The sequence below is a fragment of the Marinimicrobium hydrolyticum genome (assembly GCF_030848505.1).
Taxonomy (GTDB): Bacteria; Pseudomonadota; Gammaproteobacteria; order Pseudomonadales; family Cellvibrionaceae; genus JAVDDU01.
Map to the genome: position 1 here is coordinate 1 of NZ_JAVDDU010000014.1, position 55,384 is coordinate 55,384.

A 55,384-nucleotide genomic window follows, 5' to 3' on the forward strand; every position below is an offset into this window, starting at 1 on the left:
TTCGAGAAGTGGATCCCCGCTTTCGCGGGGATGACGATAGGGGGCTCTCGCCATTCCCGCAAACGCAGGAACCGATTAAGACGTGAAGGTAAATGGCCTCTTCGCTTTCGCCATGCCCGCAAACACTGGAATCCATTAAGACACGAAGATAAATGGCTCCTCAGCTTTCGTCATTCCCGCGAAAGCGGGAATCCATTCGTTGGTTAACCACTCAGGGCGTCCCGTCTTTACGAAAGCTTCCTCGTCTTTTCGAAACTTGACTCAGTTGTATTTGACCCCTATTAGGCGCCCGGAGTAAGCTGCGTCCTGATTTAGCGCCCCATTTCAAACAAAAGCAAAAAGAAGGCTCACCATGGAAAGGCACCCGTCTACGGCGTCGGTAGCGAACCGACAAACTTTACCCGCGCTCAGCGGTATCCGCTTTTTTGCCATTTTTCACATTTATGTGTTCCACCTCTGGTCTCTATACGATATGGAGCACCCCGAGGGGTTTGAAAATGTCATGGCCGACTTTGGCCGTCTTCCCGATGTATTAGTGACCTTTTTATCTCAAGGGTGGATGTCCACTAGCTTCTTCTTTCTATTGTCCGGCTTTATTTTGTCCTACCTCTACTGGGGCCCGGACGGAAAGTTAAGCACCTCGCCCCGACGCTTTTGGGTGATGCGCTTCACGCGGCTCTATCCCATTCACATGGTGTTAATCATCTTGGCAATTTTAATGATGATGCCGATGCACCTTAGTCGAGGTATGGGTTGGGGCGAGCTTGTTCCCAGCGCCCTGGCGAGCCTCACACTCACGCAATCCTGGTACGCCCCTTGGGTTCCAATGTGGAGTTGGCCCACTTGGGCATTGTCGACGCTGGTATTTCTGTACTTGATTATGCCCTGGCTGATGAGGGTTATGAGCGGGCTCGATCGCCGCCAGATGTTTCGGTTACTGCTGGCCATGCCGCTGATATCCCTAGTGCCGACCATGATCTTTACCCTGTTTTTCCCGCCCGGGACGGAAGCGCCGTTGAACTGGCAAATTTTTATCGGTTCGACCCCACTGTTTTGGGTGCCGCACTTTGCGGCCGGCATGCTGCTAAGCCGGGTATTCTCCATCTCTCGTTTTAATCCAGATTTTAAGGGTTCAACCGGGCGCTGGTGGGCGTGGGGTGATTTAGCTCTTGTCACGGTGATTGTTATTGCGTGCCTACCCGGCATCGGCGACACCCTGAAGTTTTTCTTGCGCCATGGCTTGGTAATGCCTTTGTATCTGGTGCTAATCCTCGACCTTGCCCGTGGCAATGGCCTCGCGGCACGGATCTTCAGCTTGCGCGGTATGAACTTTTTAGGGGAAACCGGGTTTTCGATTTTCATCTGGCAGAACATGGTTATGACTGCGTGTTTTGTCGCCGTGATGATCAATCCCCAATGGGGTAACGGCCAATTGCTCTGGGCAATCATTGGCATGCTTTTGATCGCCATTCCCAGCACATACCTACTGGAAAAACCACTGGCCGAGCGGTTGCGGAAACGCTGGCTAAAAGAAAAATAGGCAATTGCACTGTGCTACAGTATTGGCGATGATGAACTGAAAACCGGAGGTGAATTATGACCAACCGATTTCACGGTGTCTCATTGGAATGTATTCGCGGCGACATTACTGATCAACCGGACATGGACGCCATCGTCAACGCAGCTAACGCGCAACTGCGAACTGGCGGTGGTGTGGCGGGCGCTATTCATCGAGCGGCGGGTCCCGGGCTTGAGAAGGAATGCCAACCGTTAGCGCCAATAAAGCCAGGCGAGGCTGTGATCACAAGAGCCCATGAACTACCGAACCGCCATGTCATTCATTGTTTGGGCCCGGTTTACGGCACGGACAAGCCAGAGAACGAGTTATTGGCTTCCTGCTACCGGCAGGCGTTACAACTGGCTGAGCAGAATGACGTCGCCAGCATAGCCTTTCCCGCACTATCCACCGGCGCTTTCGGTTATCCCAAGGAAGACGCTGCGAAAGTAGCCATGGCGACGGTGCTGGACGCGCTGCCAACCTTGAAGTGCGTTAAACGAATTCGATTCGCGCTATTTAGTGATGAGGATGTGGACATTCACCAGCGCGTGTTAAATCAACTCGCTCCGACTAACTAAGCTCGCCAACAAACCTCCCCAGCGAACTCGGCCCCGGGCTATGGCGAAGAGTCCGGGGGCTTAGGCGACTGGTCTTCGCCATCAATTCTACGTGAAGTTGACGAACTCCTGGCTGGCTTCACAGTCAACTGTGTCATCATTATTGTCCTCTCCCCGAATTTCCGTTAGGACCCCCAAGCATGCCGAAAATTTACGTAAGTCTGTTGGCGCTCGCCCTGGTTTTTCTGGCCGCCTGTGAGGTGATGACCGACCCAGCCACGCGTCTGGCTTACGACCTTCGCGCGGGCGCAAATCGGCTGGGTACAAACCCCGGGGCAACGCTTACTTTGCAACACCATACACCCTCCAGAAGGGGGCAGTGCGAAGGACCTTACCGGGTTCAGTTTGATAAGGCGGGCGCCTTGGTGATTTGGTGCAAGGACGAATCGGGTGAGACGATCTCGAGTCACAGTACGTCCTATCACCGAAGTTACGTAAAGACATCAGGAGCCTTCACGGTCGACAAACGTGCGGGATCAACATTGAAGATTGGACTGGTAAGGCGCGGGGGCAAGGCCGTAATCGTTGAGGTGAAGTAAGATCCGGTCAGTCTTGAGCCCAGGCGGGCAAAGGCGTGGTTTCGCCTTCCAGGGGGTAGCCGTGTTCTTGCGCTAGAGCATTGAGATATTGAATCCGCTCGCGCGTGTTGGGGTGACTGGACAACCAGGCGGGTGGTGAAGTGGTTTGCTGGTCCAGCCAGCGAAACAAAGCGTCGGCATCTTCCACATGGCCGTAAAGATTGTGCACCGCGTGCAGCGCCCAGGCATCGGCCTCCAATTCCTGTTTGCGGGAATAGTCCAGCATAGCCATGTGGCCGCCGGTGCCCACCAAGGTGCCCACGTCGGTGCGACCAAACACCATCGCCATCACCACAGTGAAGCCCAGCTGCCGGGAGGCGGCTCGCACCGGGTGTCGGTAGTGCACATGAGCAATTTCATGGGCCAGGACAAAGGCCAGGGCTTGTTCTGTTTCTACTTCCTCCAACAGCCCACGGAGAATGAACACGTGCCCACCCAAGGTGGCAAACGCGTTAACGGTTTTGCGATCCTCGTAATGGACAACAATGCTTAAGCTCTCATCCAAGCCGCCAGCTTCCGCCAGTTGATCGGCGAAGGTTTGCAGATAAACCTGTTGCTCATTCGGCTCCAGAGTTTCCTCCAGGCTACGGGTCAGCGCCTGTTCCCAACTGAAGGGGACCCATCGAGCGGACCAGCCCAACACCTGCACCAGCAACCAGATGAGCAGGGCCATGACGGCAAAAAAGCCGACCACCAGAATGACAAAATCCCGCTGCCAGCCGGTTTCAACGTTGTTGATGCCTTCGGGCGGTTGGCGGTTGGTATAACCCACGTTAACGTCCGTCGATCAGTGCTGTGCCGTATGCCAAAACTTCCAGAGAGCCCACGGAGTTTTCGCGGCCACGGCCGGAAATGGCGGCAGTCTCGAATTTAATATTGAACACTTGCTGGGCGCCGAGCTTTTTGGCTTCAGCGCGCATGCGAAGCAAGGCTTCGCGACGGGCGCGGTCAATTAGAGATTCGTAGCTGTTCAAACGGCCGCCGATCAGTTGCCGAAGTCCGGCAATGAAGCGCTTGTAGTAATCTACGGAAATCACCACTGAACCCATCACCAGCTGAGTTTGCGGGGCGGGCAGGCGCGGTGGCGGTAGCCGTTCGGCAAACACCATCACCTGGCCGGGTGCCGTTTCGTCCTCAATGATGCGAGCGTAATGTTTACGCTCCAGATAGCGGCCGGAGAAAAACCCGGTGGCCAGCAACAGCAGTACAAAGACAACTGGGCCAATCAGTTGGATGGAAAGGAGGAGTTCCACGGTTTAGTCCTCCAGTACCACGGCGCTACCGTATACAAACAGCTCCGCCGCACCTTGGGTCAGCGAACTGGTGGAAAAACGCACATTCAACACCGCGTTGGCGCCAATGGCTTCCGCTTGCGCCGACATGCGGCTCATGGCTTCTTCGCGGGAGTCGTTCAACAGCTCGGTGTAACCCTTGAGTTCGCCACCGAAGACGTTTTTAAATGACGCGGCGATATCGCGGCCCACATGTTTGGCGCGCACCGTACTGCCCTGGACCAGCCCCAGATGTTCTTTGACTTTACGACCGGGGACGATTTCGAGATTGCTTAACAGCATTGGGATCTTCCTTATTATGAATTGGCACTTGATCCTTCCGAGTATTACCGAGTTCAGGCGGGGCGGCAACTGATTTTAGGGGAAAAGAACTTGGTAGTCTGATACAACCAGGGTCGTGTAGGGTGAGTGTTCAGCAAGCCTCAAAAGAGGGACCTTTCGGCCGGCGCTCCGGTGAGGCAGTCCCCACGGACGACTCGCAGGGAAGCGAGGAGTGTCCCGAAGCGCCGGGAGCGCGTAGGGACGAGGTTCACGACGTTTGCTGAACACTCACCCTGCGCGGCCCAAGGGCTTGCTTACGAAGCAGCTAGTCCGATTATTAGTAGTTCGCGAAAGCGGGTCCATAAGCGATGAAGGCTGGTGGTCGAAGAAGCCGCACATTTTCTAACAAATTCAGGTCACACTCTGTGATACCTTGCCGACTTTGCCACAAAAGGAGTTATCCAGTGTCCTCTCAACACGAGCTGGCCATCCAAGCCCGCCAGCTGACCAAACACTTTGGCACCACCAAAGCCGTTAACGGTGTGGATTTGAACGTTCGCCGGGGAAGCGTCTATGGCGTGCTCGGACCCAACGGCGCCGGCAAGACCACTTTGGTGCGCATGCTCGCGACACTGCTGCCTCCCAACAGTGGCCAAGCCAAAGTGCTGGGGCACGACATTGTGACCGAGGCACACCACGTGCGCTCGCGCATCAGTTTGACGGGGCAATTTGCCTCTGTGGATGAGGACTTGTCCGGGCGGGAAAACTTGATTTTACTGGCGCGCCTCTTGGGCTTTAAAGGCCGGGCCGCCAAAGCCCGGGCGGATGAACTCTTGGCCGCCTTTGATTTGGCCGACGCTGCCAATCGGCAAATCAAAAACTACTCGGGTGGCATGCGACGGCGTTTGGATATCGCCGCGTCTTTGGTAGTGACGCCAGATCTGATTTTCCTCGATGAACCCACCACCGGCCTGGACCCGCGCTCGCGCAATCAGGTGTGGGATATCGTGCGCGCGCTGGTGGCTGAAGGCACCACCGTGTTGCTTACCACTCAGTATTTGGAGGAGGCCGATCAACTGGCGGAACGCATCGCGGTTATTGATCACGGCGTGGTGATTGCCGAGGGCACCAGTCGTGAACTGAAAGCCTCTGTCGGCAGCGGCGTTATGCATGTGCAACTGCAAGAGCCAGAGCAGCGGGAGCAGGCGCGACAGATACTGTCCGATTATTTGCTTACGGCCGTGCACCCGGAGCCCGACCCTACAGCACTAACGGTGCAGTATTCCGACAGCAGTCTGGCGACCGCAGCGTTGGCCGAGTTGCCTAAAGCGGGCATCGTACTGGCGGGATTCTCCATGGGCCAACCAAGCCTGGATGAAGTGTTTTTGGCGCTGACCGGGCGGCCACCTGAACCGACGCGGGCGGCGAAAGATGTTGAGGGAGCGGCTCAATGAACCAAAGCAACGAAACCACAATGAACCCGCCCTTGAATCAAGAGAGTGTTTCCCTTGAGCCCAGCGCGAATCTGGTGCGAACCATCGCCGTGCGTGAACGCCCTGCTAACCCTGGCGCCTGGTCCAATACCGTGGCGTTCGGCTGGCGGGCGCTGCTAAAAATTAAGTACGTGCCGGAACAGATGTTCGACGTCTTAGTAACGCCCATTATGTTCACGGTCATGTTCACCTATCTTTTTGGCGGCGCATTGGCGGGTTCTACGGCTGATTATTTGCAGTTTCTTTTGCCCGGCATCCTCGCCCAAACGGTGGTGTTCACATCCCTGTACACCGGCGTGACTCTGAATACGGATATTTCCAAGGGCGTTTACGATCGCTTTAAATCCATGCCCATCTGGGCGCCGTCGCCTTTGGTGGGCGCCATGCTCGGGGATGTGCTGCGCTACACCGGCGCTTCCATCATTGTGGTGTTGATCGGGCTGGTACTGGGCTACCGACCGGAGCAGGGTTTGGTGGGCGTACTGTTAGCGTTGGTGCTTTTGAATGTGTTCGGTTTTGGCCTGGGCTGGGTGTTTACGGTGTTGGGTTTAATACTGCGCACGCCTGGTGCCGTGATGACGATCAGTTGGCTGGTGCTGATGCCGATGACCTTTGTGTCTAACATCTATGTGGACCCCGCCACCATGCCGGATTTCTTGCAAACGCTGGTGGCATTTAATCCGGTAACGCATTTGGTCAGTGCCTTGCGCGGTTTGATGAGCGGCGGGGTAACCTTGGGGCAGTTGGGCTTGTCGTTGCTTACGCCGGTGATTCTCACCGCCGTTTTTGGTCCTTTGGCGATGCGTCTTTATAGGCGGAAACGGTAACTATCGTCGGGGGCGAGAGCAAGGTTAATGGATTCCCGCCTTCGCGGGAATGACGAGCTAAAGCGAGCCCGTTGACGAGGGCATTACTGCCCAGTCTTCGTCTCAATCTATTTTAGTCATCCATCCGAGTTAATCATTCTCGCCAGAACTCGTCTTCCCAGCTGGGTTTTCGTCATCCCCGCACGTTCTTCGTCATTCCCGCCCGCTCTTCGTCATCCCCGCGAAAGCGGGGATCCAAAAACCACCCAACGTTCAGCTCAATTGCCAAAGCCCCAAACCGTGCGCCACCGCAAAGCTCCCACAAATCAGGGACGACCAAATCATAAATGGAGTGCGAAAAGCGGGTACCCAGGGCGCAAGTAATAGCGTCGGCAACGCCCGCAGAGCATAAACAAGCGCAATGCCGAGTACGACCCAGCTCATGGCGGGCAGGGGAGTGATCACTCCCGCCAAGGCTAAGCAATAAACGCCCCAGGTCGTTAGCACCAAAGCAATGCCCGCCGTCACCAAAGCGGGCCACGGATGTCCCTGTTCAGAAAGCTGGGCAAAACGCTCGCCCGCGCCGAAGAATCGGTACCAGGCGGGACCGCCGAAGATAATTCCTACATGCGCGGCTGCGGCAGCGAAGTTGAGCCCGGCGGCGAGCAACAGAAAATTCATAACCCTTCCTTAACCGGTTGGCCGATGAAAACCGCTTGCAGCAAGTCGTCCATGTTTCGCCACTCCTCGGCGCTCACCAATTCACCCAATTGTTGGACGCCAATCAGATGGGCGTACACCAGTTTGGCTACTGTCGATGCTTGGGCCGGTTGGTTTAGTTGCGGTTTGATCAGCTCCGTCAAATAATCCATGCGCTCCTGATCCACTTGAGCCAAACGCTCGGCCACATTCGGTTGGTACCGCGCCCAGGCGCGAATGGCGTTTTCCGGGCTGGTATCCATGTTTTGAGTGATGGCGGCCAGCGTACGGCTGCGTGAGGGAAGGTCGGAGACAGCGTCAACCGCAGCGATAATGTCCTGCGTGTTACGTTGCTGCCAGTAGCTCAGCAGGGTGTCGGTATAGTCATCGCGGCTGGCAAAGTAATGATAGAAAGAGCCTTTGGTCACCTTCAGATGCGCACACAGCCGGTCGATTTTCAAATGTTCCGGCCCGTATTGCGCCAGAACCGCCAGCCCGCGTTCAAGCCAGTCCGTTTTAGTGAGCTTCACCCGCCAACCCCTTCATTACCGGCCGATGCGGCCACAAAATCAACAGCCCCTGGGGGATAAACAGCCAGGCACCGGAAACCGGAAGTACAATGGCCACGCTCACGCCGGCCGCCAACATACCCCAACCGAGCGAGGCGGGCAGGGGCCGGTTACTGTGGCGCACCCATTGCTGCATTAGGTAACCCAGCAGCATCCAGAAAAAGCCCACCAGTAAAAACCAGGCTATGGCACTGCGGGCAAAATTGATTTGGCCGCCCGCTTCGATGGTGTTCCACCAGCCATCCTGGTGCATGCCGGCCAAAATGTCCCAGCCCATCACCAAACCGAGCGTGTTGTGTATCACTCCTGTAGCGATTAGGTAGTACCCGCTAAAACGCGTTGCATTCATAAGGTTCACTCCGTGAAAGAAAATAATACTATACGGTATGGTATGTTCTCCGACAAGCGTAAATTCCGCGAGATTGTCGGCTGACAGGGCCCAGGACCAGCGGTACACTGAATGCCATACGAACCCCGGCGCACGCCAGCGCCCAACCGAGATCACTGCCATGTTTTCCGATTTTGCCCAACGTTTCGTGAACGAACTGAACGAAAAGCTCCCCGACGCCGCCGATTTACTGCCGAAGAAAGAATTCAAAGCCGCGCTGAATTCCGCCCTGGAGCGCATGGATTTGGTAACGCGGGAAGAGTTCGACGCTCAAGCGGCGGTGCTCCTGCGCACCCGCGAGCGGTTGGAAGCCCTGGAGAAGCAGCTTACTGAATTACAGACAAACCTGGATCGCCAAAAACCCCAGAGCTAAAAAGTCGCTCGCCCCCGAAGGCAGTTTTGCCTGTCACGGGGTTTGTTTTATAGTAAAGGATCTCCACCAGACACAGCAGGGAAGCACATGTCACTCGCCATAGTTCACTCTCGCGCCAAGCAAGGAATTGCCGCGCCACTGGTCACCGTAGAGGTGCACCTGTCCAACGGGCTGCCTGCCCTCAATATCGTCGGCCTGCCGGAAACTGCGGTTAAAGAAAGCAAAGACCGGGTGCGCAGCGCCATTCTCAACAGCCACTTGGAATTTCCCGCCCGCCGAATCACCGTCAATCTGGCTCCCGCCGATCTCCCGAAAGAGGGCGGCCGCTTCGACCTGCCCATTGCTTTGGGCATTCTTGCTGCCTCGGAGCAGATTCCCAAAGAAGCTTTAAGTGGCTGTGAATTTCTGGGCGAGCTGGCGCTTTCTGGAGAGCTAAGACCTATTACCGCCGCACTGCCGGCGGCCCTGGCGGCGGGCGATGACCAGCGCCAATTAATTATCAGTTCTGACAATGCCGGCGAGGCGGCCCTGAGTACCCACACCCAGGTATACGCCGCTGACAACCTTCTGAAAGTATGCGCTCACTTACATGGACGCGAAGCCCTGCCGGAGGCCGAGCCCGTACAGCCCGCCTCCACGCCCACGTTTCTGGACATGCGCGATGTGAAAGGCCAGGCGCAAGCCAAGCGTGCTCTGGAAGTCGCCGCCAGCGGTGGCCACAACTTGTTAATGTACGGCCCGCCGGGCACGGGGAAGACCATGCTGGCCAGTCGGTTGCCGGGAATTCTGCCGCCGTTGAGCGATCGGGACATGCTCAGTGTTGCGGCCGTTTATTCCGTGGCGACCAGCTGCGGCGAGCGACCTTGGCATCAGCGCCCGTTTCGAGCGCCGCACCACACCGCTTCGGCCATTGCTCTGGTGGGCGGCGGCAGTAATCCAAAACCCGGGGAGATTTCCCTGGCACACGGCGGTGTGCTGTTTTTGGATGAGTTGCCGGAGTTTCAGCGGCAAGTCTTGGAGGTATTGCGGGAGCCTTTAGAGAGCGGTGAAGTGCGTATTTCCCGTGCCAAAGCACAAGCGGTATACCCCGCGGCTTTTCAGTTGGTGGCGGCCATGAACCCCTGCCCCTGTGGCTATCAGGGTTCCACTCAGGAAGCGTGCCGCTGCTCGCCGGATCAGATTCGACGTTACCGGGACCGAATTTCCGGGCCCTTGTTGGACCGCATCGACATGCATGTGCCGGTGCGCCAATTGCGTCGGGGTGAACTGCAGGGCCAGCCGGATGGAGAGGACAGCGCCACCGTGCGCGCTCGCGTCATAGATGCCCACGCCCGGCAGGTGGACCGCCAGGGCAAACCCAATCATCAGCTCAGCGTTCCAGAGCTGGAACGGGTGTGCTCCTTGAGCCCGAGTGACCGTCAGTTACTGGAAAATGCCATTGAAAAACTGGGCTTATCCAACCGCGCTTACCATCGGGTATTGAAAGTGGCTCGGACTCTGGCGGATATGGCAGCGGCGGCCGCGCTTAAAACCGAACACATCAGCGAGGCGCTCAGTTACCGGACTCTGGATCGGCAGGGACTGTAGCGTTGGCAGGCGTGGGATGCGTTTCTGGTGTTAGGAGCGAGCCGTTTTTTAGTTTCGTGCACAAGCTGTCGAAGGGCAGGGGTGCACATAAATAATAGCCCTGCATATGGTCGCAGCCGCTTTCCGTAAGCCAGTCTTTCTGTTGCTTGGTTTCCACTCCCTCAGCCACCACAGTTTTGCCCAAGTTGTGGGCCAGGGTGATCATGGCCGACACCAGCCTGCGATCACTGCGCTTGCTGGCCAGTTCGGTCATAAACTGGGAATCGATTTTTACCGAACTGATGGGTAGCCGTTGCAGGTGCAAAAAGGATGAACTGCCGGTCCCGAAGTTATCTAAGGCGAACGTCACGCCCAGGTAGGACAGGGGGCGCATGCACAGGCTAACCAAGTCGACGTTTTCCATAAAGCTGGTTTCACTGAGCTCAAACTCGATGTCGTCGCCGCGCACGCCTGTGTTGGCAAAAATGCGAGCGGTATTTTGCACCAGTTGGTCATCATTGAACTGCCGTACCGACATGTTCACCGACATTAACAAGTCCATACGGCAGGCCTGGCGTATTTTCACCAGATCCTCGCAGGCTTGGGCGATGGCCCAGTAACCCATGGCAGTAATCAGGCCGGTGTCTTCCGCCACACCAATAAACTCGCTGGCATCCAGCAGTCCGCGTTCCGGGTGTCGCCAGCGCAGAAGGGCTTCTACGGCAATAACGGTGCCGCTGTGGATGTCGATACGCGGCTGATAGACGAGAGTCAGCTGATCGTGATTGAGCGCCGTGCGCAGATCCGATTCTAGCCGCAATTGTCTGTGTACCTGTTGGTTCATGGCTTCGGTGAAAAACCGGAAACTGCTTTCCTCCCGCTGCTTGGCCTGGTACATGGCCATGTCCGCATTTTTGAGCAGCACTTCCGCGTCCCGGCCGGCTTGGGGATAAACGGCAATGCCCACGCTGCAGCCGATGGTCAGCTCGTAACCGCCCACCTGGTAAACGTCGCCCACACGGGCGATGATTTTTTCCGCCACATGGGCCACATCGGTGCTGCTGTCGGTGTTTTCCAGCAGCAGGGTGAACTCGTCACCGCCCATGCGGGCCACGGAATCGCTGCGGCGCATGCATTCTTTTAGCCGGTCGGCGCACATACGGATAACTTCATCGCCGATATCGTGGCCAAAGCTGTCGTTCACCTGCTTAAACCCGTTCAAGTCGATAAACATGAGAGTAAAAGAGGTGTTGTCCCGGTCCGCCAGGCGAATGGCGTGCTCCAGGCGGTCCCGAAACAAGATGCGGTTGGGGATATCGGTGAGGGTGTCGTAATGGGCCAAGCGGCTCAGGTGCTGTTCAGTGCGCTTACGTTCAATGGAGTAGCGCAGGGTGCGTTCCAGCAACAGGTTGTCGATCTGACCTTTGATCAGGTAATCAGAGGCGCCGCCGCGAATGGCATCCCGGTCCACCTCGGTTTCCATCTCATCGGTCATAACCACAATGGGCGCTTGGCAGGCCTGGGTTTTGGCGGCCTTGAGCAGTTCGCGGGCGTTCTCATCACCCCAATAGTAGTCCAGCAGAACCAGATCGTAGTCATCGGCCAATATGGCCTGAAGGGCGCCCTCCAGGCGTGGGTGCCAGACGAGTTGATAATCGGTATGGTGTATTTGTGATAGGAGGTCGGCAATGAGTAAGTACTCACCTTCCTCGCTATCAATAAATAATACTTTGACGATTCTGTCCATGTGCGCTTCCACTGGTCTCAGTGACGGACAGCAAACTCCTTCTATCCGTATCCTGGCGAGTCAAATTCTCTTGGGGGGAGCTGAAAGAGCGACTCTACACCACCCGTGGCGCATAATAAACATTTTTGCCGGTTGTGCACGTTGCAGCCCCACCGGGGCTTGCTACAATGCCCGCCGCCCCTTATCGCTCTCCGAAGTACACCGAGGTTCCGTGACCCAACTCAATCCCCGCCAGAGAGAAGCCGTGCGCTATATCGATGGTCCCTGCCTAGTACTGGCGGGGGCGGGTAGCGGTAAAACCAGCGTAATTACCCGGAAAATCGCCTATCTGATCGAAAAGTGCGATATTCCGGCCCGCCACATCGCCGCGCTGACCTTCACCAACAAGGCCGCCCGGGAGATGAAAGAGCGCATTGCCGGATTGGTGAAGGGCCAAGCCGCCCGCGGGCTGACTGTGTCCACCTTTCACAACCTGGGCCTGAACATGATTCGCCGCGAGGCCAAGGCCCTGGGTTTTAAGCCTGGGTTCTCCATTTTCGACGCCGAGGATGCCCGCGCTCTGATCAAGGAGCTGATGCTTAAAGAGGGTGAGCTGGACAGTGACCACCTCAACCTCGTCCAGCATCAGATTTCCAACTGGAAGAACGACCTGGTGGACCCGGACCAAGCCTTGGCCACGGCCCAAAGCGCCGGGGAGCAAACCATCGCCCTGGTGTACCAGCGCTACAACCAAGCGCTGCGGGCTTACAACGCGGTGGATTTCGACGACTTAATCCTGATCCCCGTGCAACTGCTGGAGCGCGACCCGGAAACGCTCACCCGCTGGCGCCGCCGTATCCGTTACTTGTTGGTGGATGAATACCAGGACACCAACTCAAGCCAGTACTTATTGGTAAAGCTGTTGGTGGGCGACCGGGGCGCGTTGACCGTTGTGGGGGATGACGATCAGTCCATCTATGCCTGGCGCGGCGCCCGGCCGGAGAATTTGTCCCTACTCAAATCGGATTTTCCCGCCTTAAAGCTGATCAAGCTGGAGCAGAACTACCGCTCCACCAGCCGTATTCTGCGCGTGGCCAACACCCTAATCGCCAACAACCCACACGAATTTGAGAAAGCGCTGTGGAGTGAAATGGGCCTGGGCGATTCCATTCGCGTGCTTCGCTGCAACAACGAAGACGCGGAAGCCGAGCGGGTGGCTACGGAAATTCTTACCCAGCGGTTGCGCAAGCAGTACAAATTTCGGGACTACGCCATTCTGTACCGGGGCAACCACCAAGCCCGGTTGTTGGAAATGAAGCTCCAGCAACATCAGATTCCCTACAAAATCAGCGGCGGTTCCTCCTTCTTTGCCAAGGCGGAAATCAAAGACGTAATGGCTTATCTGCGGCTGATCGTTAACCCCGACGACGACAACGCCTTTCTGCGCACCATCAATACGCCCCGCCGCCAGATCGGCACCAGCACCCTGGAAGCCCTGGGGCGCTACGCCACCGAGCGGGAAATCAGCCTATTCGCCGCCGTGGACGAAATGGGCCTGCAGAGCCAATTGCCCAAGAACAGCCTGGAGCGCCTGCGCCGGTTTACCCACTGGCTCAACCAAGTCACGCGCCGCTGCGAAGGCGAGCAGGCGGTCAGCGCCATTCGCGAAATGCTGGAGGACATGGACTACCAGGGTTGGTTACATCAGAACTCCAGCACGCCCAAAGCCGCCGAACGGCGCTGGGAAAACGTCAACTACTTGGCCGAATCCTTAGCGAAAATCATGGAAAAGGACGAAAACGGCGAGGAAACTACCATTCAGGACGCCATCGCCAGGCTGGTCCTGCGGGATCTTCTGGAGCGCCAGGAAGAAGAAGACCTGACCGACCGGGTGCAGCTAATGACTCTGCACGCCTCCAAGGGCTTGGAATTCCCTCATGTGTTTATGGTGGGCATGGAGGAGGACCTTCTGCCCCACCGAAACAGCATCGAAGATGGCAACATCGAAGAAGAGCGGCGCCTGACGTATGTGGGCATCACCCGCGCCCAGCGAACCTTGACCCTGACCCTGGCCGGCAAGCGCAAACAGTTTGGGGACATCAGCGACACCACGCCCAGTCGCTTTCTGGAAGAGTTGCCTGCAGAGGACTTGGAGTACGAAGGTTTTGGTGAGCTCAGCCCGGAAAAGAATCATGCCCGAGGCGAGGAAACCCTGAACAGTCTGCTGGATATGTTTGAATAAGGCGGTTTTGATTGGCTTGAAAAGCAAATAAAATTCGCGAAATGTCACGAACTTCCTCGAATTTCGGCGAACCTCTTAGAGGTGTAGAGAGGCTGGGGTGATGCAGGAAAGAAACCCGGAACGGCAAGCGCCATTCCGGGTGATCAAGCTTACTGGCTTTCTTCGATCATATAGTCGACCGTAGCCCTCATTTCCTCTTCTGAACAGGTCGTGCACAGGCCCATGGCGGGCATACCGCCAATGCCGTTAATGGCATTGTTGTAAATCGCTTCCATGCCCCGCTCTTGAATCAAGGTGTTCCACTGATCCGCATCACCCAACACTGGGGCGCCAGCGACGCCAGCATTGTGGCAAGTGGCGCAGGAGGTATTGTAGATGTCTTCTGGATCGCGGGCTCCGACGGTTTGGTCTGCGACCTCGCCACTGGCGCAAGGTTCGCCAGCCATACACACACTGCCCACGGGGGCAAGACGGGACTTGATAGCTTCATTGACTCGGTCCGACTGAGCCACGGCCGCAGCGGAAATCAGGCCCAGGCACAAAGCCACAACCAGGCCGACTTTCTTGTTAAATAGACGCACAGTGTAATTCCTCTTAATAAAAACTGACCGACCTCTTTTACCGATCTCTCTTGCCGAACCCACTTAACGAGTCCTGCTTAACCGAGGTCTGCGGCGACGCGCATTATAGCCGCAAAAGGCGCGCCGGGTGAACCAAACGCGCCTTTCTCTGAGCTGGTTTTTCTACAGGGTAAGCTGGCTGAGGGCCGGCGATCAGCCTGCACTCGGCACCGTGCCGCCAATCAGAAGGTAATCCGTCAGGTTATCGGTCCAGCGGTCCATCAGGCGGCGGAAGTGGCGCCGATTGGTAGCCCGGTTAGCCTTTTCAATACGCTGCAGCCCCTGAGTTTCCCGGTGGTCGATAAATTGCCCCAGGACCTGGCCGGTGCGGGCGTCCACCAGCGTCAGGTCAAAGGTGGCGTTCCCGGCTTCCCGGGCGTATTGGCGGGTGGGCCGGATCGCGGTATCCGGTGCGTAAAGATTCAACGAGCGCAGCACGGGCCGGAAAATAACGTCGGCTTGTTCTGGATCGTCAGTAACCACCACTCCGGTGTCTGCGGTCAGACCACGCGCAAGCGCTTCCGTCAACAGACGGCCATAGTCCCGCTCGATGCGGTCCAGATCCCGCTGAGTGTAGTCCCGGCGACGGTCTTTTAGCCAGTAGTCGCTCATGCGCACTTCAGCCGGCTCTATATACACGTTACTGAAGCGAGGCAGGGCGGTATCTGGTGCCAGGAACACATGGTCGAAATTGCCTTTCGCCACGGGCACCAGGTTGGGGTCCGCCAGATGCTCATGAGGGTGCTGGGCGCAACCCACCATCAGCGTGGCGCCCAGTACAACAGCGGCCATTTTGGGGGTGGCGCGCGTTAAAAAATCAGTAATTATCGTCATAGCGCTTCTCCAAATAAGGGATGCGAAGAACCTTGTCTTCGATACGAGCTGTAGACCCTAAATCGGTACCATTGTTGCCTAAAAATCCGCCAGGATCTGTAGGAAAAATGTAGCTCCAATTTGGCTTAACGCTGTAACTGCTCGGCTTTGAGTCGATCAAAATAGTCCCGGGCAGCGCGATTGACCTTGGGCGCCAATAAGATGCCGGAAACCATAGTGGGAATCGCCATCACCGCGTACATGCCGTCGATCAAGCCAACCACTGTTTGTAGGCTGACCACCGCACCAACCACCACCAACGCCGTATAAATCCACACATAATAGTGTTGATGCTCGGCGCCCACCAAAAACCCCAGGCACTTGCTGCCGTAGTACCAAAAGCTGAGCACCGTGCTCAGGGCCAGCAGCAGCACCACAAACGTCAGCAGGTAAGCTCCGAAGCCGGGAAAGGCGGATTCGAAGGCCAGGGCGGTGAGGGTGACCCCGCCGAGTCCTCCCTCGGCATGCCAGGTACCGGTAACCAGTATCACCAGAGCGGTACAGGTGCACACTATCAGCGTATCCACCACCGGCCCCAACATACCCACCAATCCCTCGCGAATGGGCTCACGGGTTCGTGCCGCGCCATGGGCCAAAGACTCGGTGCCGATGCCCGCCTCGTTGGAAAACGCACCCCGGCGTACGCCCATTAAAATCACCGTACCAATGGCCCCGCCCGCAGCCGCCTGGCCCGTGAAGGCATCGCCAATGATCAGGGCGAAGGCGGCGGGAATTTCCGTCACATGGCGCACCAGTACGACAAGCGTCATGGCTAAATAAAAGAGCACCATACTGGGTACCAGCCGGGACGTTACCCAGCCTACCCGCTGAACCCGCCCTAAAATCACGGCCATTACCAAACCGGCAATGATCAAACCGACGATCAAGTCGAAGGCAAAGTGAGAGTCTTCGGTAGCAACCCCAGCCGGGATGGCGATGACATCGCGCAGAATCTGTACCAGCTGGTTGACCTGGAACACCGGCAGAGTGCCGAATAGCCCCGCCACCGCGAACAAAAACGCCAGGGGCAGCCAACGTCTGCCCAAGCCTTCGCGCACGACATACATGGGGCCGCCTTGCAGCTGGCCCAGTGAGTCGTTGCCGCGGTACATCACGGCCAGTGAGGCGGTATAAAACTTGGTGGCTACGCCCACCAGGGCTGTAACCCACATCCAGAAGATGGCGCCCGGGCCGCCCATGGTCAGTGCCAGCGCAACACCAGCGATATTGCCCAGCCCCAACGTGCCAGATAGGGCTGTGCTTAATGTTTGCCGATGGGGAATCTCGCCTGGGTCATCCACCCGGTCATAGCGGCCGGAGAGTATCTGCAGTGCGTGACGAAAATAGCGGTAGGGCAATCCGCGTGAATAGACAGCGAAAAACGCGCCCCCGCCCACCAGTAGAATAACCAGCGGCATGCCCCACATAAAATTGGCGAAGGCGACAAAAAACGCTTCCATGACTGGATCCTGTAGCTCGAAAGTACCCGAACCATAGCTGTTTCAGCGCCAGGATTCAAAAGTCACTCGGCAGATAGTTCGCCCCGCTCGTACCGGGCGATCAAGGCTCGGGCCGCTTCAGCATCTTCTTCGCGTACCCGCAAGGTGACATTGTTATTCACGGGTAGTAGGCCAGCGCCACCTTGCAAATGCTCGCCGTGAATTTCGCAGGCTATCCCCTCGGCTTGCAGGGCGCCGTGTAAAAGGTAGGCTTCGATGGTATTTTCAGGAGTGTAAATTTCCAGCACGGAATGGGCCCTCAGTGTGGCAAAAAATCAGTGGGGTGGCGCAATAACAATATTATTGTGCCCTTCCACCTTGGCCTTGTACATGGCCATATCGGCTTGGTGCAGTAACTCGCTACTGTTGCCGTGTTGGCCATCGCACAGGGCTACACCCACGCTGGTATGAATTTGATAGGGTTTGCCGCCCACCTGAAAAGGCTCATGGAATAGCTCGACGATCTTCTGCCCGATGCGTTCAGCACTGGCTTGTGCGTGACCAAATTCCTCGCCCAAAAACTGAGAAATAATGACAAATTCATCACCGCCAAAGCGAGCTATGGTATCGCTCTCGCGCAAATGGTGCCGTAACCGGTGCGCCACTTCCTTCAATAGCACATCGCCTTCCTCGTGGCCATGGTTGTCGTTAATAGTTTTGAAATTATCCAGGTCGAGAAAAAATATGGCGCACGTCTCTTTATGGCGCGCGCAATTAATCAGCGCCTGGTTGAGACGGTCGCCTAACAACCGGCGGTTGGGTAGATGGGTTAAAGGATCATTGAAGGCCAAATGCCGAATCGCATCTTCGGCTTGTTTCCGATCGCCAATGTCACGTGTCGTGCCTTGGGCGCCATCGAACTCCCCTTCGGAGTTAAAAAAGACCCTTACCACCGCCTCTGCCCACAGAGTTTCGCCGCTCTTGTGGCGCTGTTGAAGTTCTACCGTTGTGTCCGCCCATCCTTGGTACTCGCCCCGTTTTGCCTCCGTCTCCATTTGCTGAAGGAGACTGTGCGCGAATTCAGCGGAATCTGGATGCAATAAACAGGAAAGGTGTTTGCCTTGAAGTTCCTCGGGATCATAGCCGAGCATCCGTTTCACAGAAGCGCATATGTAAGTGATGCGGTGATCCTTATCCACACGCCAAACCACATCTGTCATGTTTTCCGTGAGCAGCTCCAGCATGTGTTTTTGTTCGCGAGATTCTTGCAGTTGCTTTTGAAGCCGATCAAACAACAGTTGGTTGCGCACCAGAAGCATCAGAATAAGTGCTGAGACACTCAGCGCCAAAAGCAACGGTAGGCCACCGGCTTCGCTGGTAAGCGGAGCAGCGTGACTTAACGTGGAAATAGTAGACAATAGGGTATAAAGGCCAATACTTCCAAGGCGCCGTACATGTGCAGTACGTCGCTTGCTGGATTGGCGAAAAATTTTTGAAGGTAACTTCGGTCTTGTTCCTTGGCCGCAGCGCATCGGCGGGTTCCCACCTCGTCGTATCGTTAAACTCCTTGCATACGTTACTTTGTCTGCCGTTTTCGCATGACGCTTTGTCATTCACCCAAAAATTCAGGGGAACCTCTAAGCCTACCGTATCTCTTCGAGATATGCATTCTTCAGCTTTACGTAATTGTTGGCTGAGTAGGTAAAAAATTTCCATTCGCTTTCTTTTAATGGTCGAACTTGTTTGCAGGGCGACCCCATATAAAGAAACCCGCTTTCCAAGCGCTTGCCGGGCGGCACTAACGAACCAGCGCCAATCACGACATCATCCTCGACCACCACGCCATCAAGCAGGGTTGAGCCAATGCCAACTAGAATGCGGTTGCCCAAAGTACAGCCGTGTAAATTTACCGAATGCCCGACCGTAACGTCGTCGCCAACGGCGAGCGGGTGACCGTGTGGGTTAAAGTCACTGGCGTGCGTTATGTGCAGCACTGAGCCATCTTGTATACTAGTGCGAGCGCCTATGCGAATGGAGTGCATATCTCCGCGCACCACGGCCAGAGGCCAAATGGAAGAGTCATCACCGATCTCCACATCGCCGATGACTACAGCGGTCGCGTCCACGTAAACGCGTTCTCCCAGCTTGGGTATCTGGCCTTGATAAGCGCGGATACCGGCGGGAAGGGAAGTTTCTTTCTGCATAAAATGCCCCTCGTCAGTCAGGCGTGTATCATACAGTATCGACCGCGCACCTCACCAAGTGGGTTGCGCGAATGAATGGTTTATTGGAGTGCCTAATGCCCAACCCTTTGCTGGAAAGTCACGAACTACCACCGTTTTCGGCCATTAAACCCGAACATGTTGAAGCGGCCGTCCGACAGCTGATCGCCGATAACCGGGCGTTTCGGAAAACCCTGCTGGACAACCTAAAGCGACCCGCATGGGAAACGTTGGTAGCCCCTCTAGAGGCTATGGACGATCGGCTTGAGCAGGTGTGGTCACCCGTAAGCCACTTGAACGCGGTCTGCAACAATGAGGCCTTACGAGAAGCTTACAACACCAGTGTTGCACTGATCACCGAGTACAGCACCGAAGTCGGGCAGGACAAACGCTTATACCAGGCGTATCAGGACTTGGCTAATAGCGACGAATACTCAACACTCAATCAGGCCCAGCGCCAGGCGGTGGACAACGCGTTACGGGATTTTCGTTTGAGCGGCGTGACCCTGGAAGGAAAAGACAAAGAGCGTTACGGTGCCATCAAAAAACGACTCTCCGAATTATCCACCCAATTCTCCAACAATGTACTCGATGCCACGCAAGCCTGGCACAAGCATTTTACCGATACGGATGCATTGGACGGCTTGCCCGGTTCCGCCCTGGAGCAAGCAGCCGAAGCGGCCAAACTCAAAAATCTGAAGGGTTACGCCGTGACCTTGGATATTCCCTCCTTCTTAGCGGTAATGACGTACGCTAATGACCGGGAATTGCGGCAGGAAACCTACACGGCGTTCGTAACCCGAGCCTCTGCCGAAGCCAAAAAAGCCGACGGTAGCAGCGCCGCCGAGTGGGACAACACCGGCTTAATCAATGAAACCCTGGCATTGCGGCACGAATTGGCACAGCTCTTGGGATTCAAAAACTACGCGGAGCGTTCGCTGGCAACCAAGATGGCGGACACGTCGGAGCAGGTGTTGGACTTTCTGAATGAGTTGGCGGACAAATCGAAGCCGCTCGCCGAGCGAGACATAGAACAACTGCGCCGCTTCGCCACCGAACAGGGGTGCGAGGACTTGCAAGCATGGGATGTGCCTTACTACAGCGAGAAGCTCCGCCAGCAAGACTACGCCCTATCACAGGAAGAGCTTCGGCCTTTTTTTCCCGCCGAGCGAGTCATTAGCGGTTTGTTTGAAGTGGTCAAACGACTGTACGACATCGAGATACTGCCGGTCGCCTCCTTCGATACTTGGCATCCGGACGTGCGGTTTTATCACATCTTTAAAGATGGCGAACATATTGCGAGTTTCTATTTTGATATCTTTGCCCGTGAAAACAAACGTGGTGGTGCTTGGATGGCGGACTGCCGGGTACGCCGCAAAACTGACGAAGGCGTGCAGCGGCCGGTGGCGTTTTTGACCTGCAACTTTACACCTCCGCTGGAAGATACACCGTCATTGTTAACCCACGATGAAGTGACCACACTATTTCATGAGTTCGGTCACGGCCTGCACCACATGCTCACACAAATTGACGTGGCCAGCGTGAGCGGCATTAATGGTGTTGCCTGGGATGCCGTGGAGCTGCCGAGCCAGTTTTTGGAAAATTGGTGTTGGGAGCCAGAAGTGGTGCCGTTGATCTCTGGCCACTTCCAAAGCGGCGAACCTTTACCTCAGTCATTGTTGAGTAAACTGCTCGCGGCGAGGAATTTTCAATCCGGCATGCAAATGGTTCGTCAGTTGGAATTCTCTCTGTTCGACTTCCGCCTGCACGCGGAATACAACCCGGATCAGCCCCGTGACCCACAGGATTTGCTCGATGAAATTCGCCGTCAGGTTTCGGTCGTCACGCCACCGGCATTCAATCGTTTTCAGAATAGCTTTACCCACATCTTTGCTGGCGGTTACGCGGCTGGTTACTACAGCTACAAGTGGGCCGAAGTACTTTCTGCGGATGCATTTTCACGGTTTGAAGAAGAGGGCATTTTCAATCGAGAAACCGGCGAAAGTTTCCAGCGAGAGATCCTTCAGCAAGGCGGTAGCCGGCCGCCCATGGAGCTGTTCATAAAATTCCGCGGCCGCGAGCCCAGTATAAAACCCCTGCTGCGCCACGCCGGCATCGAAACTTCTGAGGTAGCCTAATGGCTTACAGCACAATCCCCCGGTTCGTCGCCGGGGCCGTATGCCCTCGCTGTGCCGCGATGGACCGGATTCAGGTCTATCACCGCGACGGCAAAGACTACCGTGAATGCATCGAGTGTGGCTTTAAGCAGGAACTGCACATTCAGCCTCAGCTACGCGAACCGGATACGCGGGTAAACCGCACTCAAGAAGAGCGAGCTGAAGAGGAACAAGTGGTTAAAATTCTTAAGCCCGAGTAGCTCTGAGCGCTACCACCTTAAATGCTTCAGGCAGAGAAAGACCTTAGCGATTACTGTCGCTAACGCAAGGAACTCAACAATGAAAGTGAAAGTGGCAATGCTACTGACTATGACCCTTTTGCTGTCTGGCTGCGGCACCTTTACCGCGCTAAGTAGCTCCGATAGGGAAATAGCGTCTGACTTAAATAGCAAGAGAACGCTTTGTAACTCGCTACCGAGAATGTATGGCGGTGTCTCGTACAATTTCTGCATTCTTCACTCTAGCGGCAGTGATGGTTACATTGATTTTGTGATGAATCTGTATCTATTGGATACATTCGCCAGTGCAGCATTGGACACTGTTGTTCTGCCGTACACGGCGGTTCAACAGATAAATCGCGGTAATGTCCCGCTACGAAGGCTGCCGTGAATGGTTTTGAGTAACAGTCACGGCGACAGGTTTAATGCAGAGGCCGCCGAAGTCGACTAGGCTTAAGAGACCACTAACATCTACCTGTAGGCCGCGATGACTGCCATTAAACTTTCCGAACTCATTAGCTCTCTCAGCTATGCGCTGGATATCACCGAAGGTCAGCCGGAGGGGCATTGCATCCGTTGTTGCTGGATTGGGATGAATATCGGCCAGCAGTTGGCTCTGCCCGATGAGGCGTTGTGGGAGCTGTACTACGTATTGCTGCTGAAAGACCTGGGCTGCAGCAGCAACGCCTCCCGTATTTGCGAGCTTTATCTCACTGACGACCTGAGCTTTAAGCGGGATTTCAAATGGGTGGACGGCAGTTTGCCGCAAGTCCTGCGTTTTTTGCTGCGCCACACAGGTACAGAGTCGGGCTTGGCGACGCGGTTCAAAGCGATTACAGACATCGTCAAGAACGGCGATGCTATTGCGCAGGAAATGATTGAGACCCGCTGTACGCGGGGGGCGGAGATAGCCCGGCAACTCCGTTTCGGGGAGAGCGTTGCCGCTGGAATTCACTCGCTTGACGAGCATTGGAGTGGAGAGGGTCGTCCAGAGGGCCTGAGGGGCGACACGATTCCCCTATACGCCCGCATCGCATTGCTGTCCCAGGTCATTGATGTCATCCAGCATGCGGCGGGCTCTAAAGAGGCATTGTCAGAGGTGGCGAAGCGCTCGGGCTCTTGGTTTGATCCGGAGCTGGTGCGCGCGTTCCAAGTGGTCGCTAGCGACTCGGCCTTCTGGGAAACCCTTGCAGATCCGCACATTAGTGAGCGCGTGCTCGAGTTGGAGCCGGGTTGCGTCGAAACTGTGCTGGATGACGACTTCTTTGACGATATTGCCGAGGCGTTCGGCATGGTCATTGACGCTAAGAGCCCCTATACAGCCGGGCATAGCGCCCGAGTTGGTCTTTACACTGTCTTGCTCGCCGAGGATCTGGGCATCGGCGACGCCCGCCGCCGCTGGCTAAAACGGGGCGCCCTGCTGCATGATGTCGGCAAGCTGGGTGTCAGTAATCGCATTCTCGATAAGCCTGGCAAGCTTACCGAAGCCGAATACGAAGCCGTGAAAATGCATTCGGTGTACACCGGTAAAATTCTCAGCCGCGTGCGCGCCTTCGGCGAACTGGCGGATGTTTCCAGTGCCCACCACGAACGCCTGGATGGCAAAGGCTATCCGCTGCAACTAAGCGCAGAGGAGATTACGCTGGAAACCCGAATCATCACCACCGCCGATATCTTTGATGCGATCACCGCATCGCGGCCCTATCGCGCCGCTGTCCCGGTTCAGGAAACCTTGAGTATCATGCAAAAGGCGGTCGGCACGGCTATAGACCCAAATTGCTTCGCGAGTTTGAAGAGCCTGATAGAGCAGCACCCTGAATTCTTCACAGATTTGGAGGCGCAGGGTGTCGACAATAACAACGGCGAAAAAGCCGCCTCCGCTCCTGCCAGTGTTGGATAGAAGGACGCGCTAACGGTAGGTCGGCCATTGCCGTTTTCTTGCCTTCATTCGGCAGCATGTACAGATTAAGTTATTCGGTCAGCCGTTGCCCCCTCTTCGGCTTGTCGGGTAAGCTCGGTGCTCATTTGAGACGAGACCGAGGTGGTGTGTGTCCCAATCTTCCGAACCGTTTGTCGCCCAATCGCGTAAGCAATGGAGTTCCGAGCCAGCGTTTGTATTCTCAATGGCCGCGGCAGCCGTGGGGCTCGGCAATCTCTGGCGCTTCCCTTACATGGTGGGGGAAAACGGCGGCGGCGCTTTTGTGGTGGCTTATCTGCTGGCGCTGCTGGTGGTGGTGTTTCCCATCATGGTGCTGGAAGTCTCAGCCGGGCGCCTCTCCCAAGGCAACACAGTACAAACCTACCGGCAGGTCAACAAATTTGGCACCGTATATGGCTGGTTTGTTGTTGCCATAACCACAGCCATTACCAGTTACTATTTGGTGATCACCGGTTGGACGCTGGGCTATGCGGTGGATGCCGTGCGGGGGGATCTGCGTCACTTTGACGACTACTCCGCCGGCTACAACTCCCTTTGGTATTTTCTTGTCGTCACGGTGCTCGCCTGCTTGGTGTTGATTAAGGGCATCAGTGCCATAGAGACAGTTTCCAAAATTCTGATGCCCGTGTTGGTGTTGGTCATCATCGGTCTGGTAATCACCGCCAGCCAGACCCCAGGCTGGAGTGACACCAAGGCGTTTTTCTTCGACGTGGATTGGTCACGCCTGAGCGACACCCGCCTCTGGGCCTTCGCCTTTGGGCAAGCGTTTTACACCCTGGCCATCGGGCAGGGGTATCTGGTCACCTACGGCAGTTTTATTCCGCGGAAGACTCACGTGCCCCGAGCCTGCATGATCGTAGCTGGTACAGAAACCTGTATCGCCCTGCTCGCTGGCTGGATGATTTTCCCGTTTGTGTTCAGTTATGGCATGGAGCCGGCTGAGGGCAGCCAACTGGCTTTTGTTACCTTGCCGCGCGTGTTCCAGGAGCTTACTGGCGGCGCCTATCTGGCGGTGATATTCTTTGGCCTCTTTTTCGCCGCGGCCTTCAGTTCCTGCTTGGCCGGATTAAAGGTCTTGATCGCCGCTGTGGCTGAAGAGCTAAAGGTCAGCAATACTGCCGCCGTGCTGTCAGTGACCGGGCTAATGCTGGTGTTGGGCACCGCCTCGGCACTGAGCTTTACCCCGCTGAACTGGAGCATCGGCGGTGATCCAGTGCTGGACGTTATCGATCGCGTGGCCGGCGGCAATGTGATTATTTTCTCTGGGGTAGTCGGCGCGGCACTGTTTTGCTGGTTTATCCCGGCGCAGCGGATTCGCTCGGTGCTGGGTACCGGCAACCCCTGGTGGGAATGGCGCATCTATCTGGTGGGTCGCTTCCTGCCACTGCTGATCCTCGCCTGGCTAATGGTGACTTGGGGTGTCTCGCTGATTCGCGGCGGGTAACGGCGATGACTCGCTTTTAGGGGCGTGTTTTATACAACGGGCTATGTATGGAAAAGAACTACAGTGTTCGGCACCTTGGACTGTTCTCTCGACCACTATTGAAGGTGGAGGAGGGTGGCTTTCATTATAAAGGCCGCTTCTATACATACAGAGACGTAGAGGCCGTGAATGTCACCGGGGGATTGGGCCAGCCGCAGAGGCTGAGCGTTCGACTCAAGGGACGAAAACTAATACTCGTCCACGCAGGAGCGCTTGAGCTAAACGGCAAGAAAGCAAAGACCGGCTTTTTCTCCGGAAATAACCAAGTATTTGAAGACCTAAAAAATTACTTCTTGGAGCTAAAGCAACAAAATATCGCCATCTGAAGTCACCAGTGAACCGTGCCTCACCCCAATAAAAAGTAAAACGCAATGTTGACTGAAAAAATCAAGAACTCGATCAGCGAGAGCATTCTGTGTTGGCTCGCGACGTCAAGCCCCGATGGGGAGCCGAATTGCTCGCCAAAAGAAGTCTTTACCTATCGAGGTGACAATGAGCTGATCATCGCGGATATCGCTTCTCCAGGAAGCGTAGAGAACATTCAATTGAATCCGCGTGTGTGCGTAAGTTTTGTCCATGTATTTAAGCAAACGGGCTTCAAGCTCAAGGGTAACGCTGAGTACATTTCCAAGGACGAGAAACAGTACGACGAATTGTTTGCCTTAATAGAACCTATAGTCGGTACGATTTTCCCGGTCAAGGGCATCATTGTCGTGGATGTTAAGTCATGCCAGCCCATAATTGCGCCTGCCTATTTCTTGGTCGACGGCACTACCGAAGAAAGCCAAATACAAAGCGCAAAAAGAACCTATGGAGTATAAGGTGGCTAAGGCCACGATGGGTGGAGGATGTAGCCATCAAGCTATCAAGTCAAACTATTTGAATAGAGGTTATTCCATTGATTACGGAAATAGGATTTCCCGGCGGAACAGAGATCAATGGTAGGGAGCGTGGCTCGTTCTATCGTGATTCTTATAGCGTTACCGTTGGCAAGAAGGGACTGGGAGCGCGACAGGTTTATCACGGAATATTTGGCTATCTTTCTATGCCGGTTCAGGTGGCACTCAGAGTCCGAAATTCGGTGGCGAAGTTAGTAGGATTCGCTGCCACCAATACAACAATGAGTGCACTGTCCATGGAAGAAGTTCAGCCAGGTAAGCGTGCGGGCTTTCTAACTATCGAGGCGGCCTCTGATTCAGAGGTGGTCTGTGGAGCGTATGAGAAAAACATGGATATGTGGATTTCCGTTCTCAAACTTTCTGAGCAGGACTTCGCCATCTCGACGCTTGTCAACTTAAAGACTAGATCGGGAAAAATATACATGGCGATCATAAAGCCCTTTCATAAGGTGGTGGCAAAGTATTCAATACGCCAATCGTTAAAAGCAGGGCGCATATAATTCGTCAACTGGTTTCCGGAGAACGGCATGAATGTCGGAATTTATATCTACGACCAAGCTGAGGTGCTCGATTTCGCCGGTCCGTTCGAGGTGTTCAGCACCGCATCGCGAGTAGCTGATGGTGAAGCGCCCTTTAATGCCTTTCTTGTTGCAGAGAATGAAGGGCCGGTGGTAGCAAGAGCAGGCTTTAAGGTTGCGCCCCACTGTACGTTCAAAAATCATCCGTCGTTCGACGTGTTGATCATCGTCGGAGGCGTGCACACAGGCGAGTTGGCCAAGCCCAACGTTATGGAATGGATCGCCAGTCAAGCGGCGAAGGCTACCGTTGTTGCGACCGTGTGTACCGGTATCTTTTTGTTGGCGAAGGCGTGCCCGCAACTTACGGGTAAGGTAACTACCCATTGGGAAGATATTGATGATCTGCGTTCGATGTTCAGTCACCTGGATGTGGTTGAAGGCGTTCGCTGGGTGGACGAAGGGAAAGTGGTTAGCTCGGGCGGAATCTCTTCCGGTATCGATATGTGCTTACACTTAGTGGCCAAACTGCACAGCACTGATTTGGCGGACAAAACGGCCAGGCAAATGGAATACGTTTGGACTAAGAGCAAGTAAACGGTCGTCGCGACGGAAATCAGCGTTACATCCTGTTGTCATCCGCCTTCTTGGGTATTGCTATTCCAACGCCCTGTCTTACACTGTCATCAAATTTCTCAACGGTTTTGTGGCGTATGATTTCTGCACCGGTTCTGGTTATTAATTCAGGCAGTTCCTCTCTCAAATTTTCGGTCTTCGATATGAACACTGGCGGCGAGGCCATGGCGGGCCTGGCGGAGCGTCTTGAATCCGGCGATGCGCAGCTGAGCTGGCGGGAGCGAGGCGGCGACAAGCAGACGCTGCCCATCCCTCACCAAGGTCATGAGGGCGCGCTTTTGGAAGTGCACCAGGTGCTGAAACACTTGGGTAGCCCCCTGGCTGTGGGCCACCGTGTGGTTCACGGGGGTGAGGCGTTCTCCGATTCGGTGCTTATTGACGACGCGGTTATCGCCGGCATTGATGACTGTGCCAGCCTGGCGCCTCTGCATAACCCGGCCAACGTTCTTGGCATCCGTGTCATGCAGAAACTCTATCCGCAGATTCCGCAGGTGGCCGTGTTCGATACGGCGTTCCATCAAACCTTGGCTGAGCGGGCTTATCTGTACGCCATTCCCATGCATCTATACCGTGACCACGGCGTGCGTCGCTACGGTTTTCACGGCACCAGCCACAAGTACGTTGCCGCGCAAGCCGTCGAGCGTCTGTCTCTGGACCCGGCCAACCATGGAATCATCACCGCCCACCTTGGTAATGGCTGCAGTGCCACAGCGGTGCGCAATGGCCATTCGGTGGACACCACCATGGGCATGACACCCCTGGAGGGGTTGGTCATGGGCACTCGCAGCGGAGATGTCGACCCAGGGTTGCACGAATACTTGGCGGAAAGCCTGAACATGTCCCTGGCGGAGATCACCGCCATGCTGAATCGCGAAAGCGGGTTGCTCGGTTTGTCCGGGCTTTCTAATGACATGCGCACACTGACGGAAGCCGCCGAGCAGGGTAACGCTGATGCGCAGCGTGCCATCGATGTGTTCTGTTTTCGGCTGGCCCGTCAAATCGGCGCCCTGGCGGCTTCGCTGGAGCGATTGGATGCCCTGGTGTTTACCGGTGGCATTGGCGAAAACGCCAGCCCGATCCGCGGGCAGGTACTCGCCAAGCTGCCACTGTTTGGGTTCTCTTGTGATGCGGAGTTGAATCAACGCCATGGTGATGAACGAGGCATTATTACCACAGCCGATTCCGTTCCGGCATTGGTCATCGGCACGCGCGAGGAGTGGGTTATTGCCCACGATGCCTATCAACTGAGCCAGACCTGACGGAAAGAAGGAGGGCAACACGTGCAACACAGTTTCTTCATAACCGCGACAGGTACATCCACCGGCCTGACATCGGTATGCCTGGGTCTGGTGCGAGCCTTGGAACAACTTGGCGTAAAAACGGCGTTTTGCAAACCCATTAGTCAGCGCCGGGGCGGAGATCAGGGGCCGGAGCGATCAACACATTTTATTAACGCCACTCTCGGTCTGCAGCCCGCCAAGCCGATTGATCTGGGCTACGCACAGAGGCAACTTTCTCTGGGCAAGACCGATGCACTGATGGAAGAGGTGATTCAGCTTTACCATCAATCCGCCAAAGATGCCGAAGTGGTGATCGTGGAAGGGTTGTTGCCCCTCGCGGATGAAAATTACATAGGCAAACTCAATGTCAACATGGCGAAGGCGCTGGATGCGGACGTGATCTTAGTCGCCGCTCAGAACGCCGAGAGCAGCGCGCAACTGAACGAGCGCATCAGAATGACAGCCAGCCTATTCGGTGGTCCCGCGAATGAACGTTTGTTAGGATGCATTCTGAACAAGGTCGGCGCTCCGGATCCGGAAAGCCAACAAGTGATGGCGGGCGAGGAGCCAACGTCCATCGATATCGACTTGGAGCGATTGCAGCAGGCGGCGTGTGCCCTGCCAATATTTTCTGACAGTTTCCGTTGCCTGGGCGCCATTCGCTGGGACCCTTCGTTGGTCGCACCGCGAACCATCGACGTCTGCCGCTATTTACGTGCGGACATACTCCAGGAAGGCCAAATTCAAGAGCGTCGTGTGCAGAGCATTACTGTCTGTGCGCGCACGGTTAAGAATATGCTGCACACCCTGACCGCCGGGACTCTGTTGGTCACACCCGGAGACCGGGAAGACATTCTGCTGGTGACTTGCATGGCGGCATTAAACGGCGTGCCCTTAGCCGGCTTGGTGTTGACCGGCGGTATTAAGCCGTCACCAGAAATGATGACCTTGTGCCAGGCGGCGTTTAAAACCGGGCTGCCGTTGATGTTGGTACAACGCAACACCTTTAGCGCGGCGCAAAAGCTCAACAACATGGATACCGAGGTTCCGGTTGATGACGTGGAGAGAATTGAACATGTCATGAACGCCGTGGCGACGGACCTTGATGCCGGTTGGCTGGTGGAGCGGGCGCGGGTGGATATTGAAAAACGTTTGTCGCCGCCGGCGTTTCGCCACCTTCTTGTGCAGCGGGCGAGGGCAGCCAACAAACGTATCATTCTGCCGGAAGGCGAAGAGCCGCGCACCGTCCAGGCGGCCGCCTTGTGTCACCAAAAAGGCATTGCCCGTTGTGTGCTTCTGGGCAAACCGGACGAAGTGCGGCAAGTGGCGGCGAGTCAGAACGTAACCCTGCCGGAAGATTTAGAAATTATCGATCCGGACGGCGTGCGCAATGATTATATCGGGCCCATGGTCGCGCTTCGGGAACACAAAGGCTTAACCAGCCAGATGGCCGAAGCATTGCTGGAAGATACCGTTGTGCTGGCCACCATGATGCTCGCTCAGGACCACGTGGACGGGCTGGTATCCGGTGCTGTGCACACCACCGCAAATACCATAAGGCCGGCCTTGCAGCTGATCAAAACCAAACCGGACGCGGCGCTGGCCTCTTCGGTGTTTTTCATGTTGTTGCCGGACCAAGCGGTGGTGTACGGCGATTGTGCGGTGAATCCGGTCCCGGATGCTCGGCAGCTGGCCGACATCGCTGTTCAGTCAGCTGATTCAGCCTTAGCTTTCGGAATTGAACCGCGTGTAGCCATGATCAGCTATTCAACCGGGCAATCCGGTTCCGGCACTGACGTGGAAAAAGTGCGCGAAGCCACCGAGTTAGCGCGTAAAATGCGGCCGGATTATTTGATTGATGGCCCGCTTCAATACGACGCCGCCAGCGTCCCCTCCGTGGCCGCGAGCAAAGCCCCGAACAGTCCGGTAGCGGGTAAGGCGACGGTATTTATATTCCCCGATCTAAACACTGGCAATACAACGTACAAGGCGGTCCAGCGCAGCGCCAGCGTAGTGAGCATTGGCCCCATGCTGCAAGGCTTGCGCAAACCGGTTAACGACTTGTCACGCGGTGCTACCGTGGATGATATCGTCTACACCATCGCACTGACGGCGATTCAAGCGGGTTAGTGGCTAGTACCAAGTCGTAACCCCAGCTACCGTTTTCTCGCAAGGTGCGTTAATTCGAATTCCTCCCGGGCAGCCAAGTGAGTTTAGTTAGAAGCATTAAAGGACATAATAAATGAGTCAAGTTTCATTCAGGGAGGCTGTAGCGGTTTGGCTAAAGATTGGCCTGCTCAGTTTTGGTGGTCCGGCAGGACAAATCTCTCTGATGCACCGTATTATTGTCGAGGAGAAGAAGTGGCTGGATGAATCCCGTTACCTTCATGCATTGAATTACTGCATGCTTCTCCCTGGTCCCGAGGCTCAGCAGCTTGCCACCTATATTGGTTGGTTGATGCACGGAGTTCGAGGCGGCATTGTTGCGGGGTTGTTATTTATTCTCCCCGGAGCCCTGGCGATTCTATTGCTGTCTTGGGTGTATGTACTGGTCGGCAACTTGACTGTGGTCGAAGGGATTTTCTTTGGTCTTAAGGCCGCCGTACTGGCCGTTGTTGCACAAGCGTTGATGCGCATTGCTCGTCGTGCTTTGAAAGGCAAGTTGAAGCCCGCCTTAGCCGTAGCCGGTTTTCTGGCATTGTTTGTTTTTAGTGTGCCGTTCCCCATTGTTGTTTTGACGGCTGGCCTCGTTGGCTACGCCGTGGCAAGAAGTACCGGAACAGTCGGCAACGCAAAAGAAAATGAAGGCAGTGTAGAAACCGTAGTTCGCCCAGGCACCAGAAGTGCAGCGCTGGTTTGCCTGGTACTTTGGTTACTTACTGTAGGTGGGCTCCTAGTATTTCTGGGCTACGACAATGTGTTCTCACAAATCGCCGTGTTTTTCTCCAAGATGGCGACAGTAACCTTTGGAGGAGCCTATGCCGTTCTTTCCTATGTCGCCCAGCAAGGGGTTGAAAACTTTCAGTGGCTTCAACCCGGCGAAATGCTTGAAGGGTTAGGATTGGCAGAAACAACACCGGGGCCTTTGATTCTAGTCACGCAATTTGTGGGTTTTTTAGCGGCTTATCGCGAAGCGACGGCCGAGCCTTCACTTTTGGCGGCGACCATCGGCGCCTTGCTGACCACCTGGGTTACCTTTCTACCATGCTTTTTATGGATCTTTGCAGGAGCTCCATACGTCGAGAAACTGCGTAATAATCGCGCCATATCTTCTGCCCTGGCCGCGATTACGGCGGTGGTGGTGGGTGTGATCGCCAACCTGGCGATCTGGTTCGGTATTAGTGCGCTGTTTACAGAGCAGATCACCATTGCGTTATACGGCACAAACATGCAACTACCTCGAATAGCCAGCGCCGACCTACCCATGCTTGTACTATCAGCAGTGGCGTTTGTCTGCGTCTTCAGGTTAAAAATGAGTATACTGCCGTTAATCGGCACAATGGCTTGTCTAGGGGCTTTGTGGTTATTGGTGGCAGGCTGACATCCACACACCCGCCGTTTTAGTTTGCTAGATAACCGATATTTCAAAAAAACCAGCAGAGAAACACATTGGTGAATATACAACCGGAGTTCTCGCCTCTGAGCGAAGAACATATAAGGGGCTGCGCTGATTTATTTGCGCAGACATTCTCCCAGCCGCCTTGGAGTGAGGACTGGACAGTCGAGCTGGCGCATAAACGTCTGTCTGGATTATTCCATTCCGCCGGAGCCTACGGTGTCGTGGCGCTGGTGGGTGGCCTTGCTGTGGGCTTCGCTCTGGGCCAGGAGGAAGCCTGGCCGGGCGGAAGCCAATTTTTTGTGCAGGAATTTTGCGTTCACCCCAATCGTCACCGTAGTGGTATTGGTACTACGCTGATCAGGGAGATGGAAAAAGCATTGCGGAATCTCGGGGTGCGTCATTTGGTATTGGTTACTGCGCAAGGTTCTCCCGCGCAACAGTTTTATGCTCGAAGCGGATTCTCTGTGGCTGAAGACATGCTCGTCATGAGCAAGGAGTTAGAGTGCAACAAGAACTAAGAAATAGAATAGTCGACGTGTGCACGAAAAAGATACTGGCCAAGGGCGAAACCGTTGGGGTTTCATTCTACGCGTTCTTCGCCAACAAAAATGACAATCCAGTGTTGCTTATGGAAGCCGCCACCTGGTGGATTAAAACCCACAAGTTGGATCATTTTGAGAAGGCCAAGAAAATTAAGCAGATGGTTCAGGCTGGACTCTAGTATATTCGAAGTGGTGTTGGGGTTGACCATGGTCGGTGCGAGGAATAGGAATTTATGAATATTCGTCTAGCTACACAAGCGGATGCCGCAAGCGTGGCTGACTATTTTGAAGCGAACAAGCGCCACTTTCAGCCGTGGGAACCCATTCGCGAACGCGGATACTACAGCGAGGCAACGCTTCAGCAGAGGTTGGCCGAGTATGAGCGTCAACATCGCGAGGGCACTGCCGCACACTTTATCGGGCTCAAGGACCACGAAGTGGTTGCGCACTGCGCCCTTACCAACATTATTTATGGGCCTTTGATGGCTTGCTTCATGGGCTATGGTGTATCGAAAAATCACGAAGGTACGGGAATGATGACCCAGGTGTGCCAGGTCGCAATAAATCATGCCTTCATGGAGCTCGGGCTGAATCGAATCATCGCGAACTATATGCCGCGCAACGAGAGATCCGGAAACCTGCTGAAGAAACTTGGCTTTGCAGAGGAAGGGCTTGCTCGGAAGTATCTAAAAATTAATGGCAAGTGGGAAGATCACGTGCTCACGTCTCTTCTAAATCCAAACAACCTATAAAGGTAGACCCTGCAAACAGGGGCTCGCGAGTGGGCCTTAGTCGAGGAAATTAGATGATGCTACAAGGACGAGACACAGTCCTCCTGGATATGAACGCTACATTCATGTTCGGTCACGATCGCTTTGGAGAGAACGAAAACTACGGAGCCTACTTCAAGGAGATCGGCGGCACCCTGCCAGAGGACGACGTTCAACGGATTATTCAGAAGGTGTTTAGCTATCTGGAGCCACGTTTCCCTGACCCTAAGTACCGGGAGTGCTTTCCGTCCTTGGATGCGGCTCTCGATGTTGTGCTGCAGGGGCATCGTGTATCGACATCGGATCGGCAGCGGCTCATTGCCACGTTTTCTCATCATGAATGCGGTATCATTCCACCAGAATACTGGGAAGCACTTCGGGAGCTTGCCTCGACGTACCAGCTAGGCTTGGTCGCCGACATCTGGGCCCCAAGGCAACGCTGGATAGAAGAATTCGAGCGTGCGGGTGTGCTTAAGCACTTTCGGGCCATGTCGTTCTCGTCAGATCATGGTATTGTCAAGCCGTCACCAAAGCCATTCTTGCAAGTCCTTCGAGATCTCGGCGCTACGCCTGCGAAAACGATGATGATCGGCGATTCCGTTCGCCGGGACCTAGGTGGTGCAACGGCCGCGGGTCTGCCTTGTATTTTGGTCGGGGGCTGTAAAGATTCTGGTGCAATGGCAGCCGTCAATACGCTATTGGACGTTCTGGGGTAACACTGATTTAGCCTCAATTCGCGAGGCAATGTGAAGGAGATAGCGGTGTCAGAAAAATTCGAAGAACTGCTCCCGAAGCATACGGAGTTTATCAATGCACAGCATTTGTACTTTGTTGGGACGGCTGGTGCGGAAGGGCGCGTGAACGTTTCTCCCAAGGGCATGGATAGCTTGCGAGTATTAAGTCCCAACCGGCTCATTTGGCTCAACATGACCGGCAGTGGCAACGAAACAGCGGCGCATGTGCTGGAAAATTCGCGAATGACCGTGATGTTTTGTTCCTTTGATAAGCAACCGCTGATACTTAGAGCCTACGGCCAGGCGAAAGTTGTCTACCCACGGCATGCGGCCTGGAATGAACTCGTCGAAAAATTTCCCAGTTACACCGGTGCTAGGCAAATATTTGAGCTAAGCATTGATCTCGTACAAACGTCCTGCGGGTTCGCCGTACCGTTTTATGAATACAAAGGCGAGCGTGAAACCCTCAATAACTGGGCCGATAATCGTGGTCGAGAAGGCGTAAAAGAGTATTGGGAAAAGAAGAACCTGGTAAGTTTGGACGGTAAAAGTACCGGCATCAGTGAAGATGCATCATGATCAAGGCTCTTTGTCGCTGGTGCTGGACCACGAGAACACTGAGGAATAACAATTCATGTACATTCCAAAACACTTTAAAGAAGATGACACGCAAACGCTCCATCAGTACATCCGCGACTACAGCTTCGGCCTGTTAGTTGTCGCCGATGCAAATGGAATTGAGGCAAACCATGTGCCTTTCCATCTTAATACTGAAGAGAGCGGTACACTAGGCCGTTTGCAGTGCCATGTGGCTCGAAGCAATCCTGTATGGCAACGTTTGGGGGAGGGAACTAAGGTTCTCGTCGTCTTTCAGGGGCCTGATGCCTATGTGTCGCCTTCATGGTATCCAACTAAGAAGGAAACCGACCGGGTAGTGCCAACCTGGAATTATTTGGCAATTCATGCGGAGGGAATTGCTAAAACAATTGAAGACTCCGCATGGTTGTTACGTCAACTTCACGCATTAACTGACCAGCATGAGTCTGCCATGAGCGAGCCCTGGTCGGTCGATGACGCTCCAGCGGAGTTCACTGATCGATTGTTAAACGCGATAGTTGGCGTGGAGATCGAAATCACAGCCCTAAAAGGCAAGTTAAAGGCGAGTCAGAACCAACCGGCACGAAACAAAGCGGGGGTTAAAGCTGGCCTTGCAGAGGTTGAAGGAAAGGCTGGTCATGCTATGTCCGAATTTATCAAACTCGAACCGGGGGTTTAATCTCGGCTCCTTTTTTTGCGGCTTAGCCTTCTCCGCACGTAGATTCGGAAATGTCTATTCGAAGCAGGATTTTCTGAATTGCTTTGGGGTTAGGCCCGTCCATCCTTTAAAGGCATGATTAAAGGCACTTTGCTCAGAATACCCCAAAAGCAGCGCAATTTCGGACAAGGGCATGGATCCGTTGGCCAAATAATCCTTGGCCATTTCGAGCTTTACTTCCCGCATGATGTCCTGAAAGCTGACGCCCTCTGATTTAAGCCGTTGCTGAAGTGTCCTCGGGCTGACACCAAGGTTGCGAGCCACTGTGCTGATGTCCAAATCCATCGACATGCCAGGATGACACGCAACCGATCTCACTTTCTTTGACCAGGAGTCGGTTGCGTTAAGCGCGTCTAACTGACTATCCGCGTATTGAAGCAGCGTCGATAGGAGAATTTCATCGGCATAGGGAATGGCTGTATTCAGGGTGGCATTGGAAAATTCCAGCTCCGTGGCTTTCGACTCAAAATGGACCGGAGCTTTTAAAACTGATTCGTGCAATGCGGTAATGCCAGGCGAGGGCCAGGTAAAGCGCACGGCAGCGGGGCGTATCGGCTGTTTACACAACACACTGAGAATGGTCACCAGCGCGGAAAACATGCATTCACACATGTGCCGCATCACAGTGTCATCCGCAACGCTGGCAAAGCCGGTCACGGAAATGGCCACAGTGCTGGTTCGTCGTTCCAGTTTCGGGTGAAGCGCGTCGGAGCACAGTTCATGGTACTGGCAGAAATTTTCTAACGCTTCACCAACGGTTTTGCTGTTTGCCGCCAAAGTCGTCAAAAAATGCCCATTGATATGTTGGACTAGAGCTGCCCCCGCATGCAGTCCAAGGTGCTCATCATCGCTTACCTCGAGCGCCAGCGCCCATATTTCATGGGCCTCTTTCTCCAACAGAGCGGATTCTCTAGGCGCCCTTGTGGTGCCAAGCTCGTTGGCGTCCCGATCCTGCCATTTGTGATACGCGCTAATAATCTGTAACGCAAACTTGGAGTAGGTTTCTTTGAGGGGGTGCACGCCTTGGTCCGAGACTTTATCCATAATTACTCTACGGTTCGCCTGATGTTTTTGTTCCCTGGTTTCGTGAATTATCAAATTTCCTAGACCAAATATCAATACGGCGACAGCTCCAGCACGTAGCCTAAGCGCAGCTCTCAAAGAAAAGACGGCGCTTATGAAACTGAAGAACTGGATGCCAAAAATCGCAGGTTGGACCTTCGACCACCCGATAGTGAGTCTGCTCCTCGTACTGGGGTTGAGCTTGGCGTTGGGTGCGGGTTTGCTAAGGCTGGAGATGGACTCCAGTAACGAATCCCTATTCCAGCGTGGCGATCCGACGCTTCAAGCGTACCAATCCTTTCAGCGTGAGTTTGGCCGCAATGACGTGGTTGTGGTTGCCGTATCCACCGACGAGCCTCGCAGCGCGGCCTTTATGAGTCAGCTGCGACAGTTGCATCGCGATCTGGAGGATCGTGTCCCGTGGCTCGATGATGTGACCAGCCTGGTGAATGCGGATTGGATGGCATCTCAGGAAGGCGACGGGCTACTCGTTGGAGACCTGGGCGACGTGTGGCCGGAACAAGGTGATCTGGAGCTTGCGCGTTGGAATGAAATCGTCACCAGTTCTCTGTACCGGGACACCCTGATCTCCAGCGACGGGTCAATGGTGTTGCTGGTCGTGCGCGCCATGGCGCAAGCACCTGATGAGCCTGCTCAGGCCGAGCAACAGGACTTCTTCAGTGCCGAAGCCCAAACCGCTGACGATACGCAAAATGCTGATTCTGACCAGCCACGACTGACCAGCGAACAATTAAACGCGTTTGCCAGCGCTATTCAGGAAATCGTCGCAGACCACGAGGCTCAGGGTATGGAAGTTCGTGCGGCGGGCGGCCCACTGCTGGATAAGCTACACCATGATGCCATTCACCATGATGTAGCCGCTCTCATGTCCGCCGCTCTGCTCACCATCATACTTGCACTTTACGTGCTGTTCAGGCGCATCACGGCAGTGGTTATTCCCGTCGCTGTGATTACCTTGGCGCTCGCCAGCACACTGGGGCTTATGGGTTGGGCGGGAATTCCATTCACCCCTGTCACCCAGGCATTGCCAGCCTTGTTGCTAATGGCCGGCGTTCTGGATGCAGTGCATCTATTCGGTTTGTATTACGTCGAAAGACGCAAAAGCACCCAGACGCGCAGCGCCATCATCAATGCTGTGACGCACAGCGGCATGGCGGTGCTGTTCACCAGTTTGACGACGGCGGCGGGATTTCTAGCTTTTACGGTGGCGCGCATGAAACCCATCGCCGATTTCGGTTGGCTTGCTGCCTTCGGGATCATGCTGATCTTTGTATACACCCTGGTGTTATTGCCCGCGTTTATCCGAATCATACCCGGCAGGGTGTCCGCATCCGACAAGGCCACCCACACGCTTTGGCCTAGGTTGACGGCCAGGATGATGGGGTTATCGGCCATAGGGGTACGACATCCATTAAAAGTCATGGCGGTTGTGGTGGCGCTGGTTATCGCCGCCATTCCTGGCGTGATGAAAGTGGACTTTTCCTATGACGTACTTAACTGGTTCCCAGAAGACACGCCCATACGGGTCGATACTTTGGCGATTGACGAGAAAATCCAGGCCACAGTTCCGCTCGAAGTCATTGTGGACACGGGCCAGGTAGATGGCATCCTAACGCCTGAATTTATGACCGCGTTGCGCGAATTTCAGGACTACGCTGAGTCGCTTGATCCTGGAACGGTGAAGGTGGGGCGGGCGACCTCCATTGTCGATGTATTGGAGCGCATTCATTCTCAGCTCGCCAAGGTCCCTCCGGATCAGGCGATTCCCGACAGTCAAAACCTGATACATCAGGAGATGCTTCTATACGAAAGCGGCGGCCCCCGGGAAATAACACGCCTTGTTGATCGCGACTTCTCCAAGGCCAGAATTACACTTCGCCTGGCTTACGCCGACGGGCGAGAGATGGTGCCTCTGCGGCAAACGCTGGAAGACAAAGCGATGGACGTGTTCTCAGGGTTGGGTGAGGTCACTGTCACGGGTACCGTGGATCTGGTGGCTACCGGCACCATCGACCTGATTGCGAGCATGACAGACAGCTATCTGTTTGCCGCCATCAGTATCAGTTTGATGCTGATTATTCTCTGGAAATCGATCAAGCTCGGTGTGCTGGCGATCATTCCAAACTTTATCGTGATCTACCTGGCATTGGCCGCCATGGGTTACACGGGCATGGACATTAACCTGATCACGGTTTTGCTCGGTGGTATCGCGCTGGGCCTGGTGGTTGACGACACGGTTCACTTAATCAACGGCATTCAATACAAAATTCGCCGTGCCGGGGAGACGCTTGAAACTGCGGTGCGAGAAACGATTAGAGTCATCGCGCCTTTGCTTCTGATTACCAGTGTAGTCCTGGCTGGCGGCTTTTCCTTATTTTCCCTTTCCATGATGTCGGCGTTGCAAAGCTTCGGCATTCTTTTGGCCTTTACGATTCTGCTGGCTTTTGTGTTTGATCTGGTTGTGATCCCCGCGATCATGTCGATATTTGCTACCCGACTGAACGCGCCGGCCACCCAACCTGACAACGTGCGACCCGACAACATGCTACCCGAAAAAACAGACCGCCAAGTCAGTAACCTTGGACAGTGAGGACGATTATGTTGACTCTAAAGAATACAACCCGCACTGCGTTCATCACCTTTCTACTTTTGGTGCTTTCCCCCAACCTCTCTGCTGAAGAGGATGAGGGCCGACGTATCATGACTGATGTGGATAACCGGTACCGGGGTGATAGTTGGTTGATGGACGCCTATCTACTATTGACCGATGAAAATGGCCGAGAACGAGAGCGAAGCCTGCGAATGCTAGGCAAAATGTTTGGGGAGGATGAACGAACGCTCACCTATGTTCGGGCACCTTCGCGCCTACGAGGCACCGGCATTCTGACCTACGATTGGGACGATCCGAGTAGAAGCAATGAGTCCTGGCTCTACCTGCCGGACCTCGGCAGGGTGACTCGTCTGACAACCGGCAACCGGGCAGATTACTTTCTGGGTAGCGACTTTACCTATGGTGACCTGGAGGGACTCGAAGTGGAGGACTTTGACTATGAAGTGGACCAAGAGCACAGCGAAGGTAAGGAAATTGTCGTCATCGCGACACCTAAAAACCGAGGTATTGTCGATAAGTACGGTTACACCAAAATTCACTACTGGGTCGACACTGACAAGGATGTAGTCACCAAAGCGCAGTACTGGTTGAAAAATGAGGGCTGGATTAAATACTACAGTCAATTCGAGTTCGAGCAGATCGATGGTGTTTGGCTTTCAAGTCGGGAGCAGATGATCATGACCCGAAACAACAGAAGAGTGCATTCCACGGTCATTACACGAGGTGATGTGCAAATAAACCTGAACATTCCCGATAACACATTCACAACTAACGGCTTGGAGCGAGCGGCGGAATGACTCTACATAAGTGGGCCCCCGTTCTAATGCTGTTGACTTGGAGCTGTACGGCAGTCTCTGAAGACTTCTTCGAAATGACTGATGCCGAGCCCAGTCGAACAGGGCAGGAAGCAGAAAGAAACATTGAGTTTTCTGGCGCGCTCACGCATCGACTCCACTATGCTCTCACCGAGCAGAGCGATCAGCTTCCTTTTCGTCGCGAAGACACTGGCCCTGCGTCCATTCGATATGACTTGTTGCTGGAAAGCCGGTACAGGCTCGGTGATGATATTACTTTCCAGTTGGCTGGTCTTGGCAGCTATGATGCAGAACTGGTGGACCCATCCTACATCGAATTGCATCAATCCTATATTGAATGGGGGGCGACCCCTTCGCTAAATCTAAAGGTCGGTCGGCAGCTCGTTTCGCTTGGCGAGTCCAACTACTTTCAGATCGCTGATCGAATCAACCCAATTGACGAAAGAGCCTTCGGGTTAGCGGAGCTGCGTGAAACACTTCTCCCTGTTGCTTCGACACGGCTAAGTTACTACCAATCAAGATGGGGCCTTGACCTGACCGCCGTGCATGAGTTTCGGCCCAATCAATACGATGAACCCTACGGTGACTTTGATCCCTACATTGAACTTCGTGCTCTGCCCCTGCATATCCAAGAGCACCGGCCCGATGTCAGTTTCACCGATCCGGATCTCGTGGGCCGATTGTTCTGGTCGCGGCCCTGGGGGGACTTGGCCGTATTCGCGTCACAAATTCACAGTCGGGAGGCTAGACCGTTGGAGGCAGGTTCCAACGATCTGGTTTTAGGTTACTCGGAGATCACTCTCCTTGGTGCCAGTGCCAATCGCGTTCTTGGTGATTGGCTGCTAAAAAGTGAATACGCCTACAGCGATGGTGATCTCTATCTCGTTGATCATAGTCACGCCGTGGAAACACAGGGCGCCAGCGCCCTTTCAGTAGAAGGCAGTGAACACCAGCATATGGTGGGCGGGCGCTATTCCGGTATGAGCAACCTGACTCTTGATCTTGAGCTTCTCGGCTCACGCATCGGCTCAACGGAAGCTCCCCTGGGAGAGGAAAAGACGCAGCTCAAAGGTGTTGCAAGTTTGGAATACCAGATGCTAAACGAAGATCTGGTGGCCAACTTAACCTATATGGGGTGGACCAAAAATCCTGCATCAATGGTACGCTTTCGGCTGGATTACGCGTTCCGGGACGAAATTGTTCTGTTTATCGGTGCCGTGAATTACCGAGCCAGCTCCGAGGATTCGATGCTGGCGCCCTATCAAAATAACGACCGAATTTTCACGGGTTTTACGCTCACTTTCTAGCAGTGAGGCACTCCGGCGTGTGTAATAGTATTACGCCAAATTTCCGACTTGTTTTTACGTATGAGAAAACACGCTATGCAGGTAATTTTAAAAGCAGTTGCATTGTTTATATTACTAATGCCCATGCAAAATGGTGCAAGTGCGGACGTGACGGTTGGCATGGGGATAAGTCCTTGGCATTCAGGCATTGGGCTTAACGTTGGCCTACGCGGCGAGAGAGATCTGAAAACTGTCTCATTCGGCTGCGCGACGATATACTATTCCAGCGTACACGGGTGGGATGCGAAATGCGGCGGTGGGATAGGCTGGATTCGGGGAGGCATCCTACCAAGACTTGGTGACAATCATGCGCTTGGCGTGCATGCCAATGCTTTTAGTTTGATACACGATAGTGGCAGCCCGGAGCGAAATGTAAAAACCGAGTACAGGCTAGACGTGTCCTATATCTACTTCTTTCGGGGCGTTGGGAAACCAGGTTTCCATATTGGAAGCAGCCCACTGTCATACGAATACAATGAAGGATTACGCGTCGGCCCAAGCATTGTATTGGGGTACCAATTCTAGCGAGTTTCCCCTTTGACTTCCCTATGTTATGGCGGTCCCAGATATGAAATTCGAGCAACAACAACAGGCCAGTGAGAAGGATGTTCTCTTCTGGGACAAGAGTGCGCGGAAGTATGCCGCCTCGGCCATTGCCGATGAGGCGGGTTTCGAGCGCACTCTGGCGCGCACACGCGATCTCATACCCGCCGGCTCGCGGGTACTAGAGCTAGGCTGCGGTACAGGCACGGCAGCACTGCGCCTTGCCGATGCGGCAGATAGCTACCTGGCTACGGATATTTCCGGCGGCATGATTGCTATTGCGGAAGAAAAGCTCGCCAGTGCACGTCAGGACGGAGAAGCTGGCCAACTGAGTTTTCGTCAGGCAACGGCCAATACCTTGGTTAACGACACTGTCCGGTACGATGTCATCATCGGATTAAACTACCTCCACCTTGCGGGAGATCTGTCTACCGTCCTAGGTCACATTCGTACTCTGCTCGCGCCGGGCGGCCTCTTTATCTCGAAGACACCTTGCGTGGGTGACATGAATCCGCTCATTCGCCTCGCTATTCCAGTTATGCGGTTTGTTGGCAAGGCGCCCAGCGTAACCGTCTTTTCTGCCGCTTTGCTTGAAGACTCAATCCGTACCGCCGGTTTCGATATCATTTCGTGCGAACGCCATGGTTCCACGAAAAAGGACATCCGTCCGTTTTTTGTTGCCAAAGCATTGGAATAAACCCACTCATAATCTATTTCACATGCTCGCCCATGGAGAACATCAAATAACCAGCTGTTCGAACAGTACCCAAGACATAGAGGTAGCGCGGAGCTTGTATTGCAAGTAGAATACCCAGAAATACTGTTTGGATGAACAGTTTTAAGGTGCTTCCAAGCGAAAAGCAAGCCCCAAGGAGCGATGTTTTGAAATACACCATACTGTCCGCCCTATTTTTATTCAGTACAGCTTATGCAGAGGAGTCCGTTCAAGTGAATAGTAGTAGCGCCATGCAAGAATACAAATCTATACCCTTGGCTCAACGCCTGCACATCATCTTGCTGGGAGTCGCCGATGTTCAAAAATCAGCGGACTTCTATGATTCTCTAGGTTGGAGTAGAGCTTCAGATAGCCATGCCGGTTTTGTTAAGTACGACCTAGGCGGCTTTGCAATAGCGCTGATATCAAAAGACGATTTTGCCAAGGACGCTAACTACGCTTCCTCGGAGCGGTCCGGATTCCCCGGTATCGCTTTGATTTACTTGGCCAAGACTGAAGATGATGTAAAGCGAATTCTAAAGAAAGCCGTGGAGGCGGGCGGCGAGTTGGTCAAGCCCGCTACAGTCACTCCATACGGAGTCGCCGGTTACTTTCGTGATCCGGATGGTCATTTGTTTGAAGTGGACTATGAAGAGAAATTCAACTTCACAGAGGATTATCACTTAATAACAGAGTGATGTGATCGCAAGTGGAAAGGACTATGAAACTATACGACGATCCAAGATCAGGCAACGGCTACAAGGTGCGGCTGCTTCTGTCACACCTGTCTCAGCCGTACCAGTATGTTCCGATTGATATTCTGCGAGGTGAGTCCAGGACGACTGAGTTTCTGCAGAAAAACTTAAATGGCCGTATTCCCGTGTTAGAACTGGATAACGGCTCATCCCTCCCAGAGTCGAATGCCATTCTCTATTTTCTGGCACAAGGCACCGACTATTGGCCGACGCAGCCGTTTGAGCAAGCGCAAGTCATGCAGTGGTTGTTCTTCGAGCAATACAGTCATGAGCCAAATATTGCAACGCCGCGATTTTGGCTAACTATTAAAGGGCTTGACGACACACCCTTTAACCGACAGCTGTTGGCCCAAAAGCAAGAGGCAGGGAATCAAGCTTTGGCTGTAATGAATGAACACTTACAAACCCGTCGGTTCTTCGTGGCGGACCGCTACTCAATCGCGGACATCGCCCTCTATGCCTACACCCATGAAGCCCACGAAGGGGGCTTCGATCTGAGCCGATATCCCGCCGTCGTTGCCTGGCTGGAGCGAGTAAGCGCGCAGCCAGGGCACGTTACAATGGACCAGTGGAACGATGTATAGCGTGAAACCATCAATATAAGGGAGGAATTATGGAAGGCAAAAAGCGTCAGGAGCTGGTGGAAACATACATTGAGCGCTACAACAACTTTGACATTGAGGGAATGTTGTCTTGCCTGTCAGAGTCTGTTCTGTTCGAGAATGAAACCGCCGGAGAAGTGGATGCTCGAACAGAGGGAAGAAGCCAGTTCAAGGAGTTGGCAGAACAATCAGCACAGCTGTTCAGTGCCAGAAAACAGACGATTACGAGCTTCGAGAACGTTGAGGAAAAGCTTGTAGCGCATATCGCTTACCGGGCCGTACTCGCAAGTGATCTTCCAAATGGCCTCAAGGCGGGGGAGACGATTGAGCTAACTGGAAAGTCGGAGTTCGAATTCACAGGCGACAAAATTTCGCGCATTAAAGATATCATCTAATTTGCGATGGGTACTGAATCCGTACCCATCAACAACCACTAACTGCTTACAGATAGGAAACGCCTATGCGGTATTTGATACTCGCCATGCGCACTCCGCAGTTTCAAGCTTCGGTCATCGAACCGCACAAACAGTACTTGGCCGAACTTAAACGAGACGGCGTATTGGAGTTGTCGGGGCCATTCACTGATAAAAGCGGCGGTGCATATGTGATTCAAGCGGGCGATCTTGAAGCAGCAAAGGCCATCGCGTTCAAGGACCCTATTCATACCACTGGATCATCAAGAGTCTCGGTGTTTGAATGGAACGCTGAATAGAAACGTCAAGGAGTGGCAATCAGACTCAGACCGGGGGACCTATGCGAATAGTGGTGAACATAGACGTGCCGGATCTTGCCGCAGCAATTGAGTTCTATACCACTGCTGTGGATTTGAGGCTCAGCCGTATTTTAGATGACGACGTAGCAGAGCTTACGGGCGCCGACTCCGTGATCTATCTTCTGACAAGTCCGACCGGTTCAGCCGCCTCGAAATCAACAGATGAGAGGCGTCGATACACACGGCACTGGACGCCGGTACACATTGACTTTGTCGTTGAAGACGTTCACGAAGCTTCAGAGCGAGCGATAAGCGCGGGCGCAACACGGGAAAGTGAATGCGTTGAGTGGCGAGATTCCAAGTGCATTACATTCTCAGATCCCTTCGGTCATGGTTTCTGTTTGATTGAGTTTTCTGGTAAAACGTATGGTTAAAGTGAGTGTGCTACGGTATTGCAGCGGGATCATGAAAAGGTGGAATAAGTTCAGACGCTGGATTAATCGCGATGATGGAAGTTTCTATCGGGCGCACAATCGGGTTCTGCATCCGCTTGAGGTCGTCGGCTACAGCTTCATGTTGATGTCTCTCGCATCCTACTTAGTCACGACCAGGACAAGCCTTAGCTGAGTTCTTGTCGGGTGGACAAGCTTTATCTTGGGATGCCTCCTGGTTATACTCGGAGCCTTGAAGGCGGGGCATGGAGCCGACGGTCTCTAACCTGGTCCAGATTGAGCGAAAGTCATGCTGGCCACATTGGTATCCTTGGCTTTCACGGGGTATCCACAACGCCTTTTGCGCTTCCATAAATAATAACGGGCTACTCAGTTTGCGAATTTGAAAAGGAGATCATAATGGATAAGGCAATCCGCATGGCGGCCATCATTTCGGTTCAAACTAAGATTCTAGCAAGAACACACAAAAATCTTAGTGGAAGTGCAAGCACCGAGTGCAATGAGTTGGAGCCTAGAGAGTTAGAGCACTCGGAAGATGAAATCGCCGAAGGTCTTCCTGCGGAACCATAAGTTTTTTGCGTACCACCCGGAAACCCCACCCTAACTTGGAGGATTACGTGGTATTAGAAGTTGCGATACTTGATGTGAAGCCGCACCAAAGTGAAGACTTTGAGCAGGCATTTGGGGTCGCTCAGTCCATCATATCGTCTATGCCCGGATACCTATCTCATGAACTTCAGCGTTGCATTGAGAAATCCAGCCGTTACATACTTCTCGTTCGCTGGCAGACATTGGAGGACCATACCCAGGGGTTCCGCCAGTCCGAGCAATACCAGCAGTGGCGTTCCCTGCTGCACCACTTTTATGATCCATTTCCTGTGGTGGAGCACTATGAGTCGGTCTACGGTGGTAACGAAACCTAGTTTTGCTTGAAGAAATCGAACCGGTGCGAACGGTTCAAAAATATCTGTTGATGAAAGGATCTGCCGACAATGAAAAATACAGTTACCCTCTGCCTGCTTTTGATCGCTCTGTCCGGGTGCTCCAGCATAGTCAGCAAATCTGAGTATTCCGTTGCCATTGCAAGCACCCCAGACGAAGCACGGTTCGTCATTACCAATAGACAGGGGCAGAAAGTTCATAGTGGCGTGACGCCGTCGTCAATCACCCTGAATGCCTCGGCTGGCTATTTCAAACCAGAGTCCTATACCGTTGTGTTTACCAAGGAAGGGTACGCCGATAAGACGTTCACCTTATCCAGCACCATTGATGGTTGGTACTTCGGGAATATTATGTTGGGCGGTGTTATCGGCATGCTGATTGTGGATCCCGCAACCGGAGCCATGTATAAGCTGCCCCCGCGCGTTGATGTAAGTTTGGAGGGAACGGTTTCAGAGGCTCGCCAAGATGAGCTAACTATCGCTACGTTGGAAGAAGTTCCCGAACAACTGCGCCATGAGTTGATCAAAATTAACTAACCGATGACCTATTACCATGAGCGCTGATCAGGAACTGTATGACGCCGCCGTAGCGTTGATTGAGCGCCGCTACCCGACTGGCTTTGGCGGGGCGGCCGCTATTCGTACCGAAACCGGAAAGATTCTGACCAGCGTGGCGCCGGAGACAAAAAATGATGCTTTGTCGTTGTGCATGGAAGTTGGTGCTTACCTTGAGGCGCACAAGTTAAACGAAGCGGTCACTCATTCGCTGTGCCTGTGCCGAGAGCACGAAGCAGGCGAGTACTTGATTTTGAGCCCTTGCGGCATTTGTCAGGAGCGCTTGGTGCACTGGGGCGGTGGTGTGCAAGTAGCGATAAGTACTCCGGAGAATCAATTAACGTTTAAATCGCTTCGTGAACTGATGCCGTATCATTGGTCCGTGGTTAACGGAGAAGTGCTTTAACGAAAGTGCTCGTGAATGCCGGTGGGAAAGTGAAACTTACGCCGATACTCGCCCGGACTTAGCTGCGTGTACCGCTTGAAGAGGCGTCGAAAGGCGGCGGACTCTTCGTAGCCAACCTTCCAACTGATTTCATCCACCGGGTCATCGGTGCTTTCCAACATTCGCTTGGCTTCCTCCACTCGCAGGTTGAGTAAATACTGCAGGGGCGAGTAACCGGTGGCACGCTTAAAGCGTCGGTTAAAACACGCCCGCGATAGATCGCAGCGCTGGGCCATTTTTTTCACGCTTACATGCCGGCGCGGATCTTCATACAACCTTTTCTGAATCTCTCGGATGGCGCCGTCTCCATGATCCGTCGGTGGTGAAAAAACGATAAACGGCGACTGACTTTGGTCGTCCCATCGGTACAGGAGAAACTTCCCAACGGTTTGCGCGGCTCTCGGGCTGGCGTGGCGGGCGATCAAATAGAGCACCAAATCCTGCCACGAGCTAGCCGCACCGGACATGACGAATTCCTCCCGCGCTCCCGCGACGACCAACAGCTCGTCAATGCGCAGTCGAACATTGGGAAAATTTCGGCGAAACGTCGGTGCAAACGCCCAGTGGGTGGTGGAGTCCTTGCCGTCCAGCAATCCCGTTTCGGCAAGAAGCAAAGCGCCAGTACAGGCTGAGCACAGGTCAGCGCCTTGGGCATGCATACGTCGGAGCCAGTTAACCGTCTCCGGGTAACGTCCGGGAACCCATTCGTGTTCGTCAATCAACATGGACGCAGCAATTACGACGTCGGTGTCCTGTACTTCCTCTACGGCTCGATGGACCTTAAGTGGCAAGCCGAAGATGTTAGGGAAAACGCCGCGTTTTGGGCCGACGATTTCAACCTCGAACAAGGGGGCCGACCGGGCGTCCGCTCGTTGCGCCGCCGCATTCACCAGCACCAGGGTTTCAAAAAGCCCGCTAATGGGCGTCCCCGCAGATTCCTCCGGCAGGGCGAGCAAGCTGACGCGCTTGACCGGTGAAGCGGAAGACATGGATCGCCCTCCTTTGATCGAAATGAACCGATTTCGAGCAGTTTGGCTCTAGTGACTAGGACTTGCAACTCCCATTCTGGCGCTATGAGTGGACCAGTTATCGATGGCACCGCTCTGACGTCATTCATCAGATGGGAGGAACGCATGATGAAAACGATATTGAACACCAGCATTGCTGCACTGGTTATGATTCTGACACTAGGATTAAGCCCCGCTTACGCTCAAGCGCCTGAGTTTATTCAGGAAACCTATCCGGAGCGCGGCGTGAACTCTGCCTGGGAATCCTATCAAGCCGTATTTCTTGACCCCAACGCGGCATTGGATGCGAAGTCGAAAGAACTAATGGCGCTGGCTGTCTCTGCCCAAGTGCCTTGCGATTATTGTGTTTACTACCACACACAGGCGGCTAGATCTCATGGTGCGACAGACGAAGAAATCAAAGAAGCTGTCGCGGTCGCTGGGCTGGTACGCAAGTGGAGTACTATCCTCAATGGCGTCCAGTACGACAAGGACGAGTGGCGTCAGAACGTGGATGAGCAATTCTCAGACAATTGAGAGCGATCGTAACCAAGCTCCGGCGGGCTGTTAAGGGCCTGCCGGAGCTTCCTATTGACCACCAGGCTCACATTGGTGCCGGGTGAGCGTTTTGTGGCACAATGCGTAGGAGGTGAAGGCACAGAAACTATAAGGGATTTCTGAGATGACACGATTCAAAAGCGCCCTGCAAAACAACAAGGGCCTTATTCTTTTCCTGGTGTTTTATCTCTGCGCCAGAACCGGCTACGCGGACTGGTCCCCCGTCCCCAGTGATTCCATGGAGCCGACCATCTATTCGGGTGATGTGCTGCTCGTCAATAAAACGGCTTATGGCCCAACCCTGCCTTTTTTGAACATCAAGCTCATGAATTGGGGTGCCCCCGAGCGCGGTGACGTTATTACGTTTGTCCCTCCGCACACCTCCACACTGTTCGTGAAACGAGTGATTGGTGTTCCCGGTGATTCGCTTGTGATCGAGGATGGGCGCGTCTTTGTTAATGGCCAAAGCTTTGCTTACGCGGAAAACGACAGAGCTTCGGATCGGCTCGTTTTTAGTGAAACCCATGGAGACGTCTCCTATGCCATTCAGTACAGCAAAGCTCGCCCGGTGTCCGGCGCATCGGTAAACATCGCCATTCCAGAGGGAAAATATTTTGTCATGGGTGATCACAGGAACAACAGTGCGGACTCTCGGTACTGGGGCCTGGTCGATGAAAGCAATGTCATGGGAAAAGTGAACCGGCTGGCCGTTTCCTTCTCAGGCGAACGAAGCTTTGTGTCTTCCATCGGCAAGTCACTTTAAAGCCGACATGAAGATAAACCTTAAAGAGGTTGATGGCGTCCCGGTCAAGGCAAAACACAAAGCAAGTTGTCACTGTGGCGCCGTTGAATTGGAGCTGGATCTACCCGATGGTCTGATTGACGTTAGGCGGTGTGATTGTTCCCTGTGTCGTCGCCGCGGCGCCATCGCCGCTTCGGTGCCCCTATCGGGAATTCGTATTCTCAAGGGCGAGGACGCGCTGACGCTGTATCAATTCAACACCAAAACGGCTAAGCATTACTTTTGTAAACACTGCGGCGTGTATACGCACCATCAACGCCGATCCGATCCAACGCTGTATGGTTTCAACGTCGCCTGCCTGGAAGGCATTAACCCGCTAACGATAAAAAACGTTCCGACTTACGACGGAGTTAATCACCCGGCAGACCGAAAATAAAAGCGTCGACACGTCGCTTTTTTGTCCTGGTCACGAGCGTGAATGTAACAATGAGCGGGCGGTTCTAGGCTTGTGTCGCCGCTCGAAACAAAAGAACGATAGGGGTATGATCTAAGCTCCAGCACCGCTTTGGCGAACGCAGGAGGGTTTCAGGGATGGTGGATTCGTTCGACATCGGCCACCGTGTATTGGAAAGTTACGATTTGTTGCTGATTGCGGTAGGGCTTGCGCTACTGATCACCGCCATCGGCAAACCGCTCCTGGATCGCTTTAACCTCAACACCACCTTTATTTATTTGGGCGTCGGTTTATTCGGTGGCCCTCTGGTGCTGGATCTCGCGCCCAAAGACCCCTTGGCGGCGGCGCCGGTTCTGGAGCGGCTGACAGAGCTCGGCGTCATTATCAGTCTGATTGTGATTGGTATTCGAATCGGCCGCCCGTTCCGCTGGTCGGCCTGGCGCTCCACAGTTCGCCTGATCATGATCGTGATGCCAGTGACCATTGCCCTGGTGGCGCTCAGTGGCTACTGGCTGCTGGGCTTAGCGCTCGGACCAGCCATCTTGCTGGGCGCCGTTCTGGCGCCCACCGATCCAATTCTGGCAGGTCCTCTCGAGGAACATGCATTGGAGGACGAGGCGGAACACCGCTTCGGCCTGTCCAGTGAATCGGGCCTCAACGATGGATTTGCCTTCCCGTTTATCTACTTGGGGCTGTACTTCACTTTCCATCAACCGCAGTGGCAGCAGTGGCTGGGGTACTGGTTTTTGCGGGACCTGGTTTACGCCATTTTGATCGCCTTACCCCTCGGCTGGGTGTTGGGTCGCTTGAGTGGCAAGCTGTATTTGCGGTTGATGCTAAAAAGCGGGCGACGTTGGCGGCACTTTACGCCGCTGGGGTTGTTGCTGGCGACCTATGGCCTGGTAGAAGCGCTGGGCGGGTACGGTTTTCTGGCCGCCTTCACGGCCGGTATCGGCTTTCGTCAGGAGATGGAGCGCGACTGGAACCATCTGGAACTGTTCGCGAACTTCACCGAATCGGTGGATGAGTTGCTGAAGGTGGTTATTTTGGTGGCCTTAGGGGCGCTGCTTCGCTGGGACTATTTTGTGGCGCAAGGCTGGGTATTGGTGGGGTTTGTCTTGTTGTTGCTGCTGGTGATTCGCCCGGCGCTTACGCTAGTGGCTACGGCAGGGGGGCGGTTTCGAATCCATGATCGATTGTATTGGGCGTGGTTTGGGGTGCGGGGTATCGGTTCGATTTACTACCTCAGTTATGCCATCAATACCGGGCTGGACCCAGAATTGGCGCGGACGCTATTCACGGTAGTGGCAGCGGTGATTGTGGGCAGTAGCCTGCTGCACGGGTTCACGCTGCGGCCCTATTTGCGCCGATACGGCCAGTACTGATAAGCACTGGCCGTATCGCCGCGTCAGGCGATCACTGCACTTGTGGTTTAACCCACCGGACGATATCCCGGCTCAGATCATTCAAGCACTTGTGAGTAGCCGAGCAGACGGTATGGCCGCCAGCATCAAGATCCAGCACACTGGACCTGGGGCTTAGTTGATTGAGCGTCGCGATGGCGCAGCTGTGGCGGGCGGTGACCATCCCATCGGGCAGGTTGTCGTCAAATAGAGCGGCTGTGACCCTAACGCTGGGCAAATTGCTGGAAGAGCGGGTCCCAAAGGTGAACTCATCACTACCCAGCACCATGGCTTCGATGTCGATGGCCAGCACGGGGATCTTACTGTTCAGGATTTTGTCGGCGGTGCCCACCGCTTCAATGCGAAGACCGTTCGAGCGGCCTCTTTCGACAATCTTCTCCACCAGTACCTTATCGACATTGCACGGATACTCGGCTTGGGTGTAGTTGTAGCCTTCAACGTTAAAGCCGAGGTTTTGGTTTAAGCGGACTTGCGGCTCGGCGTCGGCCCATACAGCGGCAGACAACAGGGTGCCCAGCGCTGCGCAACAAACAGTTCTTAGTTTCATGTGATTTCCTCGCGGTTCGGATGTATATAAGTATAAGCAATCGGACCCGAAGAGCGGGTCTGTCTACTGACAGGGTTAATATAGGTGAAGCCTTGGGCAAAACACTGACCCTGCACCGAACCTCCACTGACCTTTCGCTTACCTAGAAATAGCACTTTAAAATCAAATAGTTACCAAAGAGCCCGGAAAGTCGAAAATTTGCTAGGCTTACAAGACATCCGGCAGAATATCCTTCGTAACCTCTTGGTCAGAGAGCCGTCAACGCGTTGTCGCTAGTTGGCAACTGAGAACCTTAATAACAGCACTGCCAAGGATTTAGCCTTGTCCGACGAAATCGACACATTCCGCCGATCTTCCTTCACATTGGGTGAGATGCGGGTATTCCCATCCCGCAATGAGCTGGAAGCCCATGGGCGAACGGTGCGTCTGCAGCCAAAGGTCATGGATGTGCTCTGTTACCTGGCCTGCCACCACGAGCGCGTGATCCCCAAAGAGGAGCTGATAGCCCAGGTCTGGCCCGGTCGTATTGTTACCCATGGCTCGGTGCAGAAAAGCATCAACCTGCTGCGCAAGGCGCTCGCCGAGCTGCTGGGGGATCAGGAGCTGGTGGCCCATTATTCTAAGAAGGGCTACCAGCTGCAGCTTGTCCCGGCGGATCTGGAACTGGAGCAAGGCACTGCCGAACATCGCACTCGCCCCGCGCGCCATCTGCGCTATGTGGGCCTGGCCGGGGTTGTGGTCGTGCTCGTCGTGCTTGCGGCCTATTTGATTCCGGCCAGGCATACCCTGTTTATCTCAGAGCACCATCGGACCGACTTCGCCGCCGTAAGTGCCTACACCAGCGAAGTGGGCCACGAAAGGGCGGGCGAGCCTCACCCCAACAATCAGCATCTGGTCTATATCCGCGATACATTCGCCGAGGGCAACCAAACAGAAAGCGAACTGGTCATCCGCGACAGCGACGGTCAAGACTGGGTGCTGGCCACCAGTTCAGGCGCCTGGGTAGACTTGGCCTGGTCCCCGAACGGCGAGTTTCTGGCGGCGGTTGAGCTGATGTATGAAGGAGGGCCCATGTTGCGCCCGAACTTATACACCCGTGCCGCCCAGCTCTATGACCTGCACGTGTTTTCTCTTGATCTGAACGAATGGCGGGTGCTTGAAACGCACCGCCTAAGCCAATGGCAAGGGCGCATCAACAGCATCACCTGGTGGGACGACGATGTACTGGAGCTGGTGGCCACCCAAGGCGATGGCGCGCTCAACCGGCGTTACCGCTACGCGGTGCAAGCGCAGCGGCTGGCAGCACTGGAATCTTTGAACTTTGTGTCCAACCCCTTGATCAGCAAAGTCCACAACGGCCGAACCGCCATTGCCAGCCTGCACGATGGCCGCACGCGCATCGATTTTTTGAGTGAAGATCAATCGCGTTTTGCCAGTCGGCAGCTGGATTACGCGGCCACAGACATAAGCTGGGTTCCCGATGGCAGCGGAGTCTTAGTGCACTCATCCAGCAAACAAATGCTGACCCTGGTACGTCGCGACGGCAAAGTGCGGGAAATACCCCTGCCTTACCGCGCGGATACGTTCGTGTCCCGGCCTCGCTACAGTGCTGATGGACAGCGTCTGTACTTTGCAGAAGAACGGCCCCAGGCGGACATTTGGGCTCAAAATCTAGAAGGCGAAAAAACCCCAATCACGCAGAACACCTACTTAAACTATGCCCCGCGTTATTCCCCCGACGGCACTCGCCTTGTGTACATTTCCGTGCGCAATAACCAAACGCAAATCTGGTTGGTAGAAGACGGCCGGGAGCGGCAGCTGTTCCGCCACCACAATGGCCAGCGCATCAATGACATACTGTGGGCCCATGACGGGCAACTAATCTACACAGCGGGAGATCAAGCATTTGTGCGCTCACTCAACGAAGCGGGGCGGACGAGCGTGCGCCTGAGCGACGCGGCTGAACTGAATCCCATTGCCTACCACGCACAAAGCCAGGATCTGTACACCTTAAAGCTCACCGGAGAATCTCAAAACCTGTGGCGGATAAACATCGATACCGGAGAAGAACGGCAACTGACTTTTGGCTCAGTCGCAAGCGCCGTCGGTAACCAGAGCGGCATCTATTTTCAGTATGTGGGGCAGAGCGGCCTCTGGGTGTGGCGCGCCCAAACGGCAGAGCTTGAAAACATCGCCCAACAATTTCCCCGCGACAGTCAGTTGCTGCGTGTGGATGAAGCGGGTTTGTTTTATACCTACGGAGGGAGCTGCCGCGAATCAGACATCTACTTTTTTCGGTTCTCTGATCAGCAGTCACATCGTCGCTTGCCCCGGGACAATGCCCGCGTTTCCACCACCGCCTTCCACCCAGACCAAGGCGCACTTTTCACGCCCTGCACCATCATGGAATCAGACATTATGATGTTGGAGTAAGGTAAACACACCGCTGCCTCCCAATTCTCCGCCCCGTGTGTGCGGAATTCCTCCTCATTCAAGGCATCACAGACTGTGTGTATGGAACAGGAGTAAGCCTATGAGCACGCGTAAAGAATTCGGCATTGAGGCGCCGCCCAGCCCAGGCCGGCGCGATTTTTTCGCCCAGAGTGCGGCTGGTGTAGCTGGTGCGGCATTAGGGGCCGCCGGTTTAGGCAGCTCTGCGGCCATGGCTGACGATGGCGAGCCGCGCCAACGGTACAGGGACAAAGTGGTGCTGATTACTGGCGCCACCTCGGGCATCGGCGAAGCCACCGCCCACGCCTTCGCGCGCGAGGGCGCTCGCGTCTTCTTCTGTGGGCGACGTGAATCACTGGGTTCACAGGTCCAGCAGGCGATTCGAGAACAGGGCGGCGAAGCCACCTACCGGCAAGCCGATGTTCGTGACGAGGATCAGGTGCAGGCATTTGTGGAAGCCTGCGTAGAAACCTATGGCAGCATTGACGTGGCGTTTAACAATGCCGGCATTGAAGGCCCAAGGGGTGGCTTGGACGAAATCGACGTAGACGGCGAAGGCAGCTACCGGGACGTGATGCGCACCAATGCTGATGGCGTATTCTACGGCTTGCGCTATGAAATACCCGCCATGCGCGGTAATGGCGGCGTCATCGTCAACACGGGCTCCATGTTATCCCACCGCGGTTCCACCTTTGCCGGTGCTTATGCCGCGTCAAAACACGCGGTCATTGGCCTTACGCGTTCAGCGGCGGCCAGTGTAGCGGGCAGAGGTATTAGAGTGTTTAGCATCTCGCCCGGTGCAGTGGAAACTGAATTGCTCAGGCGCTTTTTGGGCGGCAGTTTAGAAGGCGCCGCCGAAGACAGCCCCATGGGCCGGATGGCTCAACCGAGCGAAATCGCGGACGCCGTATTGGCTCTGAGTGCGCCGGAAGCATTGTTCTTAAATGGTGATGATGTAAAACTGGACGGCGCCTCTTCGGCCGCGTAATAAAGCCAACTCAGACCCGCCGAGGGAAGCCACTCTAAATCTCTGGGGCGGCTCTGCGCACCTCAGTGCAGTACCTGTTTAGCTTCGCGCATAAAAATCTCCACGGTTTTCGGCCCAACGCCGTTAAAATCCGCCAGCCGTTTTTCAAACTCTTCCTGACTTTCGCTGGATTCGTAAATCTCCGTGACTTTGCCGTGGTACTGAGTGTTGAGTTTTTCGCACAGTTGCAGAAGCCGCTCGGCGGTGGAT

62 protein-coding genes (1 of these 62 cut by a window edge) are annotated in these 55,384 nt (G+C 54.6%); 45 read left to right on the forward strand and 17 right to left on the reverse strand.

Translation table 11 applies throughout. The annotated features are described in order from the left end of the window. Window positions 1-352 precede the first annotated feature (352 nt). From RBH33_RS16800 to RBH33_RS16810, 3 genes are all read left to right on the forward strand, one after another. Complete coding sequence (locus RBH33_RS16800) at window positions 353-1,540, forward strand: acyltransferase family protein (protein WP_306733378.1); 1,188 nt, start codon at window positions 353-355, stop codon at window positions 1,538-1,540. Between the two features lie 56 nt (window positions 1,541-1,596). Next, window positions 1,597-2,136 carry a macro domain-containing protein gene (locus RBH33_RS16805; RefSeq protein ID WP_306733379.1) on the forward strand — a complete coding sequence of 180 codons (540 nt, stop codon included), beginning with the start codon at window positions 1,597-1,599 and terminating at the stop codon, window positions 2,134-2,136. A 179-nt stretch (window positions 2,137-2,315) separates the two neighbouring features. Continuing rightward, window positions 2,316-2,714, forward strand: coding sequence for a hypothetical protein (locus tag RBH33_RS16810; RefSeq protein ID WP_306733380.1), 399 nt, complete (start codon window positions 2,316-2,318; stop codon window positions 2,712-2,714). 7 nt (window positions 2,715-2,721) lie between these two features. Here RBH33_RS16810 and RBH33_RS16815 read toward each other — a convergent pair whose 3' ends face one another. The 3 genes from RBH33_RS16815 to RBH33_RS16825 are packed head-to-tail and all read right to left on the reverse strand — an operon-like array spanning window position 2,722 to window position 4,327. Further along, window positions 2,722-3,525, reverse strand: a complete 804-nt coding sequence (locus tag RBH33_RS16815; RefSeq protein ID WP_306733381.1) for a M48 family metallopeptidase — start codon at window positions 3,523-3,525, stop codon at window positions 2,722-2,724. A 1-nt stretch (window position 3,526) separates the two neighbouring features. Next, complete coding sequence (locus RBH33_RS16820) at window positions 3,527-4,006, reverse strand: YbjQ family protein (protein WP_306733382.1); 480 nt, start codon at window positions 4,004-4,006, stop codon at window positions 3,527-3,529. A gap of 3 nt (window positions 4,007-4,009) precedes the next feature. After that, window positions 4,010-4,327: a YbjQ family protein gene (locus RBH33_RS16825; protein ID WP_306733383.1), complete on the reverse strand. Its 318-nt coding sequence runs from the start codon at window positions 4,325-4,327 to the stop codon at window positions 4,010-4,012. A 443-nt stretch (window positions 4,328-4,770) separates the two neighbouring features. Here RBH33_RS16825 and RBH33_RS16830 point away from each other — a divergent pair, with 443 nt between their 5' ends. Further along, window positions 4,771-5,760: an ATP-binding cassette domain-containing protein gene (locus RBH33_RS16830; protein ID WP_306733384.1), complete on the forward strand. Its 990-nt coding sequence runs from the start codon at window positions 4,771-4,773 to the stop codon at window positions 5,758-5,760. After that, a complete protein-coding gene (locus RBH33_RS16835; RefSeq protein ID WP_306733385.1) occupies window positions 5,757-6,626 on the forward strand; it encodes an ABC transporter permease in 870 nt (289 codons plus the stop codon). Before RBH33_RS16830 ends, RBH33_RS16835 begins: the two co-directional genes overlap by 4 nt. Window positions 6,627-6,878: 252 nt before the next feature. Here the strand turns inward: RBH33_RS16835 and RBH33_RS16840 are convergent, their stop codons facing one another. The 3 genes from RBH33_RS16840 to RBH33_RS16850 are packed head-to-tail and all read right to left on the reverse strand — an operon-like array spanning window position 6,879 to window position 8,222. After that, window positions 6,879-7,286 (reverse strand): hypothetical protein, encoded by a 408-nt coding sequence (locus RBH33_RS16840; RefSeq protein WP_306733386.1) that lies wholly within the window; start codon window positions 7,284-7,286, stop codon window positions 6,879-6,881. Then, on the reverse strand, window positions 7,283-7,834 hold the full coding sequence (locus tag RBH33_RS16845) for a TetR/AcrR family transcriptional regulator (RefSeq protein WP_306733387.1): 552 nt from the start codon (window positions 7,832-7,834) through the stop codon (window positions 7,283-7,285). The genes RBH33_RS16840 and RBH33_RS16845 overlap by 4 nt, the downstream gene beginning before the upstream one ends. Continuing rightward, complete coding sequence (locus RBH33_RS16850) at window positions 7,821-8,222, reverse strand: DUF6463 family protein (protein ID WP_306733388.1); 402 nt, start codon at window positions 8,220-8,222, stop codon at window positions 7,821-7,823. The genes RBH33_RS16845 and RBH33_RS16850 overlap by 14 nt, the downstream gene beginning before the upstream one ends. A gap of 160 nt (window positions 8,223-8,382) precedes the next feature. Between RBH33_RS16850 and RBH33_RS16855 the strand changes: the two genes are divergently transcribed. Then, a complete protein-coding gene (locus RBH33_RS16855; RefSeq protein ID WP_306733389.1) occupies window positions 8,383-8,634 on the forward strand; it encodes an accessory factor UbiK family protein in 252 nt (83 codons plus the stop codon). A gap of 87 nt (window positions 8,635-8,721) precedes the next feature. Beyond that, window positions 8,722-10,221, forward strand: a complete 1,500-nt coding sequence (locus RBH33_RS16860) for a YifB family Mg chelatase-like AAA ATPase (protein ID WP_306733390.1) — start codon at window positions 8,722-8,724, stop codon at window positions 10,219-10,221. Here RBH33_RS16860 and RBH33_RS16865 read toward each other — a convergent pair. Next, complete coding sequence (locus tag RBH33_RS16865; protein WP_306733391.1) at window positions 10,187-11,947, reverse strand: putative bifunctional diguanylate cyclase/phosphodiesterase; 1,761 nt, start codon at window positions 11,945-11,947, stop codon at window positions 10,187-10,189. The two genes, RBH33_RS16860 and RBH33_RS16865, sit on opposite strands and share 35 nt — an antisense overlap. A gap of 211 nt (window positions 11,948-12,158) precedes the next feature. Between RBH33_RS16865 and rep the strand changes: the two genes are divergently transcribed. Next, window positions 12,159-14,168 (forward strand): DNA helicase Rep, encoded by a 2,010-nt coding sequence (gene rep / locus RBH33_RS16870; RefSeq protein ID WP_306733392.1) that lies wholly within the window; start codon window positions 12,159-12,161, stop codon window positions 14,166-14,168. 149 nt (window positions 14,169-14,317) lie between these two features. Here rep and RBH33_RS16875 read toward each other — a convergent pair whose 3' ends face one another. From RBH33_RS16875 to RBH33_RS16900, 6 genes are all read right to left on the reverse strand, one after another. Then, window positions 14,318-14,749, reverse strand: a complete 432-nt coding sequence (locus RBH33_RS16875; RefSeq protein WP_306733393.1) for a c-type cytochrome — start codon at window positions 14,747-14,749, stop codon at window positions 14,318-14,320. A gap of 192 nt (window positions 14,750-14,941) precedes the next feature. Then, window positions 14,942-15,622 carry a DUF3313 domain-containing protein gene (locus RBH33_RS16880; protein ID WP_306733394.1) on the reverse strand — a complete coding sequence of 227 codons (681 nt, stop codon included), beginning with the start codon at window positions 15,620-15,622 and terminating at the stop codon, window positions 14,942-14,944. 125 nt (window positions 15,623-15,747) lie between these two features. After that, a complete protein-coding gene (locus RBH33_RS16885; protein WP_306733395.1) occupies window positions 15,748-17,121 on the reverse strand; it encodes an alanine/glycine:cation symporter family protein in 1,374 nt (457 codons plus the stop codon). Window positions 17,122-17,183: 62 nt separating this feature from the next. Further along, window positions 17,184-17,408, reverse strand: coding sequence for a putative signal transducing protein (locus RBH33_RS16890; protein WP_306733396.1), 225 nt, complete (start codon window positions 17,406-17,408; stop codon window positions 17,184-17,186). Window positions 17,409-17,435: 27 nt separating this feature from the next. After that, on the reverse strand, window positions 17,436-18,518 hold the full coding sequence (locus RBH33_RS16895; RefSeq protein WP_306733397.1) for a sensor domain-containing diguanylate cyclase: 1,083 nt from the start codon (window positions 18,516-18,518) through the stop codon (window positions 17,436-17,438). A gap of 225 nt (window positions 18,519-18,743) precedes the next feature. Further along, on the reverse strand, window positions 18,744-19,304 hold the full coding sequence (locus tag RBH33_RS16900; protein WP_306733398.1) for a gamma carbonic anhydrase family protein: 561 nt from the start codon (window positions 19,302-19,304) through the stop codon (window positions 18,744-18,746). Window positions 19,305-19,399: 95 nt separating this feature from the next. On the opposite strand from RBH33_RS16900, the gene prlC reads away from it, so the two are divergent. The 18 genes from prlC (at window position 19,400) to RBH33_RS16985 (ending at window position 35,350) form a co-directional block, all read left to right on the forward strand. Continuing rightward, window positions 19,400-21,460, forward strand: a complete 2,061-nt coding sequence (gene prlC, locus RBH33_RS16905; protein ID WP_306733399.1) for an oligopeptidase A — start codon at window positions 19,400-19,402, stop codon at window positions 21,458-21,460. Then, on the forward strand, window positions 21,460-21,699 hold the full coding sequence (locus RBH33_RS16910; RefSeq protein ID WP_306733400.1) for a YheV family putative zinc ribbon protein: 240 nt from the start codon (window positions 21,460-21,462) through the stop codon (window positions 21,697-21,699). Before prlC ends, RBH33_RS16910 begins: the two co-directional genes overlap by 1 nt. Window positions 21,700-21,919: 220 nt before the next feature. Next, complete coding sequence (locus tag RBH33_RS17785; protein WP_373568285.1) at window positions 21,920-22,108, forward strand: YceK/YidQ family lipoprotein; 189 nt, start codon at window positions 21,920-21,922, stop codon at window positions 22,106-22,108. A gap of 96 nt (window positions 22,109-22,204) precedes the next feature. After that, on the forward strand, window positions 22,205-23,617 hold the full coding sequence (locus tag RBH33_RS16915) for an HD-GYP domain-containing protein (RefSeq protein ID WP_306733401.1): 1,413 nt from the start codon (window positions 22,205-22,207) through the stop codon (window positions 23,615-23,617). Window positions 23,618-23,765: 148 nt separating this feature from the next. Beyond that, a complete protein-coding gene (locus RBH33_RS16920; RefSeq protein ID WP_306733402.1) occupies window positions 23,766-25,100 on the forward strand; it encodes a sodium-dependent transporter in 1,335 nt (444 codons plus the stop codon). 47 nt (window positions 25,101-25,147) lie between these two features. Next, the gene (locus RBH33_RS16925; RefSeq protein ID WP_306733403.1) at window positions 25,148-25,465 is read left to right on the forward strand and encodes a hypothetical protein; all 318 of its coding nucleotides are present in this window, start codon (window positions 25,148-25,150) and stop codon (window positions 25,463-25,465) included. 45 nt (window positions 25,466-25,510) lie between these two features. Next, window positions 25,511-25,960, forward strand: coding sequence for a pyridoxamine 5'-phosphate oxidase family protein (locus tag RBH33_RS16930; protein ID WP_306733404.1), 450 nt, complete (start codon window positions 25,511-25,513; stop codon window positions 25,958-25,960). A 77-nt stretch (window positions 25,961-26,037) separates the two neighbouring features. Beyond that, entirely contained in the window at window positions 26,038-26,538 is a 501-nt protein-coding gene (locus tag RBH33_RS16935) for a DUF2867 domain-containing protein (RefSeq protein ID WP_306733405.1), read from the forward strand. Between the two features lie 27 nt (window positions 26,539-26,565). After that, the gene (locus RBH33_RS16940; RefSeq protein WP_306733406.1) at window positions 26,566-27,150 is read left to right on the forward strand and encodes a DJ-1/PfpI family protein; all 585 of its coding nucleotides are present in this window, start codon (window positions 26,566-26,568) and stop codon (window positions 27,148-27,150) included. A gap of 116 nt (window positions 27,151-27,266) precedes the next feature. Continuing rightward, entirely contained in the window at window positions 27,267-28,448 is a 1,182-nt protein-coding gene (locus tag RBH33_RS16945; protein ID WP_306733407.1) for an acetate/propionate family kinase, read from the forward strand. Window positions 28,449-28,469: 21 nt separating this feature from the next. Beyond that, a complete protein-coding gene (gene pta / locus RBH33_RS16950; protein ID WP_306733408.1) occupies window positions 28,470-30,599 on the forward strand; it encodes a phosphate acetyltransferase in 2,130 nt (709 codons plus the stop codon). 112 nt (window positions 30,600-30,711) lie between these two features. After that, window positions 30,712-32,010: a chromate efflux transporter gene (chrA, locus tag RBH33_RS16955; protein ID WP_306733409.1), complete on the forward strand. Its 1,299-nt coding sequence runs from the start codon at window positions 30,712-30,714 to the stop codon at window positions 32,008-32,010. 71 nt (window positions 32,011-32,081) lie between these two features. Next, a complete protein-coding gene (locus tag RBH33_RS16960; protein ID WP_306733439.1) occupies window positions 32,082-32,546 on the forward strand; it encodes a GNAT family N-acetyltransferase in 465 nt (154 codons plus the stop codon). After that, the gene (locus RBH33_RS16965) at window positions 32,531-32,749 is read left to right on the forward strand and encodes a DUF6500 family protein (RefSeq protein WP_306733410.1); all 219 of its coding nucleotides are present in this window, start codon (window positions 32,531-32,533) and stop codon (window positions 32,747-32,749) included. Before RBH33_RS16960 ends, RBH33_RS16965 begins: the two co-directional genes overlap by 16 nt. Window positions 32,750-32,803: 54 nt before the next feature. Beyond that, window positions 32,804-33,322, forward strand: a complete 519-nt coding sequence (locus RBH33_RS16970) for a GNAT family N-acetyltransferase (RefSeq protein WP_306733411.1) — start codon at window positions 32,804-32,806, stop codon at window positions 33,320-33,322. 53 nt (window positions 33,323-33,375) lie between these two features. Next, the gene (locus RBH33_RS16975; RefSeq protein ID WP_306733412.1) at window positions 33,376-34,056 is read left to right on the forward strand and encodes an HAD family hydrolase; all 681 of its coding nucleotides are present in this window, start codon (window positions 33,376-33,378) and stop codon (window positions 34,054-34,056) included. Window positions 34,057-34,101: 45 nt separating this feature from the next. Then, the gene (locus tag RBH33_RS16980; RefSeq protein WP_306733413.1) at window positions 34,102-34,653 is read left to right on the forward strand and encodes a pyridoxamine 5'-phosphate oxidase family protein; all 552 of its coding nucleotides are present in this window, start codon (window positions 34,102-34,104) and stop codon (window positions 34,651-34,653) included. A gap of 55 nt (window positions 34,654-34,708) precedes the next feature. Then, window positions 34,709-35,350: an FMN-binding negative transcriptional regulator gene (locus RBH33_RS16985; RefSeq protein ID WP_306733414.1), complete on the forward strand. Its 642-nt coding sequence runs from the start codon at window positions 34,709-34,711 to the stop codon at window positions 35,348-35,350. A 54-nt stretch (window positions 35,351-35,404) separates the two neighbouring features. Here RBH33_RS16985 and RBH33_RS16990 read toward each other — a convergent pair whose 3' ends face one another. Continuing rightward, window positions 35,405-36,433, reverse strand: coding sequence for an AraC family transcriptional regulator (locus RBH33_RS16990; RefSeq protein ID WP_306733415.1), 1,029 nt, complete (start codon window positions 36,431-36,433; stop codon window positions 35,405-35,407). A 133-nt stretch (window positions 36,434-36,566) separates the two neighbouring features. Between RBH33_RS16990 and RBH33_RS16995 the strand changes: the two genes are divergently transcribed. The 13 genes from RBH33_RS16995 (at window position 36,567) to RBH33_RS17055 (ending at window position 46,925) form a co-directional block, all read left to right on the forward strand. Continuing rightward, entirely contained in the window at window positions 36,567-39,062 is a 2,496-nt protein-coding gene (locus tag RBH33_RS16995) for an efflux RND transporter permease subunit (protein ID WP_306733416.1), read from the forward strand. 8 nt (window positions 39,063-39,070) lie between these two features. After that, window positions 39,071-39,880 (forward strand): outer membrane lipoprotein-sorting protein, encoded by an 810-nt coding sequence (locus RBH33_RS17000; RefSeq protein ID WP_306733417.1) that lies wholly within the window; start codon window positions 39,071-39,073, stop codon window positions 39,878-39,880. Next, the gene (locus tag RBH33_RS17005) at window positions 39,877-41,205 is read left to right on the forward strand and encodes a DUF1302 family protein (RefSeq protein WP_306733418.1); all 1,329 of its coding nucleotides are present in this window, start codon (window positions 39,877-39,879) and stop codon (window positions 41,203-41,205) included. Before RBH33_RS17000 ends, RBH33_RS17005 begins: the two co-directional genes overlap by 4 nt. Before the next feature lie 607 nt (window positions 41,206-41,812). Continuing rightward, window positions 41,813-42,484: a class I SAM-dependent methyltransferase gene (locus RBH33_RS17010; protein ID WP_306733419.1), complete on the forward strand. Its 672-nt coding sequence runs from the start codon at window positions 41,813-41,815 to the stop codon at window positions 42,482-42,484. A gap of 251 nt (window positions 42,485-42,735) precedes the next feature. Continuing rightward, complete coding sequence (locus tag RBH33_RS17015; protein WP_306733420.1) at window positions 42,736-43,200, forward strand: VOC family protein; 465 nt, start codon at window positions 42,736-42,738, stop codon at window positions 43,198-43,200. A gap of 23 nt (window positions 43,201-43,223) precedes the next feature. Continuing rightward, window positions 43,224-43,841: a glutathione S-transferase family protein gene (locus RBH33_RS17020; RefSeq protein ID WP_306733421.1), complete on the forward strand. Its 618-nt coding sequence runs from the start codon at window positions 43,224-43,226 to the stop codon at window positions 43,839-43,841. A 29-nt stretch (window positions 43,842-43,870) separates the two neighbouring features. Continuing rightward, entirely contained in the window at window positions 43,871-44,254 is a 384-nt protein-coding gene (locus RBH33_RS17025) for a nuclear transport factor 2 family protein (RefSeq protein ID WP_306733422.1), read from the forward strand. A 65-nt stretch (window positions 44,255-44,319) separates the two neighbouring features. Beyond that, on the forward strand, window positions 44,320-44,571 hold the full coding sequence (locus RBH33_RS17030; protein ID WP_306733423.1) for a YciI family protein: 252 nt from the start codon (window positions 44,320-44,322) through the stop codon (window positions 44,569-44,571). Between the two features lie 41 nt (window positions 44,572-44,612). Further along, on the forward strand, window positions 44,613-45,005 hold the full coding sequence (locus tag RBH33_RS17035) for a VOC family protein (RefSeq protein WP_306733424.1): 393 nt from the start codon (window positions 44,613-44,615) through the stop codon (window positions 45,003-45,005). A 417-nt stretch (window positions 45,006-45,422) separates the two neighbouring features. Beyond that, the gene (locus RBH33_RS17040) at window positions 45,423-45,593 is read left to right on the forward strand and encodes a hypothetical protein (RefSeq protein WP_306733425.1); all 171 of its coding nucleotides are present in this window, start codon (window positions 45,423-45,425) and stop codon (window positions 45,591-45,593) included. A gap of 47 nt (window positions 45,594-45,640) precedes the next feature. Continuing rightward, a complete protein-coding gene (locus RBH33_RS17045) occupies window positions 45,641-45,946 on the forward strand; it encodes an antibiotic biosynthesis monooxygenase family protein (protein WP_306733426.1) in 306 nt (101 codons plus the stop codon). 69 nt (window positions 45,947-46,015) lie between these two features. Then, a complete protein-coding gene (locus RBH33_RS17050; protein WP_306733427.1) occupies window positions 46,016-46,501 on the forward strand; it encodes a hypothetical protein in 486 nt (161 codons plus the stop codon). Window positions 46,502-46,517: 16 nt separating this feature from the next. Continuing rightward, a complete protein-coding gene (locus RBH33_RS17055; RefSeq protein WP_306733428.1) occupies window positions 46,518-46,925 on the forward strand; it encodes a cytidine deaminase in 408 nt (135 codons plus the stop codon). On the opposite strand, the gene RBH33_RS17060 is transcribed toward RBH33_RS17055, so the two are convergent. After that, a complete protein-coding gene (locus tag RBH33_RS17060; protein ID WP_306733429.1) occupies window positions 46,922-47,953 on the reverse strand; it encodes a GlxA family transcriptional regulator in 1,032 nt (343 codons plus the stop codon). The genes RBH33_RS17055 and RBH33_RS17060 overlap by 4 nt on opposite strands. Before the next feature lie 144 nt (window positions 47,954-48,097). Between RBH33_RS17060 and RBH33_RS17065 the strand changes: the two genes are divergently transcribed. From RBH33_RS17065 to RBH33_RS17080, 4 genes are all read left to right on the forward strand, one after another. Beyond that, a complete protein-coding gene (locus RBH33_RS17065) occupies window positions 48,098-48,508 on the forward strand; it encodes a carboxymuconolactone decarboxylase family protein (RefSeq protein WP_306733430.1) in 411 nt (136 codons plus the stop codon). A gap of 145 nt (window positions 48,509-48,653) precedes the next feature. Continuing rightward, window positions 48,654-49,292: a signal peptidase I gene (gene lepB / locus RBH33_RS17070; protein ID WP_306733431.1), complete on the forward strand. Its 639-nt coding sequence runs from the start codon at window positions 48,654-48,656 to the stop codon at window positions 49,290-49,292. Window positions 49,293-49,299: 7 nt separating this feature from the next. Next, the gene (locus tag RBH33_RS17075; RefSeq protein WP_306733432.1) at window positions 49,300-49,707 is read left to right on the forward strand and encodes a GFA family protein; all 408 of its coding nucleotides are present in this window, start codon (window positions 49,300-49,302) and stop codon (window positions 49,705-49,707) included. A gap of 155 nt (window positions 49,708-49,862) precedes the next feature. Next, on the forward strand, window positions 49,863-51,110 hold the full coding sequence (locus RBH33_RS17080) for a cation:proton antiporter (RefSeq protein ID WP_306733433.1): 1,248 nt from the start codon (window positions 49,863-49,865) through the stop codon (window positions 51,108-51,110). A 31-nt stretch (window positions 51,111-51,141) separates the two neighbouring features. Here RBH33_RS17080 and RBH33_RS17085 read toward each other — a convergent pair whose 3' ends face one another. Continuing rightward, the gene (locus RBH33_RS17085) at window positions 51,142-51,696 is read right to left on the reverse strand and encodes a hypothetical protein (protein ID WP_306733434.1); all 555 of its coding nucleotides are present in this window, start codon (window positions 51,694-51,696) and stop codon (window positions 51,142-51,144) included. 321 nt (window positions 51,697-52,017) lie between these two features. Here RBH33_RS17085 and RBH33_RS17090 point away from each other — a divergent pair, with 321 nt between their 5' ends. Both RBH33_RS17090 and RBH33_RS17095 read left to right on the forward strand, forming a co-directional pair. Continuing rightward, complete coding sequence (locus RBH33_RS17090) at window positions 52,018-54,129, forward strand: winged helix-turn-helix domain-containing protein (protein ID WP_306733435.1); 2,112 nt, start codon at window positions 52,018-52,020, stop codon at window positions 54,127-54,129. A gap of 100 nt (window positions 54,130-54,229) precedes the next feature. Then, the gene (locus RBH33_RS17095) at window positions 54,230-55,135 is read left to right on the forward strand and encodes an SDR family NAD(P)-dependent oxidoreductase (RefSeq protein WP_306733436.1); all 906 of its coding nucleotides are present in this window, start codon (window positions 54,230-54,232) and stop codon (window positions 55,133-55,135) included. Window positions 55,136-55,197: 62 nt separating this feature from the next. On the opposite strand, the gene RBH33_RS17100 is transcribed toward RBH33_RS17095, so the two are convergent. Further along, window positions 55,198-55,384 carry the end of an HhH-GDP family DNA glycosylase gene (locus tag RBH33_RS17100; RefSeq protein WP_306733437.1) on the reverse strand. Its footprint extends 245 nt past the window's final position, so only the last 187 of its 432 coding nucleotides appear in the window; its start codon lies beyond the right edge, outside the window — the gene reads right to left on this strand; its stop codon occupies window positions 55,198-55,200.

What these genes read in the sequence shown, in the direction of transcription:
- RBH33_RS16800 (WP_306733378.1), top strand. Translation starts at nt 353, where the DNA reads ATGGAAAGGCACCCGTCTACGGCGTCGGTAGCGAACCGACAAACTTTA.
- RBH33_RS16805 (WP_306733379.1), top strand. Translation starts at nt 1,597, where the DNA reads ATGACCAACCGATTTCACGGTGTCTCATTGGAATGTATTCGCGGCGAC.
- RBH33_RS16810 (WP_306733380.1), top strand. Translation starts at nt 2,316, where the DNA reads ATGCCGAAAATTTACGTAAGTCTGTTGGCGCTCGCCCTGGTTTTTCTG.
- RBH33_RS16825 (WP_306733383.1), bottom strand. Translation starts at nt 4,327, where the DNA reads ATGCTGTTAAGCAATCTCGAAATCGTCCCCGGTCGTAAAGTCAAAGAA.
- RBH33_RS16835 (WP_306733385.1), top strand. Translation starts at nt 5,757, where the DNA reads ATGAACCAAAGCAACGAAACCACAATGAACCCGCCCTTGAATCAAGAG.
- RBH33_RS16840 (WP_306733386.1), bottom strand. Translation starts at nt 7,286, where the DNA reads ATGAATTTTCTGTTGCTCGCCGCCGGGCTCAACTTCGCTGCCGCAGCC.
- RBH33_RS16850 (WP_306733388.1), bottom strand. Translation starts at nt 8,222, where the DNA reads ATGAATGCAACGCGTTTTAGCGGGTACTACCTAATCGCTACAGGAGTG.
- RBH33_RS16855 (WP_306733389.1), top strand. Translation starts at nt 8,383, where the DNA reads ATGTTTTCCGATTTTGCCCAACGTTTCGTGAACGAACTGAACGAAAAG.
- RBH33_RS16860 (WP_306733390.1), top strand. Translation starts at nt 8,722, where the DNA reads ATGTCACTCGCCATAGTTCACTCTCGCGCCAAGCAAGGAATTGCCGCG.
- RBH33_RS16865 (WP_306733391.1), bottom strand. Translation starts at nt 11,947, where the DNA reads ATGGACAGAATCGTCAAAGTATTATTTATTGATAGCGAGGAAGGTGAG.
- RBH33_RS16880 (WP_306733394.1), bottom strand. Translation starts at nt 15,622, where the DNA reads ATGACGATAATTACTGATTTTTTAACGCGCGCCACCCCCAAAATGGCC.
- RBH33_RS16885 (WP_306733395.1), bottom strand. Translation starts at nt 17,121, where the DNA reads ATGGAAGCGTTTTTTGTCGCCTTCGCCAATTTTATGTGGGGCATGCCG.
- RBH33_RS16900 (WP_306733398.1), bottom strand. Translation starts at nt 19,304, where the DNA reads ATGCAGAAAGAAACTTCCCTTCCCGCCGGTATCCGCGCTTATCAAGGC.
- prlC (WP_306733399.1), top strand. Translation starts at nt 19,400, where the DNA reads ATGCCCAACCCTTTGCTGGAAAGTCACGAACTACCACCGTTTTCGGCC.
- RBH33_RS16910 (WP_306733400.1), top strand. Translation starts at nt 21,460, where the DNA reads ATGGCTTACAGCACAATCCCCCGGTTCGTCGCCGGGGCCGTATGCCCT.
- RBH33_RS17785 (WP_373568285.1), top strand. Translation starts at nt 21,920, where the DNA reads ATGTATGGCGGTGTCTCGTACAATTTCTGCATTCTTCACTCTAGCGGC.
- RBH33_RS16915 (WP_306733401.1), top strand. Translation starts at nt 22,205, where the DNA reads ATGACTGCCATTAAACTTTCCGAACTCATTAGCTCTCTCAGCTATGCG.
- RBH33_RS16925 (WP_306733403.1), top strand. Translation starts at nt 25,148, where the DNA reads ATGGAAAAGAACTACAGTGTTCGGCACCTTGGACTGTTCTCTCGACCA.
- RBH33_RS16930 (WP_306733404.1), top strand. Translation starts at nt 25,511, where the DNA reads ATGTTGACTGAAAAAATCAAGAACTCGATCAGCGAGAGCATTCTGTGT.
- RBH33_RS16940 (WP_306733406.1), top strand. Translation starts at nt 26,566, where the DNA reads ATGAATGTCGGAATTTATATCTACGACCAAGCTGAGGTGCTCGATTTC.
- RBH33_RS16945 (WP_306733407.1), top strand. Translation starts at nt 27,267, where the DNA reads ATGATTTCTGCACCGGTTCTGGTTATTAATTCAGGCAGTTCCTCTCTC.
- chrA (WP_306733409.1), top strand. Translation starts at nt 30,712, where the DNA reads ATGAGTCAAGTTTCATTCAGGGAGGCTGTAGCGGTTTGGCTAAAGATT.
- RBH33_RS16970 (WP_306733411.1), top strand. Translation starts at nt 32,804, where the DNA reads ATGAATATTCGTCTAGCTACACAAGCGGATGCCGCAAGCGTGGCTGAC.
- RBH33_RS16975 (WP_306733412.1), top strand. Translation starts at nt 33,376, where the DNA reads ATGATGCTACAAGGACGAGACACAGTCCTCCTGGATATGAACGCTACA.
- RBH33_RS16985 (WP_306733414.1), top strand. Translation starts at nt 34,709, where the DNA reads ATGTACATTCCAAAACACTTTAAAGAAGATGACACGCAAACGCTCCAT.
- RBH33_RS16990 (WP_306733415.1), bottom strand. Translation starts at nt 36,433, where the DNA reads ATGGATAAAGTCTCGGACCAAGGCGTGCACCCCCTCAAAGAAACCTAC.
- RBH33_RS16995 (WP_306733416.1), top strand. Translation starts at nt 36,567, where the DNA reads ATGAAACTGAAGAACTGGATGCCAAAAATCGCAGGTTGGACCTTCGAC.
- RBH33_RS17000 (WP_306733417.1), top strand. Translation starts at nt 39,071, where the DNA reads ATGTTGACTCTAAAGAATACAACCCGCACTGCGTTCATCACCTTTCTA.
- RBH33_RS17005 (WP_306733418.1), top strand. Translation starts at nt 39,877, where the DNA reads ATGACTCTACATAAGTGGGCCCCCGTTCTAATGCTGTTGACTTGGAGC.
- RBH33_RS17010 (WP_306733419.1), top strand. Translation starts at nt 41,813, where the DNA reads ATGAAATTCGAGCAACAACAACAGGCCAGTGAGAAGGATGTTCTCTTC.
- RBH33_RS17020 (WP_306733421.1), top strand. Translation starts at nt 43,224, where the DNA reads ATGAAACTATACGACGATCCAAGATCAGGCAACGGCTACAAGGTGCGG.
- RBH33_RS17025 (WP_306733422.1), top strand. Translation starts at nt 43,871, where the DNA reads ATGGAAGGCAAAAAGCGTCAGGAGCTGGTGGAAACATACATTGAGCGC.
- RBH33_RS17030 (WP_306733423.1), top strand. Translation starts at nt 44,320, where the DNA reads ATGCGGTATTTGATACTCGCCATGCGCACTCCGCAGTTTCAAGCTTCG.
- RBH33_RS17035 (WP_306733424.1), top strand. Translation starts at nt 44,613, where the DNA reads ATGCGAATAGTGGTGAACATAGACGTGCCGGATCTTGCCGCAGCAATT.
- RBH33_RS17040 (WP_306733425.1), top strand. Translation starts at nt 45,423, where the DNA reads ATGGATAAGGCAATCCGCATGGCGGCCATCATTTCGGTTCAAACTAAG.
- RBH33_RS17050 (WP_306733427.1), top strand. Translation starts at nt 46,016, where the DNA reads ATGAAAAATACAGTTACCCTCTGCCTGCTTTTGATCGCTCTGTCCGGG.
- RBH33_RS17055 (WP_306733428.1), top strand. Translation starts at nt 46,518, where the DNA reads ATGAGCGCTGATCAGGAACTGTATGACGCCGCCGTAGCGTTGATTGAG.
- RBH33_RS17060 (WP_306733429.1), bottom strand. Translation starts at nt 47,953, where the DNA reads ATGTCTTCCGCTTCACCGGTCAAGCGCGTCAGCTTGCTCGCCCTGCCG.
- RBH33_RS17065 (WP_306733430.1), top strand. Translation starts at nt 48,098, where the DNA reads ATGATGAAAACGATATTGAACACCAGCATTGCTGCACTGGTTATGATT.
- lepB (WP_306733431.1), top strand. Translation starts at nt 48,654, where the DNA reads ATGACACGATTCAAAAGCGCCCTGCAAAACAACAAGGGCCTTATTCTT.
- RBH33_RS17075 (WP_306733432.1), top strand. Translation starts at nt 49,300, where the DNA reads ATGAAGATAAACCTTAAAGAGGTTGATGGCGTCCCGGTCAAGGCAAAA.
- RBH33_RS17080 (WP_306733433.1), top strand. Translation starts at nt 49,863, where the DNA reads ATGGTGGATTCGTTCGACATCGGCCACCGTGTATTGGAAAGTTACGAT.
- RBH33_RS17085 (WP_306733434.1), bottom strand. Translation starts at nt 51,696, where the DNA reads ATGAAACTAAGAACTGTTTGTTGCGCAGCGCTGGGCACCCTGTTGTCT.
- RBH33_RS17095 (WP_306733436.1), top strand. Translation starts at nt 54,230, where the DNA reads ATGAGCACGCGTAAAGAATTCGGCATTGAGGCGCCGCCCAGCCCAGGC.